General features: G+C 58.9%; 43 protein-coding genes, 1 tRNA gene and 1 pseudogene (1 of these 45 running past the window's edge). 12 read left to right on the forward strand and 33 right to left on the reverse strand.

The annotated features are described in order from the left end of the window. The 8 genes from C0617_RS16150 to C0617_RS16185 form a co-directional block, all read right to left on the reverse strand. Positions 1-231: hypothetical protein (locus C0617_RS16150; RefSeq protein ID WP_291318066.1), on the reverse strand; the 231-nt coding region annotated here is incomplete at its 3' end. A 30-nt stretch (positions 232-261) separates the two neighbouring features. Continuing rightward, on the reverse strand, positions 262-1,386 hold the full coding sequence (locus C0617_RS16155) for a glycosyltransferase family 4 protein (RefSeq protein WP_291318108.1): 1,125 nt from the start codon (positions 1,384-1,386) through the stop codon (positions 262-264). Between the two features lie 17 nt (positions 1,387-1,403). Then, positions 1,404-2,315 carry a hypothetical protein gene (locus tag C0617_RS16160; RefSeq protein WP_291318067.1) on the reverse strand — a complete coding sequence of 304 codons (912 nt, stop codon included), beginning with the start codon at positions 2,313-2,315 and terminating at the stop codon, positions 1,404-1,406. Positions 2,316-2,500: 185 nt separating this feature from the next. Next, entirely contained in the window at positions 2,501-3,511 is a 1,011-nt protein-coding gene (locus tag C0617_RS16165) for a sulfotransferase (protein ID WP_291318068.1), read from the reverse strand. Between the two features lie 341 nt (positions 3,512-3,852). Next, entirely contained in the window at positions 3,853-5,325 is a 1,473-nt protein-coding gene (locus C0617_RS16170; RefSeq protein WP_291318069.1) for a hypothetical protein, read from the reverse strand. Positions 5,326-5,469: 144 nt separating this feature from the next. Next, positions 5,470-6,795, reverse strand: a complete 1,326-nt coding sequence (locus tag C0617_RS16175) for an oligosaccharide flippase family protein (protein WP_291318070.1) — start codon at positions 6,793-6,795, stop codon at positions 5,470-5,472. A gap of 115 nt (positions 6,796-6,910) precedes the next feature. Then, entirely contained in the window at positions 6,911-7,819 is a 909-nt protein-coding gene (locus tag C0617_RS16180; protein ID WP_291318071.1) for a sulfotransferase, read from the reverse strand. 729 nt (positions 7,820-8,548) lie between these two features. After that, positions 8,549-9,406, reverse strand: a complete 858-nt coding sequence (locus tag C0617_RS16185) for a PHP domain-containing protein (protein WP_291318072.1) — start codon at positions 9,404-9,406, stop codon at positions 8,549-8,551. Positions 9,407-9,820: 414 nt separating this feature from the next. On the opposite strand from C0617_RS16185, the gene C0617_RS16190 reads away from it, so the two are divergent. The 4 genes from C0617_RS16190 to C0617_RS16205 all read left to right on the forward strand — a co-directional run bounded on the left by C0617_RS16190 (position 9,821) and on the right by C0617_RS16205 (position 14,905). Beyond that, positions 9,821-10,780: an ABC transporter ATP-binding protein gene (locus C0617_RS16190; RefSeq protein WP_291318073.1), complete on the forward strand. Its 960-nt coding sequence runs from the start codon at positions 9,821-9,823 to the stop codon at positions 10,778-10,780. Then, positions 10,781-11,773 carry an oligopeptide/dipeptide ABC transporter ATP-binding protein gene (locus C0617_RS16195; RefSeq protein ID WP_291318074.1) on the forward strand — a complete coding sequence of 331 codons (993 nt, stop codon included), beginning with the start codon at positions 10,781-10,783 and terminating at the stop codon, positions 11,771-11,773. It abuts the gene before it with no gap. A gap of 184 nt (positions 11,774-11,957) precedes the next feature. Then, complete coding sequence (gene ptsP, locus C0617_RS16200) at positions 11,958-14,309, forward strand: phosphoenolpyruvate--protein phosphotransferase (protein WP_291318075.1); 2,352 nt, start codon at positions 11,958-11,960, stop codon at positions 14,307-14,309. A gap of 206 nt (positions 14,310-14,515) precedes the next feature. Continuing rightward, on the forward strand, positions 14,516-14,905 hold the full coding sequence (locus tag C0617_RS16205) for a DUF2721 domain-containing protein (RefSeq protein WP_291318076.1): 390 nt from the start codon (positions 14,516-14,518) through the stop codon (positions 14,903-14,905). A gap of 162 nt (positions 14,906-15,067) precedes the next feature. On the opposite strand, the gene C0617_RS16210 is transcribed toward C0617_RS16205, so the two are convergent. From C0617_RS16210 to C0617_RS16245, 9 genes and pseudogenes are all read right to left on the reverse strand, one after another. Further along, entirely contained in the window at positions 15,068-15,220 is a 153-nt protein-coding gene (locus tag C0617_RS16210) for a hypothetical protein (RefSeq protein ID WP_365889465.1), read from the reverse strand. 112 nt (positions 15,221-15,332) lie between these two features. Further along, positions 15,333-15,587, reverse strand: a 255-nt coding sequence (locus C0617_RS16215; protein ID WP_291318077.1) for a hypothetical protein, incomplete at its 5' end; no start/stop codon positions are given. Position 15,588: 1 nt separating this feature from the next. Then, positions 15,589-16,172 (reverse strand): annotated as a pseudogene (locus C0617_RS17245) (UbiA family prenyltransferase); the annotation flags it as partial. An 823-nt stretch (positions 16,173-16,995) separates the two neighbouring features. Beyond that, the gene (locus C0617_RS16220; protein WP_291318078.1) at positions 16,996-19,677 is read right to left on the reverse strand and encodes a WD40 repeat domain-containing protein; all 2,682 of its coding nucleotides are present in this window, start codon (positions 19,675-19,677) and stop codon (positions 16,996-16,998) included. Between the two features lie 72 nt (positions 19,678-19,749). Continuing rightward, entirely contained in the window at positions 19,750-22,170 is a 2,421-nt protein-coding gene (locus C0617_RS16225) for a WD40 repeat domain-containing protein (protein WP_291318079.1), read from the reverse strand. A gap of 66 nt (positions 22,171-22,236) precedes the next feature. Beyond that, positions 22,237-23,538 carry a hypothetical protein gene (locus C0617_RS16230; RefSeq protein WP_291318080.1) on the reverse strand — a complete coding sequence of 434 codons (1,302 nt, stop codon included), beginning with the start codon at positions 23,536-23,538 and terminating at the stop codon, positions 22,237-22,239. A 220-nt stretch (positions 23,539-23,758) separates the two neighbouring features. Next, on the reverse strand, positions 23,759-26,416 hold the full coding sequence (locus C0617_RS16235; protein WP_291318081.1) for a valine--tRNA ligase: 2,658 nt from the start codon (positions 26,414-26,416) through the stop codon (positions 23,759-23,761). Positions 26,417-26,558: 142 nt separating this feature from the next. Further along, a complete protein-coding gene (locus C0617_RS16240; RefSeq protein WP_291318082.1) occupies positions 26,559-28,337 on the reverse strand; it encodes a response regulator in 1,779 nt (592 codons plus the stop codon). Between the two features lie 286 nt (positions 28,338-28,623). Then, a complete protein-coding gene (locus C0617_RS16245; RefSeq protein ID WP_291318083.1) occupies positions 28,624-29,661 on the reverse strand; it encodes a deoxyguanosinetriphosphate triphosphohydrolase in 1,038 nt (345 codons plus the stop codon). 378 nt (positions 29,662-30,039) lie between these two features. Here C0617_RS16245 and C0617_RS16250 point away from each other — a divergent pair, with 378 nt between their 5' ends. After that, complete coding sequence (locus C0617_RS16250; protein ID WP_291318084.1) at positions 30,040-30,477, forward strand: MucR family transcriptional regulator; 438 nt, start codon at positions 30,040-30,042, stop codon at positions 30,475-30,477. A gap of 320 nt (positions 30,478-30,797) precedes the next feature. Next, the gene (locus tag C0617_RS16255; RefSeq protein WP_291318085.1) at positions 30,798-31,571 is read left to right on the forward strand and encodes a PilZ domain-containing protein; all 774 of its coding nucleotides are present in this window, start codon (positions 30,798-30,800) and stop codon (positions 31,569-31,571) included. A 22-nt stretch (positions 31,572-31,593) separates the two neighbouring features. Here C0617_RS16255 and C0617_RS16260 read toward each other — a convergent pair whose 3' ends face one another. The 8 genes from C0617_RS16260 to C0617_RS16295 form a co-directional block, all read right to left on the reverse strand. Further along, entirely contained in the window at positions 31,594-32,793 is a 1,200-nt protein-coding gene (locus C0617_RS16260) for a phosphopentomutase (protein WP_291318086.1), read from the reverse strand. Next, the gene (deoC, locus tag C0617_RS16265; RefSeq protein WP_291318087.1) at positions 32,790-33,455 is read right to left on the reverse strand and encodes a deoxyribose-phosphate aldolase; all 666 of its coding nucleotides are present in this window, start codon (positions 33,453-33,455) and stop codon (positions 32,790-32,792) included. The genes C0617_RS16260 and deoC overlap by 4 nt, the downstream gene beginning before the upstream one ends. A 70-nt stretch (positions 33,456-33,525) precedes the next feature. Continuing rightward, positions 33,526-34,710, reverse strand: a complete 1,185-nt coding sequence (argJ, locus tag C0617_RS16270; RefSeq protein WP_291318088.1) for a bifunctional glutamate N-acetyltransferase/amino-acid acetyltransferase ArgJ — start codon at positions 34,708-34,710, stop codon at positions 33,526-33,528. 50 nt (positions 34,711-34,760) lie between these two features. Then, positions 34,761-37,451 carry a preprotein translocase subunit SecA gene (gene secA / locus C0617_RS16275; protein ID WP_291318089.1) on the reverse strand — a complete coding sequence of 897 codons (2,691 nt, stop codon included), beginning with the start codon at positions 37,449-37,451 and terminating at the stop codon, positions 34,761-34,763. A 199-nt stretch (positions 37,452-37,650) separates the two neighbouring features. Then, positions 37,651-38,520 carry a M23 family metallopeptidase gene (locus tag C0617_RS16280; RefSeq protein ID WP_291318090.1) on the reverse strand — a complete coding sequence of 290 codons (870 nt, stop codon included), beginning with the start codon at positions 38,518-38,520 and terminating at the stop codon, positions 37,651-37,653. A 139-nt stretch (positions 38,521-38,659) separates the two neighbouring features. Then, on the reverse strand, positions 38,660-39,109 hold the full coding sequence (locus C0617_RS16285) for an N-acetyltransferase (protein WP_291318091.1): 450 nt from the start codon (positions 39,107-39,109) through the stop codon (positions 38,660-38,662). A gap of 50 nt (positions 39,110-39,159) precedes the next feature. Further along, positions 39,160-40,827 carry a DNA repair protein RecN gene (recN, locus tag C0617_RS16290; RefSeq protein ID WP_291318092.1) on the reverse strand — a complete coding sequence of 556 codons (1,668 nt, stop codon included), beginning with the start codon at positions 40,825-40,827 and terminating at the stop codon, positions 39,160-39,162. A 76-nt stretch (positions 40,828-40,903) separates the two neighbouring features. After that, entirely contained in the window at positions 40,904-41,758 is an 855-nt protein-coding gene (locus tag C0617_RS16295; protein WP_291318093.1) for an NAD(+)/NADH kinase, read from the reverse strand. A 182-nt stretch (positions 41,759-41,940) separates the two neighbouring features. Between C0617_RS16295 and C0617_RS16300 the strand changes: the two genes are divergently transcribed. Continuing rightward, entirely contained in the window at positions 41,941-43,320 is a 1,380-nt protein-coding gene (locus C0617_RS16300) for a replication-associated recombination protein A (RefSeq protein WP_291318094.1), read from the forward strand. A gap of 30 nt (positions 43,321-43,350) precedes the next feature. Here C0617_RS16300 and C0617_RS16305 read toward each other — a convergent pair whose 3' ends face one another. From C0617_RS16305 to C0617_RS16335, 7 genes are all read right to left on the reverse strand, one after another. Next, positions 43,351-44,094 carry a DUF4197 domain-containing protein gene (locus C0617_RS16305; RefSeq protein ID WP_291318095.1) on the reverse strand — a complete coding sequence of 248 codons (744 nt, stop codon included), beginning with the start codon at positions 44,092-44,094 and terminating at the stop codon, positions 43,351-43,353. Positions 44,095-44,141: 47 nt separating this feature from the next. Continuing rightward, positions 44,142-45,143 (reverse strand): AmmeMemoRadiSam system radical SAM enzyme, encoded by a 1,002-nt coding sequence (gene amrS, locus C0617_RS16310; RefSeq protein ID WP_365889467.1) that lies wholly within the window; start codon positions 45,141-45,143, stop codon positions 44,142-44,144. A 470-nt stretch (positions 45,144-45,613) separates the two neighbouring features. Then, positions 45,614-46,708 carry a rod shape-determining protein RodA gene (gene rodA, locus C0617_RS16315; protein WP_291318097.1) on the reverse strand — a complete coding sequence of 365 codons (1,095 nt, stop codon included), beginning with the start codon at positions 46,706-46,708 and terminating at the stop codon, positions 45,614-45,616. Positions 46,709-46,711: 3 nt separating this feature from the next. Then, complete coding sequence (gene mrdA / locus C0617_RS16320) at positions 46,712-48,577, reverse strand: penicillin-binding protein 2 (protein WP_291318098.1); 1,866 nt, start codon at positions 48,575-48,577, stop codon at positions 46,712-46,714. Next, the gene (gene mreD, locus C0617_RS16325) at positions 48,567-49,103 is read right to left on the reverse strand and encodes a rod shape-determining protein MreD (RefSeq protein WP_291318099.1); all 537 of its coding nucleotides are present in this window, start codon (positions 49,101-49,103) and stop codon (positions 48,567-48,569) included. The genes mrdA and mreD overlap by 11 nt, the downstream gene beginning before the upstream one ends. Next, a complete protein-coding gene (mreC, locus tag C0617_RS16330; protein WP_291318100.1) occupies positions 49,100-49,918 on the reverse strand; it encodes a rod shape-determining protein MreC in 819 nt (272 codons plus the stop codon). The genes mreD and mreC overlap by 4 nt, the downstream gene beginning before the upstream one ends. A 97-nt stretch (positions 49,919-50,015) precedes the next feature. Further along, positions 50,016-51,059, reverse strand: coding sequence for a rod shape-determining protein (locus C0617_RS16335; protein ID WP_291318101.1), 1,044 nt, complete (start codon positions 51,057-51,059; stop codon positions 50,016-50,018). A gap of 188 nt (positions 51,060-51,247) precedes the next feature. Between C0617_RS16335 and C0617_RS17250 the strand changes: the two genes are divergently transcribed. The 4 genes from C0617_RS17250 to C0617_RS16365 all read left to right on the forward strand — a co-directional run bounded on the left by C0617_RS17250 (position 51,248) and on the right by C0617_RS16365 (position 55,761). Continuing rightward, positions 51,248-53,188, forward strand: coding sequence for a SurA N-terminal domain-containing protein (locus C0617_RS17250; RefSeq protein ID WP_363324365.1), 1,941 nt, complete (start codon positions 51,248-51,250; stop codon positions 53,186-53,188). A gap of 9 nt (positions 53,189-53,197) precedes the next feature. Further along, positions 53,198-54,088, forward strand: coding sequence for a phosphoribosylaminoimidazolesuccinocarboxamide synthase (locus C0617_RS16355; protein ID WP_291318102.1), 891 nt, complete (start codon positions 53,198-53,200; stop codon positions 54,086-54,088). A gap of 176 nt (positions 54,089-54,264) precedes the next feature. Continuing rightward, positions 54,265-55,557 carry an NCS2 family permease gene (locus C0617_RS16360; RefSeq protein WP_363324366.1) on the forward strand — a complete coding sequence of 431 codons (1,293 nt, stop codon included), beginning with the start codon at positions 54,265-54,267 and terminating at the stop codon, positions 55,555-55,557. Positions 55,558-55,685: 128 nt separating this feature from the next. Further along, a tRNA-Ala gene (locus C0617_RS16365) sits at positions 55,686-55,761 on the forward strand. 360 nt (positions 55,762-56,121) lie between these two features. On the opposite strand, the gene C0617_RS16370 is transcribed toward C0617_RS16365, so the two are convergent. Further along, the gene (locus C0617_RS16370) at positions 56,122-56,685 is read right to left on the reverse strand and encodes a hypothetical protein (protein ID WP_291318104.1); all 564 of its coding nucleotides are present in this window, start codon (positions 56,683-56,685) and stop codon (positions 56,122-56,124) included. 607 nt (positions 56,686-57,292) lie between these two features. Here C0617_RS16370 and C0617_RS16375 point away from each other — a divergent pair. After that, positions 57,293-57,671: the 5' portion of a MucR family transcriptional regulator gene (locus C0617_RS16375; protein ID WP_291318105.1), read on the forward strand. Its footprint extends 50 nt past the window's final position; only the first 379 of its 429 coding nucleotides appear in the window; the start codon lies at positions 57,293-57,295; the stop codon falls past the right edge of the window.

Here is a 57,671-nt window from a genome sequence, read left to right on the forward strand (position 1 = left end):
GACCTGCGACCTGATCAATTCCCGGCAGAAGAGAAAGGGGCTGGAAAACAGCCTGAAGACTTTGATTGCAGCGGTTTCGTCCCGCCCCTCGCTGCCGACTTGAAAGTGACCCAGGCGGAAATCCTCTCCCAGCCGGGACTGCAGGAGCAGGTTGAGGTGGGTAGAAACCCCGCTGACGGCCCCGAGAGACGGCCCGAGAAGAAGAATGTGATGTTTATTTATAGGGTCCATGCTGGTGTCAGCCAAATCCCGGGAAAAACGTCATGGGCCATAGGTGGAGAGGATTTCCCGATAAACGCTTTCCTGGTGGAAAGCATCGCGGATATACGCTCTCAGCTCAGGATTCTGTCTCTGCCTGCCCTGGAGCGCCTCGACGACAAATTCAGCAGCGCTTTGCACATCACCGACCTCGACGATTCTCATCCCTCTGCCGGCGAAATCATCGGCGCACTCTTCAACGACCCCGACCCGGGTCGCGACGAGGGGAAGTCCTGCGGCCGCCATCTCCAGAGGGACAAGGCCGAAGGTTTCCTCTGCGGAAAGGAAGAGGCCGCAGTCGGCCCCGCGAAAGGTTTCGAGCAGCCTGTCCATGTTGGTCTGACCCAGGAAGTCGACCCTCGAGGCAAGGCCGTGTTCCGAAAGATACCGCTCGATTTCAAGGAAGTAGGGGCTTTCCCTTTGGACAGGCCCGCAGACCGTCAACCGCAATTCCTTGCCGGGAAACGATTCGGCGGCCATCCGCACAGCCTTGATGCAGTCGAGCGTCCTTTTGCGGGGGATGACCGCACCTGCCGTAACGATATGATAATAGTCCCGCTCCTGACGGGCCCCCCGGTCCTGAAAGAAACGGGAGGCAATCGGGTTTTTGATCAACAAAACGTTTTTCCCGAAATCATTTCGACATTCGCGAACGATTTCTTTAGAGACCGTTGTTACGACGTCTGCATTGCGTATCCCTGTCGGCTCTAAGACTTTCTCGTAAAGGAAGTCATTAAGAAAGCCCTCGCTCTGACGGCAGATTTTTTTGTAACCGTGAAGGGTCAGGACGGTCCGCGTCTTGGGAAAGGGGAAAGCGAGCATTGCCGCGAGATGACAATGGATCACATCCGGTCTGAAACGAATGGCCTCCCTCAGGACGATCAGGTTCTGAGAGACGAAACTCGGTATTCCTCGCCAGGGCCGATGGTTGTACATTATGACCGAGACATGGTCGGCCAGCTGTTTTTCCTCTCCCTGGCAAACATAGTCATTGAAAGGGTTGAACGCGACAACCCGGTACCGGCAGTCCTGATCCTTCCGGATAATTTCGCCGAGCAGGACCTGGCAAACGGAATCGACACCCCCCCCGCTCCTCTCGTAAAGCCTCTTTACGGAGGAAGCCAGCATTACGACCAGAATCTTTTTCAAGGTAAAGGCCCCAGGGATTGGGAGAACTTGAGTCGATTGTTGTATATCCTGTATTGTTTAACTTTGGACTTGATCTTTTTTGAAGAAAACAACTTTGAAAGAAATCCGAAAAAGACAACCATGCATATGGACCATGATTTGATCAACGAAACGGACAGAAAAGTCATCATTCGATTGGAATATTTATGGTGATAAGTCCGGAGAGATTCTGCCTCGGAAACGGTTTTCACCTCGGACACGTCACAACTGGAAGATTTGGCTTCAAATGTTCGATACGAGATTTTTGGCGAGAAAAGAACCTCTATGTTTTGCAACCGCGCACGCATACAGAGATCGACTTCTTCGTAAAAAAGAAAGTATTCTTCCCCAAACCCGCCAATCGCGTCAAAAGTCTCTTTGGTGGTCACGATGAGAGCACCCGGGACCCAGTCAACGGGCTGAAAATCGATTGAAGGATCAAGTCGAAGGGTCCCGAACAACTTGTCTATCGGAGAAAACAGCTTGGAGAGATTGAAGAGCATGAAGCGGTAGGCATCGTAAAGGGGGTGAGGAAACTTCGGATATTCCAACCCGCCGTCCTTGACCCCGGAGACGATGAATTTCTTTGCGGGAGGGTTTTCAAAATCAAAATCCCATTTTTCGATAGAGATATCCGGATTGAGCGCAACGATATTCGGATATTTAGAATTTCTCACCCCGAAGTTGATGGCACGGCCATAACCGAGGTTCTCTTCCGGGCAGAGAACGGTGGTAATAGCGTCGCCATGCCCGGAAATATCTTCTCCACTGTTATTGACAATTATTATCTCGCCCAGGCGTGGCAAGAACTTTTTAAGATTCGAGACGATATCTTTTAAAAGGTGACCTGAAAAATAATTGACGATGATGGCAGTAACCTTCTGATCCAATTACGACCTGCCTTTCCTAGTACTGAAACCTAATTCTTTATCCTAGAGGCTGAAGAGACCAACCGAAACCATCAAAACTTTTCACGATTCATTTTGCCATCTATTTTCACTTCCAAAGACAACTCAAAATCCATTCGATAAACACAAGAGAAAAAACCCGAAATGGCACATGGTTCGTTTGGATTTTAACAACTGCTCCCGGAGTGCTTGGAATACCTCAAATAAAAGAGTATATTCTTGAAAAGACCCCTTTTTTCGTTGTCATGGAAAAGAAGGTTGACCCCATCTAAAACCTTAAGTGCTTCCATCATTAGGGGGTGAATCCTATCAACTGGCCCCTCATAAGTCGTTGAGTACTTGTACGCGTGAAGAGTCTCCATGCAGACTTTCTCTATTTTCCTGACCTTGGCCGCGGAAAGTTCAGCCTGCCATTTCCCCTTGTTTCCCTCAACCACCTCCGTGGCCCCTTGCGCCCCTCCAATTTTTTCGGTTGTGTTTTCAAAGAAAAGCATATCTTCGCCAAAAGATATTCCTATGAAATCGCAAACTGCTTGCAGTTCTTTTTTTGGATTGTCAAGCAGATCCTCAAAACGAACCTCAATCGCACGATTTGGGCAACACGCAAGAGACGCCTTGGCGTTGCCAACGTCATCGGCCCAGCGCTGTGCTGCACGGATCATGTTTTTCCCCCAGGCTTTATTAATGGAGAGGCAATAATCGCGCACATCTCGAACGATATAAATGAATTTGCCCCCGGGGAAAAGTTCCATCAGTAAGGGAATATGCCGGATATAAGAGGGAGACTTGTCCCCCCAGATCATTTGAGTCGTGCACCCCGTGTCGAGTCGAACAAGGCTTTCGAACACACCGGCTACAGTCCAATCTCCACAGGCTTCATGCCACTTTTTTGCTGAAATTATTTTTCCATGGCTTTTTTCAATATAATGAAAGTACGAGCTTTTTATTGCAGAGTTGTAGAATATCTGGAAATTTTCAAAATCGCGCAAATCACCATACTCGGGCCAATGTTTTGCCCAAAAAGGTAAAATCTCTGTCTCCGAACTGGAAAAGGCAACATCGGGGTGATTATTGAGTATCCCCCTCAACAACTTCGTCCCACTCCTTGGCATGCCTACAATAAATATGGGTCCGTTAAATTCGCCCATCGCCTGTCCCCTAACCTCGTGTTTAAGCATCTTGACGGCCCTTTCATTGCAGCCAATGAGGTGTAATTTTATGTCTCACCAAGACAGTGGACTTTATTTACTACGTCTAGGAACAGAAAGAAACCAAACTCATCCAAACCGGCCTTAAGGGTTGCTGTCAACCAAAAACAAATACCAACAGCAGAACTAGCGTCTACATCAAAACCCTTTAAGTCATCTCAAACATTCTCCCTAATTGAAAAGATAACATTTCTCAAGGGGTCCAGCTTCTGCCACCACCGATGTTTAAAAAGAAAATTTCAAACCGGGCAAAAAGAGCAAATTCCTTAAAGCTGCTGGTCAGCCTCTTCAACTCCCCGAAGAGAGACATTTCAAGTAGGGGCACCCAACTCATTTAACTCTTGTTTTGAAGTCCCTTCTTTGATCTCACTGCCCGCTCCAAGGTGAAGAAGGAACAAAAAGAGGCCAGTATAAACGACCATTCTTTCGACGATCATGTTGTTCAATGTTGGGGTAACTAAATTATATACAAAAACAAGCAAAATCACTTGATAATTGTATTTACCATCAAAATCGGGTGACCGGATGATAGAAACAACATCCCTCAGTGATTTATACAAAAAACAACAAAGGAGTACTATTCCACCAACCCCGAAGAAAAGAATGGTGGTGAATCCATTTATGTCAATATAATTATATCCCCTCAAGGCAGAGGCTATAGTCACGGGATTGTTCGGAAATTTTGTATCGCTGAATACACCAACCCCTGTTATCGGTGCGCGATCCAGCCAAAGACTGTAAAAATACTGGAACCCTTCCTTTCTAATGGAAACATTACCTTCATTTTTATCAATTTCGGTAACGGTCTCTTTATAAATCTCACTGAGGAAGGACTCTGACAACACTGAATCTAAAACACCTGTCAAGGCGACAGTTGCAAGGAGAGCTACAGAAAACAAAAAGACCATCACCTTGCCGTATGACTTGTTTATAAGAAACCAAACAATGCCTGTTATGAATATCCCCCCATAAACGGCCCTTGTCATGCCTATGAATATTGAATTATAAAGACACAGAAAGAAACAAATGGCATAGAAAATCCTGCTAAAACTCCCCTTGGAAGTCTCTTGGAATTTCACCAAGGAGTAAATAGCGGATACAATCGTTAAGAACTCACCCACATGGATTCGGAGTTGGCCGGCCCGTTCCTGCCCGACAGCATAATAGTGGGAGAAAACCACACCCCCGCCAAGGGCGACATCAACAATTGACAGCAAGGAGACAAGCGCCCCCAACCAAGCCAAATATTTAAGCAAACGGAAACCCTCCTCACGGGTCGCCCCAACAGCCACAAGAAAAAAGTAACTGCAAAACAACAAGTACTTCCTTGCCGCCACGAGTCCGAAAGCCATGGGTTGCCCAAAAATCAAATAAGAGCCACAAAACAAGGAAAACAGGATTACACTAAAAAAAAGAATTATATAAACACCATAATTCCAACGAACACGAAAAAGGTGACTCCAAACCCTGTTAAAATTTAAAACAATAAGTGGCAACATCAAGGCATAGCCAATATCTGAAAGCAATCGTTGGCGGGCCCCGAAAGTAAACATATCAAAACATTCTTCCGCAAAAAAAATAACGACCAAAAAGGCCTCTGCGGGGTACTTGGTTGCAAACCGGACCCATCCCCAAAAAACAATAAGAACTACCGGAAACCAGAACTTCAGCCCCCCAGTGACAATAGCACTGGAGGACAGCATCCCCAATGCAATTGCAGTCACACCTATCAATAGGTGTTCTTTTTTTATGCTCGTTGGGATCAAGACTTCAAAACCCTTCAAAATCCTTTGTCGAATGCTTCGTCCACCGTAGGGCCCTTTTGCCCTAGTTCAAAAAGGAGGAAAAAGAACTCCCTAAAGGCACCCCGTCATAGAATTTTGTAAAGACATCTTTTTCGAAAATCTTTTCACCTGACAAGGTTGACGTCAGGCCTGTTCGCACAGAAAGTTGTATTTGGTTTTCATTTGAAAAACAAAAAGATAAACGGTCCCCAAAAAAGCACCTGGCACAAAACACCATGCAACAGAAACAACGTCTACCCCAGAACCAACAAAAAGCACAACCCCCAACGAAACCAAAGTGCCGCCTGCAACTGCTATATGATGAACCAACAACCTTCCGACCTTCCCAAGCCCCATACATATGTAATAGGGAATCACACCTACAAGACTGATGAAGGTCGCCAAAAGCATGACCCTGAAAGAATTGGGGATGGAAGGGATATAGTCCCCCCCCAGCCAGACCTTAAATAACCCTTCCGCCATCAGAAAAATCACCGCATACAGAGGTATTGCCCCGAAAAACAGCAACAAGTAGGCCTTGGAGACCACTTTTTTCATTTCCAAGAAACTATTCCGACTTCCTTCGGATGACAACTTGCTAACCTCAGGCATTAGGGCCCTAAACGCAACCTCAAACACTCCACGTATCTGCATTCCCGCTCGATAAGCCAGTTCAATAACAGGCACCCCTTCGACCCCAATGGACCGAGTAATAACAATTTTAGCTATTGGAAGAACCATCACATTCAACATGGATCCGGAAAAAATGTTGAACCCGAAGCTAAACATCGCCCGAAGTCGCTTCCAAGAAAAAGAAGATATTTTGAAAATATCAACTTTAATCATGCTCCTCAATTTCACATAATTAATCACGAACATAAACAGATAGGCAAAAACATTGGCCAAAAGCAGACTAATCACTCCTTTACCCATCAATAATAAAGGAACAGACAATATCAACGGTGCAACCTGAAGTGCCGTCTGAGAATAATTGGCAATATCCAAGCGCCCAACACCACCTATAACAGAGTTTAGGACTTGATACGCCAAAGCCCCCATGCTGAATACGACCATATAAATCATAAGACTGGCTACCAGTTCGGCATTTCCACCCTCAAGGCCCATCATGACGACTATTTGCCACTTAAATAAAACAACTAACCCCAAGATTGCTATGCAAATGGCTATCAAAACACATATAGATGTCACAAAATACTCTTGAATTGCCTCGTTGTCACCCCTTCCACGTTCTTCCGCCACAAGCTTTATTATTGCTGGTGTTATTCCCAACAAACCCATTTGAGCAAAAGTCAGAATCGTAGAAAGAAGCAGCCAACTGCCATAATGCTCATAACCCAAGAAATGGATATAAAGGGGATACTTGATTGCCGACACTATAAGTCCAAGACCCATCGAAATGGACCCTGAAAGCATATTTAAACTTAATTGAGTAGGAAAGAATTTTTTCAAACTGGTCATTCCCAAGGGTTAAGAGAAGCGTGATTGAATATCTAAGCTTTAATAGGTTCCTTACCCCCTCGCCACAACCACAAACAACAAAAGGAAAATGGCGTATCGACATGCCTTAGAAATGCCAGCAATCGATTTTTCTCCCGAGCAATTCCTCCAAAGAGGCGCGATCCGACTCAAATCTGCTAGCCAAAAGATTTACTGCATCTATTTCTATATCTTCAGCCGGTATGAGATTTAAATTCTCAAGGTAGCATTTTAGTGATGTTCTAAGTTCTTTGGGTACAACTTTCTTGAACAACTTCTTCAGTGGACTATCTTCATAAATCACATTCTTTACAAACCGGAATCTAAGCGTCCCGGACCGGTTCAAAACCTTTCCACTCTGAACGCTTACCGAATCATCGACCCCGAGAAATTTGAAAAGATCCCGCAGGGAACCCTCAGTATCCCGCACCATCTCCTCGAAGATTACGACTTTCACGTTTTCAGGCCCAAAAACATCCATAAAAAACCTGAGATTCTGCGAATACAACGAATGCTCTGAGTAACGCCAGAAATCGCTCCACCCCTTCGCCTTCCTCTGCTCCTCCTCGCAAAGGGCGTTGTAGAAAGAGAGGGTTTCCCTGTCGTCACGAACCAGATGCATGTAATTTGAGTAGGCTCTCTTCAATGGATCCCGCAAGGAAATGACGACTTTGATATTACCCAGTCGTTTCCGCATTTCATGTGCGACTTCTCTGAAGTAGAAATATGATGGGGAGATCTCCCCGATGGCGCTGACTTCCCCTGCATTGCAGAAACAGTTTTCGTACTCTCTGAATGTGGAGCAGACACTCTGCAGGGACCCAAGATCTCCTGGCCCCGCCAAAGACTCCTTCAGAAACCGGTATGAAAAGTAATGAAGTTCCTTTTTCTGGGGGAGGAATATCTGAGGATGCTGCCGCAGATAATGGTCCAGAGAGGTCGTCCCGGCCTTGGGGACGCCAATTATGAGAAAATTAGGAAGCGGGGCCTTTTTCATGCAACAACTCCTCAACGTTCGTTCATCGGGCCGACATCACAGGGTCTCCCCCTGTCCCATCAGGAACCGATTGCGGCATCAAGCTGCCCCTCACCCACAATGCCATTTCCGTGCCGTCCCGACAACATCTTCCCGCCTTCATTTTCCGGCGCTCGCCCGCACACTTCCCCATCCAGGCGGCTATCGATCGACCGGGCAGCGGATTGTCGCAGGTGCAGCGATCGGTACAGTCAAAGGGAATCCCGGCAGCATCGACTTCAGGCGCAGCACCCAGGGGATCACAAACGGTGCAGAACTCGCTGCGGCACGGGTTGAATTCGGTGCGGCCGCGATTCCGGTTCCATGGGAGCGAGGGCCTCCAGGGGGGGCCGGCACAGATCATGGCCTTGGAGGTATGCCCACAAGCAGGTGCAGCAGTCGCACAGCATCCGCTCAATGAATAGGCCAACCACATTGGGTAGTGCGAGGCCGAAGCGACCAAGGACTCCCCGCCCGGAGAGCAATCCGGGACGTGCAGAAGGCCAGCGAAGAACTTTCCGGCGAAAAGACGTGACGGGCCTGCGGTATCGAGAAGGTCCCCCACGGGAAAATCACGGCACCTGACCGACTCGCGATGCCCCCGGAGAGGTCTGCGAAGGCGACCCCACAGTCAACATTTTGACCACGCAAGGCCCTACATGCCCTCATATCAAGCAGGGATCTCCACTGTTTTCGCCGAAACCTTATTTGTTATCGCAACTCAAGCCCGGCTCGCACCTCATCCACGCACCGATAGGGAATTTTCAGATTGCCCCGCCCTCCGCCGATGACGATCTCCCCCCCCTCGAGGCCGTGGAAGTCGGAGCCGCCGGTGATGATGAGGTCACGCCGGCGGGCCAGGGTGATGTACCAATCGATATCGGCGTTGGTGGCGCCACTGTTGTAGGCCTCGACCCCGTCGAGGCCGAGGCCGACAAAGATATCGAGCAGTCCTTCGAAAACCTTGCGGTCGTCGGTAATGAAGGGGGGATGGGCCAGCACCGCCACCCCGCCAGCCCGGTGGACCAGTTCGATGGCTTCGGCGATGGGGAAGAGGCGTTTTGAGACGTTGCAGGGAACGAGGTAGCGCCGGAAGGCCTCCTCGTTGCTGGAGACGACCCCCTTTTCGATCAGGGCCATGGCGATGTGGGGCCGCCCAACCGTTCCGCCGGCCCTGGAGCGTACCTGCTCGAAGTCGATCGTTGCCCTGCCCTCTCCGCGCAACATTTCGTTGATCCGTTCAACGATGCGGGCGCTGCGCCCCTCGCGAAATTCGCGAAACTCCCGAAGAGCCAGGCACAGTTCGGGATGATGGTGGTCGAAGCCGTACCCGAGAATATGGATATCCCGATACTCTTCCCAGACCACGGAGAGCTCCACCGCGGACAACACCTCGACGCCATACTGCCTACCGGCAGCCAGGGCCTCGTCGATACCGTCGATATTGTCGTGGTCTGCGATGGCGACGGCGGCCAGGCCGGCCGCAGCGGCCATGCGCAAAACCTCGCCGGGAGGGTGGATTCCGTCGGAATAGTTGCTGTGGAGGTGCAGATCTACCAGTTTGCCCAAAGCCTTCTCCTTCTTCCCGGGTCGCCCCCCTTGGGGGCAAGACCCCGGGGGAACACAAAAACCGAACCGTGGGCACTATATCCGATTTTGAAATTTTACGCCAAAGTTAATGAAACTGCAGAGCCTCACAAGGATCGATCCCGGTTGACGCAAAGAAAGTCTCCTGCCCCGGGGAGAAGAGCCAATCGAGAGGTCAGTGCTAATCGGGAAGGTTTTCACCCCGACTTCCGTCGGTCCGAGTTCAAGACCTTGAGCCGAGTGTCGGTCGGCGCATAAATGCCCGCCGCGAAACACCCGCGACAGCTTGACCGGAGCTGAAAATCCGTATAAGTTTGATTACTTGTTGCTCTCCGCGTGGTCCACCGGAGAGAACGCCTATCGCGAGAGAACCTCCCGACCGGAGCCCGACATTTCATGCAGCCCTTGCTAGAAGTTCGCAATCTGATGACCTACTTCTTCACCTCCGGAGGGCTGGTCAAGGCCATCCAGGGGGTCGATTTTTCCATCGGCCAGGGCGAGACCCTCGCCCTGGTGGGAGAGTCGGGCTGCGGCAAATCGATGACCGCCCTCTCCCTGCTGCGCCTGGTTCCCCGGCCGGGGCGCATCGTGGAGGGGGAGATCCTGTTCGGGGGCGAAGACCTGCGCCGCATCCCCGAGGACGAGATGCGCCGCATCCGGGGCAACCAAATCGCGATGATTTTCCAGGAGCCGATGACCTCCCTCAACCCGGTCCTCCGGGTGGGCGAGCAGATCGGAGAGGTCCTGCGCCTGCACAAGGGGCTGTCACCCCAGGGGGCCCTGGAGGCGGCGGTGAAGCTCCTCTCCCAGGTCGGCATCCCTTCGCCGGAGCAGCGGGTCGGCGAGTACCCCCACCAACTCTCCGGGGGGCTGCGGCAGCGGGTGATGATCGCCATGGCCCTGGCCTGCGACCCGCGCCTGCTCATCGCCGACGAGCCGACCACCGCCCTCGACGTGACCATCCAGGCCCAGATCATGGAACTGCTCCACGATCTCAAGAAGACGCGGGAGATGGCCACCCTGCTCATCACCCACGACCTCGGGGTGGTCGCCGAGGCAGCGGACCGGGTGGCCATCATGTACGCCGGCCTGATCGTGGAATACGCGCCGGTACGGGTCCTCTTCGACCACCCGCTCCACCCCTACACCAGGGGGCTGTTGGCCTGCGTCCCCCGCCTCGGTGAAAAGCGCGACCGCCTGGAACCCATATCGGGCCAGGTCCCCAGCCCCGGAGAGCTGCCCCCGGGCTGTTCCTTCCTCGATCGCTGCCCGGAGGCCTTCGCCCCCTGCCGGGGCAAAGTTCCCGAACTGCGCGAGGTCAGCCCCGGACACCTGGTGCGCTGCTGGAGAGACTAGATGGACACCCTCCTGGACGTGCGCGACCTGCGCAAGAGCTTCTCCGTCTCCCCCGGCCCCCTCGGAGGGAAAAACCTCGAACTGCGTGCGGTGGACGGCGTCTCCTTCACCCTGCGCAAAGGCGAGACCCTCGGCCTGGTCGGTGAATCGGGCTGCGGCAAGTCAACCACCGGGAAGCTCATCCTGCGCCTGCTCGAGGCCGACGACGGACAGGTGACCTTCGGCGGACAGGAGATCCTGGGGATTTCGCCCCGCCGGCTGCGTCCGTTGCGACGCCAGATGCAGATGATCTTCCAGGACCCCTATTCCTCCCTCAATCCCCGGATGCGGGTGGGAGAGATCGTGGGCGAACCGCTGAAAATTCATGGCCTTGCCAGCGGAACGGGCCTTAAGGAGGAGGTCCTTCGCCTGCTGAAGACCGTCGGCCTGGCCGAGCAGCACTACGAACGCTATCCCCACGAATTCTCCGGCGGACAGCGCCAGCGCATCGGCATCGCCCGCGCCCTTGCGGTGCGCCCCAGCCTGATCGTCGCCGACGAACCGGTCTCGGCCCTCGACCTCTCCATTCAGGCCCAGGTCGTCAACCTGCTCCAGGACATCCAGGAGGAGTTCGGCCTGACCTACCTCTTTATCGCCCACGACCTTGCGGTGGTCGAGCACATCAGCGACCGGGTAGCGGTCATGTACCTCGGGCGGATCGTCGAACTGGCCGACGCTGGCGACCTTTACCGCAAGCCCCTCCATCCCTACACCGAGGCCCTGCTCAACTCCGTTCCGGTACCCGACCCTGCCCGCCGAGACAGCGGCCCCTTGCTCAAGGGCGAAGTCCCCTCCCCCCTCTTCCCACCCAGCGGCTGCCACTTTCACCCCCGCTGCCCCTACGCCCGCGATCTCTGCGCCACCCAAAGCCCGCCCCTGGAGGAGAAGGGCGGTGGCCGCCAGGCGGCCTGCCACTTCAGCGACGAGGTTGGAAAGCACAGGAAACACAAATAAATAAACGTACGCCGAAAAGCATTCCATAGGGACATAGGGGTCATTTCCCGCCAGGAACCCTGTCCCTTCACCCGCCGCGCCGGTAACTCTCTCACCCGCGCGGCGTTTTTTTTATCGCCAACCCGCTCAGATTTGGTTAAGATAAGGCCTGATTTTTTAACCCTCTCCGAACCGCCCCCAAACCATGACAAAACGGCCCACAGAAAGACTCGGCGTCACCACCCTCGAGGACATCAGCACGCTTATCCTCCAGTCGCACGACCTGGGCGAGACATTGAACAACATTGTCTCGCTCGTCGCAAAGAGAATGAGGACGGAGGTCTGCTCCATCTATCTTCTCGAGGACGACCACCAGACACTGTGCCTGCGGGCCAGCAAGGGCCTCTCCCGGAAAGCCATCGGCAAGGTCAGCATGCGCATCGGCGAGGGCCTGACCGGAATGGCCGCCGAAGGGCGCCGCCCGGTGGCCATTCAGGAACCGCAAAGCCACCCCCGCTACCGCTATTTCAAGGAGACGGGCGAGGAGCGCTTCCATTCCTTCCTCGGCATCCCCCTTTTCGACCGCAAGAACCCCCTGGGGGTTATCGCCATCCAGACCACGGAAACCCGGCAGTTCAGCTCCGAAGAGATCAGCGCCCTCTCGACCATCGCCTTTCAGGTTTCGTCGATCGTCATCAACGCCCGCCTGCTCGACAGCATCCGCACCCAGGAGGAAGAGAAGAACCGCTTTGCCCGCGAACTCGAAGAGACCCGGCGCTCCATGGCCGAACCGGTCCCTGCCGCCGAGGTGGGAACGGAGACCGCACTGCGCGGCACCGTCGCCTACCCCGGCGTGGTCTCGGGGCCGGCCCACGTCATGGGCGAACGGCTCGGCTTTGCGGACATCCTCGGACAGGAAGGCGTCGAGGTGGAGGAGGAGAGGCAGCGCCTTGAGGGCGCCCTTGAGAAGACACGCATCCAGACCCTCTACCTGGAAAAGCGCGTTGCCGAACGCCTCTCCGAGGACGATGCGGCCATCTTCCATTCCCACCTGATGATTCTCGAGGACCGCAGCTTCATCGACAAGCTGCACCGGGAGGTGGACGAGGGCCACAGCGCACCTTACGCCCTGGAAAAGGTTCTCAGCGAGTATATCGAGGCCTTCTCGCGGATGGAGGACGCCTACCTGCGCGAGCGCGCGGTGGACATGGAGGACATCGGCCGGCGCATCCTCGGCAATCTGGTGGGCCAGGAGAACCACGTCCTGCAGCTCAAGCAGCCGGGCATCCTTCTGGCCAGGGAGATTCTCCCCTCGGACATGGCCGCCCTGGACCACGAGCAGATTCTGGGCATCGTCACCGAGGCCGGAGAACAGAACTCCCACGCCGTCATCATGGCCAAGTCCCTGGGCATTCCGGCCATCGTCGGGGTGAAGGGCGCGATGAAGGCGGTCAAACCGGACGCCCGGGTCATCCTCGACGCCAACTCGGGCTGCCTCTACGTCAACCCGGCGCCCCACGTGATCGAAGAGTACAGCCGCCTGGAGCAGGACTGCAGCCGGGAGCTGAACCGCCTCGGAGAGTACAGGGACCTGCCGGCCCAGACCCAGGACGGGACGCGCATCGTCCTACGCGCCAACGTCGGTTTGGTGAGCGACATCGACATCGCCCTGCGCAACGGAGCGGAAGGGGTGGGCCTGTACCGCACCGAGTTCCCCTACATGGCCCGGGGCAACTTCCCCGACCGCCACGACCAGTACCTGCTCTACCGCAAAGTCGTCGAGGGCTTCGAGGGCCACCCGGTGACGATCCGCACCCTGGACATCGGCGGCGACAAGGCCCTGCCCTACTTCGGGCACCCCCGAGAGGACAACCCCTTCATGGGCTGGCGCTCGGTGCGCATCTCCCTCGACAACAGGGACATTTTCGCGACCCAGATCGAAGCGATCCTCATGGCCGGGGTGCATGGACCGGTCAAGCTTCTCTTTCCCATGATCTCGGGCCTGGAGGAGGTGCGGGCCTGCCGCGCCCTGGTGGCCGAGGCCGAAGAGACGCTGCGCAAGGAAGGGATACCCTTCGCCAAGGAGATTCCCCTCGGCGTCATGATCGAGGTGCCGGCGGCGGTCCAGATGGCCCCCCAGCTCGCCCGCGAGGTCGACTTCTTCGCCCTCGGAACCAACGACCTCATCCAGTACATGCTCGCGGCCGACCGCAACAACCCTCTCGTCAGCAAGTACTACAACCCCCTTCACCCGGCGATCCTGCAGGTCCTGAGGGACGTCTCGGCGGTGGCCTTCAGCCAGGGCAAGGGACTCTGCCTGTGCGGCGAGATGGCATCGGATCCCCTCACCCTGGTGGTCCTGGTGGGCATGGGAATCCGCGAATTCTCCATGCCGGCCCCCTTCATCCCGCGGACCAAGGCCTTTCTGAGCGACCTCTCCCTGGACCTGGCCCGGGAGGCTGCCCGGGAGGTCATGACCATGACCGACAGCATCCAGGTGCGCGACTACCTGCTCAAAGTCCTCAAGGAGTTGGAGCAGGGATCCCGACCCCAGTAGGCCGGGCGCCCGACGAGAGCGTACCGCCCCGCGCGCCCTTCCCTCCCCCCTCCCCCCTCCCCCCTCCAGCCTGCTGGCGAGGTGCACTGCCGCCCCCGAAGTCCCAGACCACCCGTCACAAGGGGCAACTTCCCGCCAAAGGCCCAGAAGAAGAGAGAGCCGCGGCGCGAGGGGGAGAATCTCCTCGGAAACGAAAGGATCCCGCCATGCAGATCGAACTGACCACCCCGGCCCTCCTCTTCCCCGCCATCTCCCTGCTCCTGCTCGCCTACACCAACCGCTTTCTGGTGCTGGCGCAGCTGATCCGGGAGCTCAGCGGCAAAAGCCGCCAGGGGGGCGAGGAGAAGCTACGGCGGCAGATCGCCGGGCTGAGGAAGCGCATCGAGCTGATCAGGTGGATGCAGGGGTGCGGCGTCGTCTCCTTCCTCCTCTGCACCGTGGCGATGTTCGCCCTCTTCGTCGGCTGGCCCCTGGTCGGCAAGATCGTCTTCGGTGCCAGCCTGGCCCTGATGTGCCTGTCGCTCGTCCTCTCCCTGGTCGAGGTGGCGATCTCCTCCAACGCCCTGAACATCGAGTTGGAGGACATCCGCCCCTAAAGCCCCCCTGCCAAGGCGCCACCACCCCGCCAGCCACAACAGAAAAAGGCCGGGGCGTCGCCGCCCCGGCCTTGATCCTTACTTCAGCGCCCTGATCTTCTCCAGACTCTGCTGAAGGATGCCGAGTTTCTCCTCGGCGTCCCGCAGTTTGCCGCGATCCTTCTAAAGGATGCGGGGCGGTGCGTTGGCGACGAACTTCTCGTTGGAGATCTTCCCGGAAAACATCGCAACGTCCTTCCCGACCTTGGCGATCTCCTTGCTCAAGCGTTTCCCCTGCGCCTCGACGTTGATGAGGCCGGCGAGAAGCAGGAGGATCTACCTCCCCGGCTGGAACATTCGATGGCCCCTCAGCCTCCAAAACTCCGACCGCAAACTCCCGCCCCCCCCCTACCCGTGGCGCGATTCAACGCGAAAAACCATGTCGAGACTAGAGAAGCAGATGAGCGTAACCAATAAAAATCGCCGCAACGCAGCACTGCAATGCCAGCAACAGCTTTTCCGAATTTTTGAACCATACCGCAGCGATGACAAAAACCGCCAGGTTGCCTGCCACCAGGACGGCATTCAGCTCGAGCAGGAGGCCGGCGGCTACAATGGCGACGGAAACGAGCCCCGAGACGATGCGATACGCCCATCTGCCGCCGACGAGAGTGGTCAGGGTGACGACGCCACAGGCCCGGTCNCAGGCCCGGTCACCTTCTCCGTCCTTGATGTCCTTGAGGTGAGAGGCGATGAAAAAGAAACCGAAGATAAGGCCGAGCAGCTTGCCGTCGGCGCTGGAGAAGGCGAGTCTTCCGTCCACCAGGCAGGTGCCGAGGAGAAAGACCGAAACGCCGATCATCGCCAGCAGCAGGTGGCTGAGGAGAAAGACCCGCTTCAGCCTGAAGGGGTCACAGGAATAGAGATAACTCAGCGAGATTATGAAGATCAGGATGAAAACGAAGTACTCGTTGAGGGGGACGGCTAAAAAGAGCGACAGGACCAGCATCACCGTCTTGATGCCGGCGAAGGCCTGCGGCTCGATGTCCCCCCGCACCAGAGGCCGGCCCCGGTTGGAGATGCGGTCGATCTCGTAGTCGCCGATATCGTTGAGCATGGTCGAAAAGACGAAGGCGCACCCCAGGGAGAGGGCAGCGGCGCCGAGTTTGAGCAGGTCGTAGAGGTTGAAGAGGTCCTCGAAAATCAGACCGTTGACGGCGCTGACGGCCACCCCGAAGAACATGAGGGACAGATAGATCGCCAGCCGCTCAATGCGGAGCGACACCATGATTCCCCTGCGCACTTCGGGCCTCAGCAGACCGAAGAGAGACGCGCACAGAAAGAGGGCAACAGGGACGTAAAGGAGAAAATTGAGCTGAATGGGGGAGCGGGAGAAAAGGATCGACCGGTTGATTGCCTCCTCTGCCGAGGTGGAAAAGAGCCCGTTGTAGATCGCCGGCAGATAGCCGTAGAAGTAGATCGCGCTGTAGATGGAGAGAGCGCCCAGAGCCGAGCGCACCAGAGCGGCGGTGGCATTGTAGAGGTAGAGAAAAGAGAAAAGGACGGCGAGAAAAATCTCGACCCTGACCCCGTCGGTCACGTAGGAAATGGGAACCCGGGGGTCGAACAGGTGCAGGTACGAAAACCAGAAGCTGTCGAAATCGCTCTGGTAGGTGATGGCGCCGCTGCCGAACAGGAAAAAATCGAGCAGCGGCACCACGACAATGAGGGGAAAGAGCGCCAGAACGGCCTTGGCCACCGATAAAACCTGGGTGCCGGAAAAGAGCCGTAAGACCAGCACCAGGGTGAAGAAGACCGTCGCCCAGGAAAGGGCGATATGGCAGAAATCGCTGNGGTAAAACCGGGCGCCCAGGCCGACGGCATGGGACGCTTCGAGAATGTTCTCCAGAAAGTTGCGGACCGTGATGATCGCCAGCAAGGTCGCGAAAAAGGTGGCGACCCCGACCCGCTTCGCCTCGATCCGTTCAATCACCCTTGCGACAAAATTCATGCCCGACGCCTTTCCCCGGGCGGCAGCCCTTTCTCGTCATCCAGCGCAACGGAAATTTCCCGACAACACCTCCACCCTGCAATGGTTCCCGTGCGGGATTTCAATGGGTAACGACTTCAACATTATTGACCCAACGCATAGAGTCGAAGGTCCTGTCAGCAAATGACGAGTGATAATCTTTCATTACCTTGCCTTTCGGTGCAATGACAGTGTCTCCAACGACCACTGAAAATGCGGGTGCCCCTACCCATGTCTTATCGACAAGAACATAAGTGCATCCCCCCGCATTTATGCATTCCACAACTTTGCCTCTGAGGCTTCCGGCCTGCCAGGCCCTGGCTTTGTCAGCTTTGGCTTTGGCCTTGGGAATGGGATTTACATCCGTAACCGGCCAGACATAGGCGACCTTGGCATCCAGGCTACTCTTCGGCACCCCCTTGACGCTATGTTTCACCCGATACTCGTAAGCACTGAAAAATCCGGACGTCTTCTGGGTCACATCGACGGTTTCGGTGGCAAAAGGGGTCTCGTATTTGACCTTGAGCGGTTTTTTCGACGAGATAAACACGGTCACAGGGTTATCGAATGCGCTGTCATAGTCGCTCTTATCATATTCGAGGTTGATCGTAACTTTCTCAATATTTGCTTTGGAAAAGCGGTCGTCCCGGTCCTGGATGATCTGATTCCATCGGCGTATGAGCTGGGGCCACCACTCGCGGACCAGCTCGGTTTTCAGATAGCCGTCGATCAGGGCGAGGTCGGTATTCTCCTCTTCCATAGACCGGACCAGGCCCTCGTAAAACCGCTTCGGGATCACCGTCACCGTCACCGGAACGTTCACCAGGTCGGCCGGTTCCTCTTCGCCGAGTTCAAACTGGTACTTGTGCTTGTCGCCCGGCGCCAGCACAAAGGACTGGGGGTACGAAGAGGCGCTTTTATTTGTTTTCAACTCACTGTATTGACCATCCTTATCGCTCCAGGCACCGTAACTGCCGGTGACGTATCTTGAATAAACTCCCGTCCAGTCGGACTTCATCTGGACGAGGTAATGATTTTTCGACTCGTTTTTGACTTCGTAGATCGCCTTGTACCCGTAGACGTCCTCGTCGTGGCCGCCGCTGGAAGACGAATGTTTCTGGTTGGTGCTGTAGTTGATCGCCTCGCCGTTAATCATCATGTAGTCGTTATTAAAGCTTGTGTAAGACGAGGTGGTGTAGGGGACGTAACGCTCGCCGATCTTGCCGTGTTTGATAGAGTTGCGGACGCGCAGCTGGTATTTACTCAGGGCGTGTTCGGCATGCCTTTGCTTAAACGAAGGCACATCGACCAATAAAGATAGTGGCAACCTAAGGGCTTGCCTGTAGTCAACGCCCTCAAATTGGCTGTTCAGAAAGTAGCTTTTGGCTTCATCTTTAAACTTTTTTACATGCTCAAAATTTGGCATCTTTGTGACAGAAATAAAACCGCCACTATCTCCGGAAACGATTTTCCCTTCCCCCGTTGCTACAGACAACACACGAGGGCTAGGATTAGGATAGCTAGATAACAGCTTCCCGCTCTTCAAATCCCAAACCTTGACTGTAGCGTCATCACCACCGGAGACAATCCGGCCCTCGGTGACGACCACCGAATTGGTATCAGCTTTATGCCCGGAAAGGGTATGCAGCAGGTTGCCGCTCTTCAGATCCCAGATCTTGATGGTAGAGTACTTACCGACGGAGACAATCTGGCCACCGCTGATGGTCACCGATTTCACCCTATACCGGTCTCCCTCAATGGTGTATAGCAGTTTGCCGCTCTTCAGGTCCCAGGTTTTAATCATGCAGCTAACACCAGTGCCGCCAACATCACCTGAAACAATCCGGCCCTCACCTATGGCCACCGTCGACACCCAGCGATGATGTCCAGAAAGGGTGTCCAGGAGTTTGCCGCTCTTCAGATCCCAAACCTTGATGGTGTCGTCATCACTGCCGGAAATGATCCGCCCCTCACCGACAGCCACCGAGTTGATATCATATTTATGCCCAGAAAGGGTATTCAAGAGCTTGCCACTTGCTAAATCCCAAACCTTAATTGTGTTATCTTCACTGCCAGAAATAATTTTTCCGTTATTAACTGCAACAGAAGTAACGCGCCTTTCATGTCCAGAAAGGGTCTTCAATAGCTTGCCACTCGCCAGCCCCCAAACCTTAATTGTGTTATCATTACTACCTGATACAATTCGTCCTTCAGCGATAGCAACGTAGCGAATACGGTCGCTGTGTGCAGGAAAATAATGTGGGATACACCCACCATAAAGGCTGGCTCCTTCAATCGCCTCACTTAAATCCGCAAACAATTCATATTTGAAATAGTCTTGAACCGAGACATCAAAAGGGGAGATCATCTCAATTTCAAGGGCGAAGCGGATCTGTTTCTTCTTTTCCTGCTCTTCCGGAGTCAACCCACGCGCCTGCTTTTCAGGGGGCGCCGGCAGTTCCCACACGGCGACATCCTCTTTTGCTGGAGACGGTGCATTTTCCGTATTTTCATCGGGCCCGCCTTCCATTTCGGCGTAGGTCGAAATAGCGTCGCTTTCATATTCAATGCAAAACAGGATGGATCCGACAAGGAGCGATGGGAGCAGGAGACCATACACAATGGTCAGCTTCAGACGGCTGCGGTTTTTCTTTACAAAAAAGAGCATAACGTTTCTTGCCCCAGCCGAAAAAAGCCCGACCAGCCACAATATGCAAACAAGTCCCAGAAGTGCTGCTAACGACAAAAAAACTACCGAATCCATCTCATTCTCCCTGAATTAGTGAGAGGCCTGTTAATCCCCCCCGACTCCCGAGCAGCACTCTTTTCGTAAGGGCTATTTCTCAACATGCCAGACATAGGCGACCTTGGCCTCAAGTTTTCCCTTCGGCACTCCCTTAACCTCATGTTTCACCCGATACTCGTAGGCACTGAAAAATCCGCCAGCCTTCTCTGATACGTTGACCGTTTCGTTGGCAAAGGGGGTTTCATATTTGACCTTGAGCGGTTTTTTGGACGAGATAAACACGGTCACGGGGTTATCGAATGCGTCGTAGTAGTCATTGTCATCATATTCGAGGCTGACCGTAACGCCCTCGATATTTTCTTTGGAAAAGCGGTCGTCCCGGTCCTGGATGATCTGCGCCCTGCGGCGCTTGAGTTGCGGATGCCACTCTCGGACCAGCTCGGTTTTCAGATAGCCGTCGATCAGGGCGAGGTCGGTATTCTCCTCTTCCATGGACCGGACCAGGCCCTCGTAAAACCGCTTCGGGATCACCGTCACCGATACCGGAACGTTCACCAGGTCGGCCGGCTCCTCTTCACCGAGTTCGAACTGATACTTGTGCTTGTCGCCCGGTGCCAGCACAAAGGACTGGGGGTACGAAGAGGCGCTTTTATTTGTTTTCAATTCCCTGTAATCACCACTCTGCTTGCTCCAGGCACCGTAACTGCCGGTGACGTATCTTGAATAGGCTCCCGTCCAGTCGGACTTCATCTGCACGAGGTAATGATTTTTCGACTCGTTTTTGACTTCGCAGATCGCCTTGTAGCCGTAGACGTCCTCTTCGTGGCCGCCGCTGGAAGACGAATGTTTCTGGTTGGTGCTGTAGTTGATTGCCTCGCCGTTAATCATCATGTAGTCGTAATTGTGCGTTGTATAAGACGAAGTGGTATAGGGGACGTAACGCTCGCCGATCTTGCCGTGCTTGAAGGCTTGCCGGACGCGCAGCTGGTATTTTTCAAGGGCGTGTTCTGCATGCCTTTGTTTGAACGAAGGCACATCGACCAATAAATCAATGGGCAGCTCAAGGGCTTGCTTATAAGCCTCGCCCTCAAAAACGCTGCTCAAAAAGTAGTTTTCAACTTGACTTTTAAACTTTTTTACATCTTTGCCGCTTGGAATCTTTGTGACAGAAACATCACCATTACTATGTCCTGAAACTATCTTATCGTCCGTCGTTGCCACAGATAAAACAAAAGAGCAAGGATAGCTAAACAGCAGCTTACCGGTTTTCAAATCCCAGGTCTTAATTGTTTTATCATTACTGCCTGACACAATGCGACCATCAGAAATCGCTACTGAAGTTACCCTGTTGCTATGGCCGGCTAAAGTATGCAACAATTTTCCGTCTTGAAGATCCCAAATTTTAATTGTTTGATCTTTACTACCTGATACAATTCGCCCATCAGAGATCGCTACTGAATTCACACCGTCGCCATGACCAGCCAAAGTATGCAACAGTTTTCCGCTTTGAAGATCCCAAATTTTAATCGTTTTATCATCACTACCTGAAGCGATTCGCCCTTCACCAACAGCCACCGAGTTGATAAAAATCGCCCCTCCCCACCCATTTGTACCACGATGTCCGGCAAGATCATGTAAAAGCTTGCCACTGTTCAAATCCCAAACCATAACAGTATTTCGATCACTGTCAGAGACGATTCGACCTTCACCGGTCGCTACCGTTGTCTCATCAGTAAACAGAAGGTGCTTATGCCCAGAAAGGGACTGCAAGAGCTTGCCACTCTCTAAATCCCATATTTTGATTTTTTTATCCCAACTACCAGAAACAATTTTTCCGTCAATAATTGCAACAGCGGTAACATCCCTTTCATGCCCAGGCAGGGTATGCAAGAGCTTGCCACTCGCTAAATCCCAAATTTTAATTGTTTTGTCATCGCTACCTGATACAATCCGTCCTTCAGCGATTGCTACGGAGTTAACATGGTCGCTGTGTGCAGAAAAAACATATGGAAAAAACCCATCATAAAGGCTGACACTTTCTATCGCCTCACTTAACTCCTCAAATAATTCATATTTGAAATAGTCTTGAACTAGAACATCAAAAGGGGAGATTATTTCATTTCCAAGGGCATAGCTGATCTGCTTCTTCTTTTCCTGCTCTTCCGGAGTCAACCCACGCGCTTGGCTTTCAGAAGACGCCGGCAGTTCCCACACAGCGACATCCTCTTTTGCTGGAGACGGTGCATTTTCCGTATTTTCATCGGGCCCGCCTTCCATTTCAGCGTATGTCGGGATGTCGCCGCTTTCATATTCCAGGCAAAACAGGATTGATCCAACAAGGAGCGACGGGAGCAGAAGGCCATACACAATGGTCAACTTCAGACGGCTGCGGTTTTTCTTTACAAAAAAGAGCAACGCGTTTCTAAGCGCAACCGAAAAAAGCCCGACCAGCCACAATATGCAAACAAGTCCCAGAAGTGCTGCTAACGACAAAAAAACTACCGAATCCATCTCATTCTCCCTGAATCAGTGAGAGGCCTGTCTCAGTTGCCAAAAACACGCTCGTTGAACCGACGGCTACTCGCTGAACAGCAGCTCTTTGTATTTGGCGTTGGCCACTTTGATAAGTTCAGCCGCATCGGCGTCGTCCCTGTAGGCGCTGATGAAGGCTTCGAGGTTTACCATCGACCTTAAGGCAATCGCCGCGTCGAGCTGCGGTTTGATCTTCGCCAGTTTCTGCCGTTTGAGCTCCGCCTCTTTTTTCACCTGGGCGATGCGGCGCTTCTCGGCTTCGGCGGCACGCTGCCGCTGCTTCCGAAGCTGGATGTTCTTTGCGATCGCGGCTTCCTCCTTTTTGGCTTGCGCCAGCAGGGAGGATAGTTGATTACCGGCAGAACTTACAACACCTGACGCGGCAGGTTTCAGGTATTGCCTGCTGACCCAATACTTACCCGAATACTTTCTATTTTTCTCGGCACCTGAAAATTGCACCCATCCGCCTTTGGTTTGAAGCACATTACAGATAGTGTCTTTTTCTCCCAAGGTAAAAGCCACGCCGTGTTTTGTGCCGGGACCTTTGCGTACATTGAGTTTTGATATTGTCGGCGTAAGGCATGGGGAGGAAAAGACTTCGGAGTATTTTTCGATAAACGCTTTTAGCTCTGCAATGCTGTTTTTGTCCAAACGGTCAAAGTCGTCATCAGCAAACCCTGACAGGGATTTCAAGATGAACGGGCTGGAAGCAAGTCCTGCCGCAGGATATTTTTGAACGAACTTTTCGATGGAATCGATATCTTTCACCGCCAAGGTCAACTCTTCCAGAAGCAGGTTGTTGACATGCTGACCAACCCGGTCCACCTGATCGCTGTTTATTTTTTTATCTGTTACCCCCGCGCGAATCATATTGTAGGTTTCAACTGGTTCAAGAATTAGCAAAGCGGCAAGGAGTGGAGAAGTGACGGTATTGGCAAATATACCCCCAGCATTCGGCGTTGTTTCACTGAACAAACTTCCCTTGGGAGTGTTGTAGCCGTAGCACGTGCTGAATTTTCCAAGAGAAGAGATGGTAATGCATTCCTTCAGAGTTGTGCTGTCGGCCTTATCAACACCTACCCGTGCCAGGGTCGAAGCATTTTTTTCGTACAGTTCTTTTAATTCTTCAGTAGACACATCACCCTTCACATCCTGCACGGCGATCTTTCCATTTTCGATATCAATCAAAACAGAGAGTTCTCTCTGCCCCAAAACCTTCACAACGTTTTCACTGCGTGTGGATGATTTCAAATCGAGATCAATCTGCTCTGAAACAGGGGCGGCACACCCGGAAAATAAACATGCCGACACGATGCACAAAACGATGCAAAACACTTTTGTCCTCACCACAACCTCCTTGCGTTAAGCCAACAAACCGAATTCAATACCGAACCGTCGGGACCGATATCGATCCCGGGGATATTAGATTCAAACCATTTCAGAAAGATCTGCTTTACCCACAAGCAGTCGAAAAGACGGGAAGGCTTCACGAAGCCTTTTCCGCAAAGCCAACACTCCGCACAATAAAAAAGGCCAGGGCAGCGATGCCCTGGCCTTTCGTCCATCCTTATTTCAGCGCCTGTATTTTCTCCAGGCTCTGCTGCAATATCCCGAGCTTCTCCTCGGCATCCTTCAGTTTACCCCGGTCCTTTTCGAGGACATGGGCCGGCGCGTTGGCGACGAACTTTTCGTTTGAGAGCTTCTTGGTGAACATCGCCACGTCCTTCTCGACCTTGGCGATCTCCTTGAGCAGCCGCTTCTCCTCCTCATCGACATTGATCAGCCCCGCCAGCGGCAGCAGAATCTCGACGTCCCCTGCGACCTGGGTCGCCGCCTGGCCGGGGCGTTCGACGCCGACGCCGCTGTTCATCTCCTCGACCCTTGCCAGGGTGCGGATGTAACCCTCTCCCGCTGAGACGACAGCAAGGGATGAATCGCTGCGGCAGTCGAGGACGGCGGCGATCTTCTTGCTCGGAGGCACGTCCATCTCGCCGCGGATGTTGCGGATCCCCCGGATGATCTCCATGACCAGTTCCATCTGAGCGGCGCCCTCGGCGTCAACGGGGACGGCGCCGGCAGCCGGGTAGGCGGCCTGCATGATCGAGGCGCAGGGGCGCGCGCCGGGCAGCGCCTGCCAGATCTCCTCGGTGACAAAGGGCATGATGGGATGGAGCAGGCGCAGCAGGCTCTCGAGGACGGCGTAGAGGACCGCCTGGGCGCGGGCCTTGACCGCCGGGTCGTCGCCGTAAAGGTCGTCCTTGACGAGCTCGATGTACCAGTCGCAGAACTCGTGCCAGGTAAAGGCGTAGAGGGTGTTAGCGGCGTCGTTGTACTTGTATTCCTCCAGCGCCCTGCCGGTCGCCTCGGTCGCCTCGGCGAAGCGCGTAAGAATCCAGCGGTCGGCCAGGGACAGCTCGTACTTTCCGAGGTCGATCCCCTCGGGGTCGAAGTCCTCGAGGTTCATCAGGGCGAAGCGGCTGGCGTTCCAGAGCTTGTTGGTGAAGTTGCGGTAGCCGGCAATGCGGTCGGTGGAGAGCTTGATGTCGCGGCCCATTGCGGCGAAGGCCGCGAGGGTGAAGCGGAAGGCGTCGGTGCCGTACTCCTCGATGACGGTCAGGGGATCGATGACGTTCCCCTTGCTCTTGCTCATCTTCTGCCCCTGGGCGTCGCGCACCAGGGCGTGGATGTAGACCTCCTTGAAGGGGACCTCGCCCATGAACTTGAGCCCCATCATCATCATCCGGGCGACCCAGAAGAAGAGGATGTCGAAGCCGGTGACGAGGCAGCTCGTCGGGTAGAATTTCTTGAGGGTCTCGGTGGTGTCGGGCCAGCCCATGGTCGAGAAGGGCCAAAGCGCCGAGGAGAACCAGGTATCGAGGACGTCGGTCTCCTGGCGGAGGTTCTTCGAGCCGCAGCCGCCGCAGGCCGAGGCGTCCTCCTTGGAGACGGTGATGTGGTCGCAGTCGTCGCAGAACCAGGCGGGGATGCGATGCCCCCACCAGATCTGTCGGCTGATGCACCAGTCCTGGATGTTGTACATCCACTCGTAGTAGGTCTTCTCCCACTGGGCCGGGACGATCTTGGTCCGGCCCGTCTCGACCGCCGCGATCGCCTCTTTGGCGAGGGGTTTCACATCGACGTACCACTGCTTGCTCATGTACGGCTCGATGACCGTGCGGCAGCGGTAGCACTCGCCGACGGCGTTGCCGTAGTCCTCTATCTTCTCGAGCAGCCCCTGCTCCTCGAGGTCGGCGACGACGTTGGCCCGCGCCTCGTAGCGCTCCTGGCCGCAGTAGGGGCCGCCGTTCTCGTTGACGTTGCCCGACTCGTCGAGGAGGTTGATGACCTCGAGGTCGTGGCGTTTGCCGATCTCGAAATCATTGAAGTCGTGAGCCGGGGTGATCTTCACCGCGCCGCTGCCGAACTCCTTGTCGACGTACTCGTCGGCGATGATGGGGATCTTCCGGTTCACCAGCGGCAGCAGGACCGTCTTGCCGATCAGGTCGGCGTAGCGCTCGTCCAAGGGGTTGACGGCGACGGCGGTGTCGCCGAGCATCGTCTCGGGGCGGGTGGTGGCGACGACGAGGTAGCGGTCGGTCCCCTCCACGGGGTAGCGCAGGTGCCAGAGGTGCCCCTTCTTCTCCTCGTGCTCGACCTCGAGGTCGGAGAGGGCCGTGTGGCAGCGGGGGCACCAGTTGATGAGGCGGTTGGCGCGGTAGATCAGGCCGTCCTCGAAAAGGCGGACGAAGACCTCGCGGACCGCCTTCGACAGCCCCTCGTCCATGGTGAACCGCTCCCGCTCCCAGTCGCAGGAAGCGCCAAGGCGCTTGAGCTGGTTGATGATCTGCCCACCCGACTCCTCGCGCCATTGCCAGACCCGCTCGACGAACTTTTCCCGGCCGATAGCGTGGCGGTCAATGCCGTCGGCGGCCAGCTGCTTCTCCACTACGTTCTGGGTGGCAATACCGGCGTGGTCCGTCCCGGGCATCCACAGCACCTCGTGGCCGGACATCCGTTTCCAGCGACAGAGGATGTCCTGCAGGGTGTTGTTGAGGGCGTGGCCCATGTGGAGCACGCCGGTCACGTTGGGCGGCGGGATGACAATGGAATAGTGGTCCTTGGGCGAATCGGGATCGGCATGAAACTGCCCCTGCTGTTCCCAGGTTCCATACCATTTGGCTTCGACGTCGCGGGGTTCGTACCCCTTGGGAAGCTTCGGTTCCATGGACAAAGCATCATTCCGGCAAAAATATTGGTTCGACTGAGAGAGGAGCGTTTTCAGCCCCCGAAAAAGGAAACGGGGATTGTATCAATCCCCGTTTCATCCGTCAATAGTGCCAAGCCCCCCCACGGGGGGGGACCGGTGATTACTCGGCCCCTTCCTTGATCTTGCGAATCTCCTCGTTGATCAGGTTCTCGGCGAGATCGGGGACCACCTCCCAGGCGACCTTTTCCAAAATGACGCTGGCCAGCCGCTCGATGACCGAGTTAACGACCTTTTCCACGACCCGGGCAAGATCTTCCTCCGAAAGGGAGCGGGCACGCTCCTCAACTTCGGCGGCGTCGGCGATGATGGCCGCCCCCGTCAACCCTGCTGCCGCGGCGGCGGCCGCCGGCGCAAGGGAGGGTTCTGTTTCAGGTTCGGACTGGGCCCAATCCTCCTCGGCCAAAGCAGGCTCGGCCGACTCCTCGGCATCCAACCCTGCGGCCGCAAGAAGGTCATCCTCCGGCTCGGCGAAGAAGGCCTCGTCGTCCTGCGCGGATGTCTCGAAGCCGCCGAATCCGCCCTCTTCGAGCGGGGCCTCGACCGTCGCGGCCAGCGATTCAGGCTCCTGCCCGGCGCCAGGCTCCTCTTCCGCAACAGCTATCTCCAACTCATCGAAACCGGCCGTCGTCGGCCCGAAGGCCTCTTCAGCCTCAAAGGCCTCTTCAGCCTCAAAGGCCTCTTCAGGCTCAAAGGCCTCTTCGGCGGCGAAGGACTCCGGGGAAAACCCTACCGGCTGAGAAGCGGGCTCGGCAATCACTTCCTCCTCGGGAAGAGCTTCCTCGAAAGCGGACACCTCAGCGCCCCCGGCCAGGAGGTCCTCCTCGAAAGCGAGGTCCTCTTCCTCGAGGATGTCGCATTCGTCGAGTTCGAGAATCTCCTCGTCCTCTTCAAGGTCCAGGATCTCTTCATCCTCTTCGAAGGAGACCGCTTCGCCCTCGGGAAAGATCTCTTCCGCGCCCTCGGCAGGAAGGGATTCTCCAAAAACGTAATCATCGCCGGTGTTCTCGAAACCGGGGGGTTCGTGCGAGGCCTCTTCGGCCCCGAGGAAGGTTTCCTCGACGCCGGACCAGGGCTCCTCGGCAGGGGCGGCAGACGGCTCCTCAGCGAAATCAGCTTCGAAAAGGAAGTCCTCTTCGGCCCCGGGTCCGGCTTCGGCAGAAAGCTCTTCGCCCGGGGGAAATTCTTCTTCCACTGCCCCCCAGATGTCTTCGACAGGGGGCTCCTCAGCGACCGGTTCCTCGGCTTCTTCCTCCAGAGAGACGCCCCCCCAGACATCCTCCTCGATCCCGAGCGCCGGGGCCTCATCGGCGGGCGCCTCCTCTTCCCACTCGCCGAGGGGAATCTCCTCCTCGGCGGGCGCCTCGACCTGACCTGCGCCTGCTGCGGCGGCTGCGGCCACGGCCAGAGCCGGTGCCACCTCCGGGGCGGGTTCCACGGCCGGGGCCGAAGCGAGGGGCCTCTCCGCCGCGACCACCGGGGCAGGGGCGGGCTCGACCAGCGCAGGCTCCGGCGCTTTGGCGAGAAGCTCCTCTACCCGATCGATCAGGGCCTGGGACTCGAAAGGCTTGACTATCCAGCTGTCGGCGCCGACGTTTCGGGCGCGGTTCTCATCAAAAGGCTCGAAGGTCCCGGTGAGGAGCAGAACGGGCACCGCGGCAAGGGCGGGATCCTGCTTGACATCGGAGCAAAGCTCATAACCGTTCTTCCCCGGCATGTGCACGTCCGCCACGATCAGATCGGGATGTTCCAGGCGGGCCTTTTCCAGGGCGGTCGCACCGTTATCCACCACTGTCAGATCGTAGTCCTCCTGGGCAAAAGTAATCCCTACGACCTTTTGGATGGTGATACTGTCGTCGGCCAACAGCAGTTTCTTGCTCATCCGAGCCTCCTTGAGGTTCACCGTGTCCAGGCCGCCCGATGTCAAAGGGCGTCCCCCCTTCCTTCAGCGTCCTGGGACGCTGCGCCTCTTTCGCCCCGGGTCTTCTGAAACGCATGGGCATGGCGCATCTTTTTCCACCCCGGGGATGGGACCGGGGGCCTCCGGCCAGCGATAAAAACTACACCTTTGGTCGGGGTAAAAAGCCAACACAAATAGGCAGAAACCGTATCACACCCGCCTTCGGGTGTCAACACAACAACCGGGAAATTCAAGGAGTTAGCCCCCCTTACAGGCTCTTCCACGGTTGCGGCAAAAACAGCTGCTGATACAGCTTGAGAGCTAACCGGTCGGTCATCCCGGCAATGAAGTCGGCGACCGACACGCTCAGCGGATCGCCTGCCAGACGGCGGCCGCCATGGGCCCGAAGGGCCTTCTCGTCCGTAAAAAACTGAAAAAGCTCCCGAAGCATGCGGGAAGCCTTCATAAACTCGCAGTCTACCGACTCCTCCCGGTAGACGTGTTCGAACAGCCAGTCCCTCAGATCCTCGACCGCCCCGACGACCCCGTCCGAGAGAAGGATTTCACGCCCCTCCGCTGCCATCGACGTCTCGATCATGTCCCGAACCAGGGTGTCGATGCGACGGGCCGACCTCCCCCCGAGCGCGGCAAGAAGGTGTTCCGGAATATCCCGGCTCGACACGAGCCCGGCCCGCCGAGCGTCGTCAAGGTCGTGATTGACATAGGCGATGATATCGGCAAGACGCACCACGCGCCCCTCGAGGGTCGAGGCGAGCACCGAGGGGTCGTCGCTGAGGATGGGCCCCCGCCCCTTGGAATGTTTCAGGATCCCGTCGCGCACCTCGGCGGTGAGGTTCAAACCCTGCCCGTCCTTCTCCAACTTATCCACCACCCGGAGACTTTGCCGCACATGGTGGAACCCCCCCGGGACGAATTCGGCAAGGACGCGCTCTCCGGCATGGCCGAAGGGGGTGTGCCCCAGATCGTGACCAAGGGCGATGGCTTCGGTCAGGTCCTCGTTGAGCGACAAAGCACGGGCGACGGTGCGGGCAATCTGGGAGACCTCGAGGGTATGGGTCAACCGCGTCCGGTAATGGTCCCCCTCGGGGGAGAGAAACACCTGGGTCTTGTGCTTGAGGCGGCGGAAGGACTTGCTGTGCAGAATGCGGTCCCGGTCAAGTTGAAAAGCCGTCCGCACCGGACAAGGCTCTTCGGGAAGACGGCGACCGGCACTCTGTGCACTCATGCAGGCATAAGGGGACAGGATCTGAACTTCACGTTGTTCAAGTTGGTTTCGCACATTCATTTCCGATGGCTCCAAAATGCCGTTGCGCGCGCACCCCTTCTATACCTTACGAAGACGGCTCTTGCAAATAAATTCAGGATGCCTGAACCTTTCAAACCACAAGAAAGGAAACCCGTCCGCCCTCAAGCCTGGCAAGAAATTCAAAACAACGTTCGAACAATGCTTCCTGTCCGGATGATGACCCAGGAAACACTTAAAACCCTCTTAACTCTTTACGGGCGGACAACCACATCAAAGCATCAACAACTTAAACCTTTCCACCGTTGACGTAAGGACTTCTTTTCTGACTTTGTTTTTTTCTTGATTTTAAATATAAATATTGTATTAGTAGTCCTGTTCTTCAAAATCACTCTTACATCATCCTCGAGGAGGTAAAACATGTCGACTCTACTCGAAATGACGGCCGAAATCGTTGCCGCCCACGCTTCTATTACCCCGTTGACCAAAGAAGATCTGATCGCGGAGTTGTCCGACGTCCACGAGGCACTGGTTGCTCTGGACAAAGGAGAGCATGTGGCCACCGAAGCGGCCGAAGAGGCAACCGCCGCCCCGGCCGTCTCGCTCAAGAAGGCCTTTGGCAAGGACAAGGTCATCTGCATGATCTGCGGCAAGGAGATGAAGACCCTGGCCCGCCACCTGAAGACCTCCCACGACATGAAGCCCGGCGAATACCGCAAGCGGTTCGACATCCCCCGCACCCAGCCTCTGGCTGCCCGCACCTACTCGGAGAGCCGGCGGCAGATGGCCGTGGAACGCGGCCTCGGTGAGAACCTGGCCAAAGCCCGTGCCGCCCGGGCAAAGAACAAAAAGAAATAATCGTACCCTCACCTGTCGCCATCAAAAAAGCGTCCGATGCGGGCGCTTTTTTGATGCTCGGGGACCGGTCCGGCACTCATTCTCAAGGAACTGCCACGCGACGCCCCCGCCTTGCGCTCCGCCTTATCCACCGAATGGCCGAGCAGACCGACCGCCTCCCGTCCCCTTCAACCCGTTGGAGCCGAAACAGTTCATTCGACTGTCTTGCGCCGGTCGGCGCCCTCGGAACATGGGGGGGCTTTCATGGGGTTTTTTCTTGACCGGCAGCCTCCCCTTCCTCCATAAATAGGGAAAAAACAGAGAGGCGGGTTTACAGAGGCATGAAACGAATTCTGATCTGCGACAAGCGAGAGAAACTCCTCTCCACCCTGGAGGTCATCCTCAAGCATTGGGGATACAGGGCCCTTGCCACCTCCAGACCGGATGAACTCTCGGCCTTTCTTCGGGAGAGCTCCCTTGACCTGCTGCTGCTCGGCTCGACCTTTCTGGCCGACGGCAGCCAAGCCCTCCGCGATACGTTGGCCTGCAGGCTCACCGACACGGGCTGTCCCCTCATCGTCCTGCAGGAGGATTCCACCTGCCCCGAGCTCGAACTGCCCTACGAAACCCTGTCAGTCCCGCTGAATATCTTCGCCCTGTTCGAGTTCACCCAGAAACATCTGGAAAAAATCCCCCGCCGCAACTTGCGCCTTGAAACCAAGCTGCCCGGAATGCTCTGCCAGGGTGAAACCTCTCACTTGGCGGAAGTGCTGAGCCTCAGCGCCCACGGCCTGTTTATCAAGACCGCCTCACGCCTCGAGAAAGAGGACCGGTTAAAGGTGACCTTCCCCCTGATCGGAATGAAAAAGGAGCTGGAAATCGACGGACGGGAACTGTACCGGGTCCAGCCCGGACCCGAGAACAACTACCTTCAGGGCATCGGCATCGAGTTCAACGAGATGGGCGAGGAGGCCCTCCGGGACCTTGAGGCCTTCATCCAAAGCCGTTTCCTGGGGGAAGTCTCGGAAAGCCCCAGGGGTCACCAGGGGCTGGATCAGGGCCAGATCCACGGGGAAGTCAGCAAGGCTTCCCTGCGCCTGGTCTGGGAGAAGTAGACCTCACCCTCCGCCCCTCCCGTCACCCCCGCCCCTGCGCCGGGGGCAAAAGCTCCGGCAGAAAACTCTCCCCCGCAGAAGACGCCACTGAAAAGACAGCAGCCAAGGTAGCCGCCACGTCGGCGAAGCTGCCCCTGGTCCCGAGACTGACCCCGGCCCCGAGCCGGCGATGCCAGGCGAGCAGGGGAACGTATTCCCGGGTATGGTCCGTCCCAGGGGTGGTCGGGTCGCAGCCGTGATCGGCGGTGATCAGCAAAAGGTCGGTTTCTCCAAGCGCTTTGAGAAGCCTTGGCAGCCAGCGGTCGAACTCCCGCAGGGTAGCGCCGAAACCTGCGGGATCACGACGGTGACCGTACAGCATGTCGAAATCGACCAGGTTGGTAAAGACGAGCCCCTTGTCGAGCCCGGCAAGGGCTCCCAGGGTTCGGGCCATGCCATCGGCGTTGCTTTCCGTGTAGATCGACTCACTCACCCCTTTGCCGGCGAAAATATCCCCGATCTTGCCCACTCCGATCACGGGAAGTCCGTTTTGTTGCAGGTTATCAAGAAGGGTCGGCGAGGTGGGCGGCATGGAGAAATCATGGCGCCGGGGGGTGCGATGAAAATCGGTGGCCCCCCGCCCGGCGAAGGGCCGGGCGATCACCCGGGCGATCCCCCAGGGGTCGAGAATGCGGCGGGCCGTGCGGCAGATCCGGTAGAGGCGGTCGACGGGGATGACCTCCTCGTGGGCGGCGATTTGAAACACCGAGTCGGCGCTGGTGTACACAATCGGGCGGCCGGTTCGAAGGTGTTCTTCCCCGAGCCTGCGAATAATCTCGGTCCCGCTGGCCGCGATGTTGCCAAGGGGCTCCAGCCCCGTCTCCCGGCTGAAGGCGGCGATGACCTCCTTTGGGAAGCCGTGCGGATAGGTCGGGAAGGGAAGGTCCCGGACGACCCCTGCGAGCTCCCAGTGACCGGTGGTGGTGTCCTTGCCGGCCGAGCGCTCCCGCATCTTGCCGTACCCGGCCGCGGGTCGCGCCGCAGCCGGGACACCGGGCAGGGGCAGGATATTGCCGAGACCAAGCCTCTGCAGGGTGGGCAGGTCGAGGCCGCCGCAGACCTCCGCCACGTGCAGCAGGGTACTTGCCTCGGCGTCTCCGTATTGAGCCGCATCGGGAAGGGCCCCGGCCCCCACACCGTCCAGAGTGATCAGCACCGCCCGGCGAAAGCCCGGGAAGCTCACACCCCCTCCGCCCGCCGCCACTGCTCGAGAATGGCCGCCCCCGAACGGGTGCCGATGCGGGTGGCGCCCGCCTCCAGAAAGGCCCGGCACTCTTCCCAACTGCGGATTCCCCCGGCCGCCTTGACCCCGATGCGCCCGGCGGCGGTCCCGGCCAGCAGGCGCACATCGTCGAGGGTCGCCCCGCCGCTGCCGAAGCCGGTCGACGTCTTGACATAGGCGGCCCCGGCGCGAACCACCCGCTCGGTGAGGGAAACCTTGAGAGGATCCGTCAGGCGGCAGCACTCGAGGATCACCTTGACGCGCCCCTCCGGGGCGGCCTCGACCACCTTGCGGATTTCACCCTCCACCCGGTCGAGGTCCCCCGCAAGGGCTGCCCCCAGGTGGATCACCATGTCGATCTCCGCAGCGCCGGCGGCGGCGGCTCTGGAAGCGGCATAGGCCTTGGTCTCCGGGCAGTCGTAGCCGAGGGGAAACCCGACGACCGTCGCCACGGCAACCTCCGAACCGTACAGCCGGTTGGCGGCGAGGGAAACATAGGCCGGCGGGATGCAGACCGCGGCAAACCCGAACTCCACCGCCTCCTCGCACAACATGCGGATCTGGTCGGCGGTTGCCTCGGGTTTTAGCAGGGTATGGTCGATATTGCGGGCTGGAGAATTCATGGTCGAGACGCGGCAATTCAGATTTCAGAAGTCAGTCTGTTGAATAACACAACCAAGTGGCTCCTGCATATCAGGTCCGGTAGTCGGCGTTGATTTTGATGTAGTCGTAAGTGAGGTCTGAGGTGTAGTAGGCGGCCTCGCCGTCCCCGAGATTCAGATCGACGGTGACGGTGAATTCGGCCTGCTGAAGAACCCGGGTGGCCTGCTCCTCCAGTTCTTTTCCCGTGCCGAGCCCCTGGCGCGCCACAGGGACATCGCCGAACCGGATATCGACCCGGTCAGGATCGACATCGGCCCCGGAATATCCGACGGCCGCAATAATCCTTCCCCAGTTGGCGTCCTCCCCGAAGAAAGCGGTCTTCACCAGACTGGAGGTGGCCACGCTCCGTGCGGCCTGTCGGGCCTGAACGGCGCTCGCCGCCCCGCGGATCTGGATCGTCACAAGCTTGGTCGCCCCCTCCCCGTCCCGGACGATCATTTTCGCCAGATCGAGCAGAACCGCTCCGAGACGCTTCTCGAAATCCTCTGCCGCCGCCGTCCCGCCGCAGATCTCGGGGCCGCCGGCCATGCCGTTGGCCAGCAGCAGGACCATGTCGTTGGTGGAGGTATCACCGTCCACGGTGATGGAGTTGAAGGAGCGATCGACGCACCGGCGCAGGGCCTCGCCAAGGAACTTCTCCTCGACCCGGGCATCGGTCAGGGCGAAGCCGAGCATTGTGGCCATGTCGGGATGGATCATCCCCGCCCCCTTGGCCAAGCCGAGAATAGAATAGTCGCTCCCTCGGGAGTCGGAGAGCTTGGCGAAGGAGTCGGTGGTCATGATCGCCTCGGCCACCCCTTTGGCGCCGCCGGCTTCGAGCATCCCGGCCAGGAGGGGGACGTGCTTCTCCAGCCTTTCCATGGGCAGGGGAGCCCCAATCACCCCCGTGGACGAGACGGCCACGACGTCCTCGGAGACCCCGAGAACCCGGGCGGCCAGTTCACCGCAGCGCAGAGCGTCCTTGAGACCCTGCTCGCCGGTACAGGCGTTGGCGTTGCCGCTGTTGACCAGCACCGCCTGGCAGGTGCCCCCCTTGATGCGCGGAGCGGTGACCACCACGGGAGCCGCCACCACCTTGTTGGCGGTGAAGACTCCGGCGCAGCGGGCCGGCACCTCGGAATAGATCAGCGCCAGGTAGAGCTTGCCCGGTTTCTTGATGCCGGCGGCCCGGGCGGCGAACTTGAACCCTTTTATTCCCTTGATTTCTTTGCCCATCGTTATCCATCCCCGGACTTAATAAGTCCCCATCGGCAAGACCGCCATTGCTAGCGGCCACAGCATTTTTTATATTTTTTCCCGCTGCCGCAGGAGCAGGGGTCGTTGCGTCCGACCTTGTCTTCCTCACGGGTCGCAGGCGTCTTGGCCTGGTCCTCCCCCCCCGCGCGGTTGAGTACGATGCGCCGCTTGCGCTGCTCTTCCTCCATCCGGGAGACGTCATCCTCGCGCGCCAGCTGGATGCGGAACAGCTTCTGAAGGACCTCCTGGCGGATGCGTCCCATCATGTCCATGAAGAGGGCGTAGGCCTCCCGCTTGTACTCCTCCTTGGGGTTCTTCTGGCCGTAGCCGCGCAGGCCGATCCCCTCCTTGAGGTGGTCGACGGAGAGAAGGTGATCCTTCCACTGGGAATCGATGGCCTGCAGCAGCAGAACCTTCATCAGGTGCTCCATGACCGGCGAGGTGAACTCCTCCTCCTTTTCGGCCAGGCGGGCCCTGGCCTGATCCCGTATCTGCTCTTCGAGAACGGACGAGCTCAGCCCCTGGACTCCGGGGTCGTGCAGTTCGGGGTGGAAGTAGAACTGGGTGAAAAAATCTTCCTGAAGGCTGTCCCAGTTCCACTCCGCCGGCGGAGTCTTCTCCGGACAGAATGTTGCGACCATGTCTTCGGCGGTCTCCCCGAGGATGCCTTCGATGGTCTCGCGGATATTCTCCCCGCCGAGCACCTCCCTGCGCTGAACATAGATCACCTCGCGCTGCCGATTCATGACGTCGTCGTACTCGAGCAGGTGCTTGCGGATCTCGAAGTTGTGGCCCTCCACCTTCTTCTGGGCGTTCTCGATCGCCTTGGAAATGATGCCGTGCTCGATCGGCTCGTTCTCCGGGATCTTGAGCTTGTCCATCACGAAGGCCACCCGCTGCGAACCGAAGATCCGCAGCAGGTCGTCCTCCAGGGACAGGTAAAAACGGCTCTCCCCGGGGTCTCCCTGCCGCCCGCTGCGCCCGCGCAGCTGGTTGTCGATGCGCCGCGACTCGTGACGCTCGGTCCCGAGAATAAAGAGTCCGCCCGCATCGAGCACCTCCTGCCTCTCCCCGGCGCAGGCCTCCTGGTACTTGGCGGCCAGCTCGGCGAAGGCGGCTTCGGGATCCTCCGCTGTGGCCGCCTCGCGTCGGGCCATCATTTCGGGGTTGCCTCCGAGGACGATATCGGTGCCGCGGCCGGCCATGTTGGTGGCGATGGTCACCGAGCCCTTGCGCCCCGCCTGAGCGACGATTTCGGCCTCCCGCTCGTGATGCTTGGCATTGAGCACATTGTGCGGTACGCCGCGCTTCTTGAGCATGTCAGAGAGAAGCTCAGAGTCTTCGATGGAGATGGTTCCGACAAGGACAGGTTGGCCAGACTGGTGGCTCTCGACGATGTCTTCGATAACCGCCTTGAACTTCTCTTTTTCCGTCTTGTAAATGACATCGGCCTGGTCCTTGCGGATCATCGGCCGATTGGTGGGTATGACCACCACCTCCAGTTTGTAGATCTCGGCGAATTCGGAAGCCTCGGTGTCGGCGGTCCCTGTCATCCCCGACAGTTTTTCGTACATCCGGAAATAGTTCTGAAAGGTAATGGTCGCCAGGGTCTGGTTTTCGCTCTCGATCCGAACACCCTCTTTGGCCTCCACCGCCTGGTGCAGTCCGTCGCTCCAGCGCCGGCCCGGCATCAGACGCCCGGTGAACTCGTCGACGATCATGACCTCGCCGTCCTTGACCACGTAGTCAACGTCCCGCTTGAAGAGGGCGTGGGCCTTGAGGGCCTGGTTGACGTGATGAAGGGTCTCGATGTTGCGCGGCTCGTAAAGGTTCTCCACCCCGAGGAGCTTCTCGACCCTGGCCACCCCGTCCTCGGTGAGGGCGGCGCTCTTGCCCTTCTCGTCAACAGTGAAGTCGCCGGTAAACTCCCGCATCGTCTGGCCGATCTTGCCGTCCCGGTGCTCGATCATCTCCCCCTTCTTCAACATGGGAATGACCCGGTTCACCGAGGTGTACAGCTCGCCGGAGGTCTCGCTCGGACCGGAAATGATCAGGGGGGTTCGGGCCTCGTCGATAAGAATGGAATCGACCTCGTCGACGATGGCGTAGTGATGGGGCCGCTGGACGTAATCGGCCAGGGCGAACTTCATGTTGTCACGCAGGTAGTCGAAACCGAATTCGTTGTTGGTGCCGTAGGTGACGTCGCACCCGTAGGCCTCCTGACGCTGAGCGTCGGTGAGACCGTGCACGATGCATCCGACGGAGAGTCCCAGGAAACGGTGAACCTGCCCCATCCATTCCGAGTCGCGGCGTGCCAGATAGTCGTTGACCGTGATGACGTGAACGCCCTTGCCGGTCAGGGCGTTCAGGTAGCAGGGCAGAGTGGCGACCAGGGTCTTACCCTCGCCGGTCTTCATCTCGGCGATCTTGCCGCCGTGCAGGACCATGCCACCGATGAGCTGGGCATCGAAATGACGCATCCCCAGCACCCGCTTGCCCGCCTCACGCACCACGGCGAATGCCTCGGGAAGCAGATCGTCGAGGCTCTCCCCTTGCTGGTGGCGCCCGCGAAACTCGGCGGTTTTGGCGGCCAGGGCCTGATCGGACAGGGTAGCGATCTCCCCCTCCAAGGCGTTGATTCTCTCTACGACAGGCTGCATCCGCTTGAGCTCGCGCTCATTCTTGCTGCCAACGATCTTTCTCACCAGGGAACCGATCATTATAAGACTCCGTCAAGGTCTTGCCTGAATGAAATGTTTTGGGGCGCCGGGGGCAGAGATTTTCGCGGCCCGGCAAAGGTAGGAATTTTATCATAAGGGCCGCCTTGCCCACAAGGAAGAAAGGCCGTTTCAACACGTCCGGAGGAGAACAAAAAAAATCCCCGGCAGGGCCGGGGATTTTTTTCTGAACTATTTGATATCAAAGATACTTTTTGGGGTTGAGCGGAACGCCGTTGAGATGGACTTCGTAGTGCAGATGGGGACCGGTAGAACGACCGGTATTGCCGACGGCTGCAATCTTGTCCCCCCGCTTCAACCGCTGGCCGACCTGGACGAAAATCTTGGAGTTGTGGCCGTAGTAGGTCTTGTACCCGTAACCGTGCTCGACGACCACCAGCTTTCCATACCCCGACCTGGTCCCGGCCTGGCTGACTATGCCGTCGGCTGTGGCATAGATAGGGGTTCCGGTGCGGGCCGCGATATCGAGCCCCTCGTGCATTTTGCGCTTGCCGGTAAAGGGCGAACGCCGCATGCCAAAAGATGAGGTCATCCATCCCTTGACCGGCCATCCGACCGGCTTGGCCGCGAGCAGGGAACTCTGATCGTTGAGAACTCCGCGGATCTCCTCCTGGCTCTCGCGCCGCAGGTCGATGGCCCGCCGCACGTCGTCAATCTGCTGCTGAAGGTGGGAGAACTCGGCCACCGCGTCCGCTTCCGGGGGACCGCCAACGCCGGTCAGGCTATCCCCCTTGGGGCGGGTGAGCTGGGCCATAACCCGCACCTTGGCGTCATTTTGCGCAAGGACGACCATCTCCTGTCGGAGATCTTCGACCTTGGCGGCAAGTCGATGCAGATCCTGCTCCTGGGAACGGTTATGCACCCGCAGGTACTCCAACTCACCCCGGTCGACTCGCACGCGCAGGTAGTCGGCGACGAGCAGGCAGCCTCCGAGGACCAGAGCAACCCCCGCGACCGCGATGGCCTTCACCAAGGTGCGCTGAAGGCTGAAGCGGCGGACCCGATGGGATCCCTCCGGAATAATGAGAACGGTGAACTTCCGTGCTGGCAAGCGGCCCTCCTTGAGCAGGCGGAAAAACGAGGCAAAGGGAGATTTATTAAACAAGCTGGCCCCTTCTGTCAACCCCCTGGCCTTAGTCGCTAGAAAAATCGGGCGTTTAGGCCTTTGCAGCCCGGCCGGGGCGCCCCTCTCACAGCTCGATACTCATGGCGATCTCGTCACACTCGGGGAACTTGGCGCATTTCATACAGTCCCCCCAGATTTTGTGCGGCAACTCCGACTTTTCGATCAGCCCGAATCCAAGCTTTTCGAAAAAACCGGGCTTGTAGGTCAGGGCGAAGACCCGCTTCAGTCCCAACTGGCGGGCCTCGTCCAGGCAGATCTCAACAAGTTGGCGCCCGATCCCCCGCGACCCGCTATCGGGTGCCACGGCCAGGGAGCGCACCTCAGCGAGGTCCTCCCAGCAGATGTGAAGGCAGACCGTGCCAAGGACGACACCGTCTTCCTCGAAAACATAAAAATCACGAATGAATTCAAAGAGCTCCGGCAGGGAGCGGGGAAGCATCAGTCCATCCCTGGCGTAATCGACCAGAAGCTTGTGGATGGCCCTGGCGTCGGGAATACGAGCCTTGCGGATCATGGCGCGACCTCTGTCTTCATGCCTGTGTAGGGTTGCAAATGACGAGCCAATCAGCCGGCGACTGACTGGGCAATGATTTCCCGGGCATGCTCCACGGTCCGCTCGGTGACCCGGGCGCCACCGAGCATGCGGGCCATTTCCTGGACCCGCTCTTCTCCGCCGAGGGAGGTCAGGCTGACCACGGTCCGCCCATCCCTCTCCGCCTTCTCCACCCGAAAATGCCGGCCGGCATAGGCGGCCACTTGAGGCAAGTGCGTGATGCAAAGAACCTGGCGGGTTCCAGCGACGGAGCGGAGTTTTTCCCCCACCGCGCTCGCCGCCACCCCGCCGATCCCGGCATCCACCTCGTCAAAAACCAGGGTCGCCACTGCATCGGCCTCAGGAGCGGCCCGCTTCAGGGCCAGCATGATCCGCGACAGTTCGCCCCCGGAGGCGATTCGGGCCAGGGGCTTGGGTTCTTCTCCGGGGTTGGGCGCCAGGAAAAACTCCCCCCTCTCCGCCCCGCGGGGCCCCGGTTCTTCCAGGGGAGCGAATTGCACCTCGAAACGGGCCTTGGCCAAAGCCAGGTCCCTTAATTCCCTCTCGACGGCGGCCTGCAGGCGCGAAGCCGCCTCGCGGCGACGCGCGGAAAGGGTCTTACCGGCACCATTGAGGGCCTGCCGCGCGGCATCGAGCTGATGACGCAGGTCCCTGCGGGCGGCATCGACATCGCTCAACTCCGCGATCTCCGCCTCGATCGCCGCCTGATACTCCAGCACCCCGCCAAGGGTCGGGGCGTACTTGCGCTTCAGCTCCCCCAGCAAGGCCAGGCGCTCCTCCACCTCATTCTGCCGTCCGGGCTCGAAGGAGACCTGGTCGCCGTGATTGCGAAGCTGCACCGCCACGTCCTCGAGGCCATACAAGGAAGACCGCACCGTCTCGGCCAGGCGCCCGAGGGCGGGGTCCACCTCCGCCAGGGCCTCCAGAGTCGAAGCCGTGGCCTCCAGGCGTTCGCAGACCGCCCCTTCGGCACCGTAGAGGGTATCATAGCCTCCGGAAGTCGCCAGCGCCAGGCGCTCCGCGTTCTGCAGCAGCAACCGTTCCGAGGCGAGGGCCTCGTCCTCCCCGGGGCAAAGGGCCGCCGCGGCGATCTCCCTGGCCTGAAAGGAAATCAGATCGAGACGCTGCTGCCGGTCCCGCTCGGCGTCGGTCAGGCTTCGAAGACGCTCTGAAAGATCATCGGCCACTTGAAAATGGCCCCGGTACCGGGCCAGGTCCTCTTCCAGACCGGCATAACGGTCGAGCAGGTCGAGGTGGGTCTCGACCCGCTGCAGATGCTGGTGTTCATGCTGGCCGTAAATGGTCATCAGACCCGCGACAAGGGGCTGAAGCTGGTTCAGCGTGGCCAAGGACCCATTGATGAAAATCCGGTTTTTTCCGCTTCGGGAGATGACCCTCCTGACCAGCAGCTCTTCGGCCTCGCCAAAACCCTCCTCGGCCAGCCGGCGGCTCAAATCGGGCCGGGCGGAAAGATCGAACATCGCCTCCACCGTCGCCGACTCCTCGCCGGTGCGGATCAGGTCGGGCCGGGCCCGGCCGCCCAGGAGCAGGGCTACCGCACCGATAATAATCGACTTGCCCGCCCCGGTCTCACCGGTCAGGACGTTGAAACCGGAGCCGAAAGTGGCATGGAGCCGGTCGACAATGGCAAAATTGTGGATTATCAGATCAGTGAGCATAACTGAAGGCGTCCGAGGGCGGATGTCAGGAGCAAAACCTGCCCCTTTTCACGGCCAAATGGCGTACAGGGACCGCTTATCGCTCCCCCCATCGCAACTTGGTGCGCAGGACCTCGAAATAGTTTTTGAAGGGGCTTTTGATCAGCAGGGTCGAACTGCGGGACTTTCGGATCTCCACCACGTCGCCCCCCTGCAGGGGCATCCCGGTCTGGCCGTCGGCGGTAAAAACCACGTCCTCATCATGGAACTTGACCTCCACCTTGATGATCGCTTCGTCGGAAACGATGATCGGCCGGTTGGTCAACATGTGAGGGCAGATGGGGGACACCACCAGGCAGTGCAGGCCCGGGTAGACGATCGGCCCACCCGCTGCCAGGTTGTAGGCCGTGGACCCCGTCGGGGTGGAGATGATCAGACCGTCGGCCTTGAAGGTGGTGAGGTAGTCGTCATCCACATTCACTTCCATGTCGATGATCCGCGCCAGAGCCCCCTTGTTGATGACCACGTCGTTGAGAACCAGGTAGCGGCCGACCTCCTGCCCGGCCCGGCGCACCACGGCCTCCAGCATGAGCCGGCTAGAGACGGTGAACTGGCCGGCCAGCACCTGCTCCAGAACCGGGTAGAGCTTGTCCAGGGTGATCTCCGTCAGGAAGCCGAGGCTGCCGAGGTTCACCCCAAGGATGGGGGTGCGCAGGTCACCGACCAGGCGAGCGACCGAAATCAGGGTCCCGTCACCGCCGAGAACAATGATCAGGTGGACCATGGCGGGAATGGTCCCCTCGGTATAGCCCTGGCAGCCGCCGATCTGGGAGGCCAGTTCCTCTTCGAGGAACACCTCGAGACCGCGCTCCTCCAGCCAGGAGGCGAGCTCCCTCGCCACCCGGACCGCGTCCGGGTTGCTGCGTTTTGCGTAGATCCCTACCCGTTTCATGAGTCTCCTTTGCCTAGCCGGAAAAAGCTATCATACCACCCGGGCAAAGTCTATCACTTTCAAAGACTTACCCCCGCAGATGGCTTGCCGTCCGCAGCCGGCTGTTCTAGAGTCGTCGTCCAGAGGCGGTCCCTGCCGGACCGGCACCCTTTCCCCCGACCCCCCTACCTTTCGTATCGGCCATGGATCTGTTCAGCCACGACAACGCCCAGAGCAAAACGACTCCTCTGGCCGAGCGCCTGCGCCCCCGAAACCTCGACGAGATGGTGGGCCAGACCCACCTGCTCGGCGAAGGCCGCCTGCTGCGCCGCCTCATCGAGACCGACCAGCTGGCCTCGGTCATTTTCTGGGGCCCCCCGGGAACCGGCAAGACCACTCTGGCCCAGGTCATTGCCAACTCGACCAAGAGCCGATTCGTCTTCTTCTCGGCGGTCCTGCAAGGGGTGAAAGAGGTTCGAGAGATCGTGGCCAAGGCCCGGGAGGAAAAGGCCTACCACAGCCGCAAGACCCTCCTCTTCGTCGACGAAATCCACCGCTTCAACAAGGCCCAGCAGGACGCCTTTCTCCCTTACGTGGAACAAGGGGAGATCATCCTCATCGGCGCGACGACTGAAAACCCCTCCTTCGAGGTCAACCCTGCCCTCCTCTCCCGATCCAGGGTCTTCGTCCTGGAACAGCTCGGCCCGGGGGAGATAAAGGTCCTGCTGCGCCGCGCCCTGGAGGACCCCCGCGGCCTGGCCGACAAGAAACCGGACGTGGAGGAGGACGCCCTCGAACTCCTGGCCGAACTGGCGGGGGGGGACGCCCGGGTGGCGCTGAACACCCTGGAGCTGGCCGCGGCGACGGCCGGCGGGGAGAAGATCACCGCCTCCGTGGTGGAGGAGGCGTTGCAGAAGAAGGCCCTGCTCTACGACAAGGGGGGCGAGGAGCACTACAATGTCATCTCGGCCTTCATCAAGAGCATGCGCGGCTCCGATCCCGACGGGGCCCTGTACTGGCTGGCCCGGATGATCGATGCCGGGGAGGACCCCCTCTTTATCGTCCGGAGGATGGTCATATTCGCCTCCGAGGATATCGGCAACGCCGACCCCCGGGCCCTTCAGGTGGCGATGGCCGCCCAGCAGGCGGTCCATTTCATCGGCATGCCCGAGGGGCGCATCCCCTTGGCCCAGGCGGTAACCTACCTCGCCACCGCCCCCAAGAGCAACGCATCTTACCGCGGCATCAACGAGGCCCTTGCCGAAGTCCGGCGAAGCGGAGCTCTGCCCGTCCCGCTCCACATCCGCAACGCTCCGACGGGCCTCATGAAGGAGCTCGGCTACGGCAAAGGTTATCGTTACGCCCACGACTTCGACGGGGCCTACGCCCACCAGGAACACCTGCCCGAACGGCTCGAGGGAAAATCCTTCTACCGTCCCTCGGGGCGTGGCTACGAGAAAAGCATTGTCGAGCGGATGCGCTACTGGAAGGAGCACAGCCACAGGAAGGCGCCATCCCCAAAGAACCCCGGGCAGGAGGATTCAGCGGCCCCCGAGGATAGCGGAGAGAAAAACGACGGCTAAACAGGCCGTCCCCCAGCATTTGCCCCGCACCTAGCGGCCGAAGACCTTCTGCAGCAGATCGGTGGAGCGGGCCAGGGGATTCTGGCGGATGAGGCTCTCCTCCTCGGCGAGGACGGTGAAGAGACCGTCAAGGGCCCGATCGCTGACGTACCCTTCCAGGTCGAGCGACGGCTTGGAGACAAAAGGCAGGGCCGTGTAGCTCCCGACAAGCTGGTTGTAAAGCTGGTACAGGCCGACCCCCGACATCTTTTCGGCCACCACCGGCCGGAACCGGTCGCGAAGGGTCTTTTCGGTGCGGCCCCGGAAATAATCGGTCGCCGCCGTATCCCCCCCCCGGTAGATGGCATTGGCATCGGCCAGGGTCATCCCCGTGATGGCGTCCCAGAAGACGTCCTTGGCCTCGCCGGCAGCCTGCTCGGCCGCACGGTTCATGGCCATCTCCAGGGCATCGACCTGGCCACCGAGCCCGGTGGCGCGCAAGGCCCCGGCCATCGGCTGAAGCTGTTGCGGCAGACCGATGCGGATCAGCTCGTTGCCCCAGAAGCCGTCGGCCTGCGAAGTCGAGGCGACCGCCCGCTCGGCTCCCACCCGCAGGGCGTCCTTCAGCCCCGAAGCGACAGTCGACTCATCGAGAGTTTCTGCCCCGCCCCCCTGCCGAATTCGAAAAAGGCTCTCGTCCAGGCCGGCCGCACCGGCGGCGGGACCACATATCATCACCAGGGCCAGCACCAGGAGAAATGCCCGCCGCGACTCTCTACCGATCTGTCTTGTCATAATCCCTCCGTCTTTCGGTTGTCGGTGTAATAAGCAACACTGCGGCCCTAAAGACCCACTCCGTCCAAAGTTTCTCCGCAAGAAGCGCACTGCCCCTCCTCGATCCGCACCGCTCCCAGACGGTACCCGGAGCGCTCGATAACCAGCTCCTTGCAAGCGGGACAGAAGGTGTTTTCCCCTCCCTCTCCCGGCACGTTCCCCTCGTAAACGTACTTGAGACCGGCATCCAGGCCGATCTGCCGGGCCCGGCGCAGGGTCGCCACGGGAGTCCGGGGAGAGTCGAGCATCTTGTAGGTCGGGTAGAAGGCGGTCACGTGCCAGGGCACTTCGGGGCCGAGTTCGCCTGCGATAAAGTCGGCGATCCCCGCGAGCTGCTCCTCGTCATCGTTGTGCCCCGGGATCACCAGGGTGGTCACCTCCAGCCAGATCCCGAGTCGCCGGTAAACCCTGAGGGTGTCCAGGACCCCCTCCAGGGTCGCGCCGGCCACCTCCCGGTAGAACCTGTCCGAAAACCCCTTCAGATCGACATTGGCGGCGCCGAGATGGGGGGCGATGCGTTCCAAGGCCTCGGGGGACGTGTAGCCGTTGGTGACGAAAACATTGTCGATCCCCTCCTGCCTGGCCAGCACGGCCGTGTCGTAGGCGTACTCGTAGAAAACCGTCGGCTCGGTATAGGTATAGGCGATGGTGCGGCACCCGGCCGCCTTGGCCTCCCGCACGATCTGCTCCGGAGGCAATTCCCGGCCGGGAATGTCCTTGCGCTCGCGGGGCCACTGGGAGATCTCGTAGTTCTGGCAGTGCAGGCAGCGGAAATTACAGCCGACGGTGGCGACGGAGAAACTCCGGGAGCCGGGGTAATAGTGGAACAGGGGCTTCTTCTCGATGGGATCGGCATTCTCGGCGATGCTCCTGCCGTACACGAGGGTGTACAAGACTCCCTTCCGGTTCTCGCGCACCCCGCAGACCCCCCGATGACCGTCGGCAATGAGGCAGCGGAAGCGGCACAGAGAGCAGCGCACGACGTCCCCTTCGACCGGTTCCCAGAACATGGCTTTGTGTGCGTTCACGGCCTTCCCCCCGGCTAAAATGGGTTAGCTGACACTGGACCGTCAGCGAGTCTCAACTATAACACTGTCAAATTTTCAACACGGAGAAGTCAAAATTATAACACACGCGTCGCTGCGCCCCCCTCTCCCGACCGGGAGGGACAGAAGGTGATCAAGGTCCTTCGCCACACGGGATCCACGGTGAGATTGGACGATTTCGGCCCCGGCGTCTCGTCCCGGGGCTGCCTGACCAGGAACCCCATCGATACCTCAAAATCGACGGGTCCTTCGCCGGCGACGTGGGGCCGGACGAAAAGAAGGGTTCGGTGGTCAGGGCGTTCATCGAGATGGGCCGGGGACTCGGCCTGGAGATCGTCGCCGAAGGGGGCGCAGTCTCGAAGCGGACCCCGCCCTCCATGGGCGGAGCCTTCGCGACAGCGAGGCGGCGGGAGGGGCCTGAAGGGGGGGGGAGGTCAGAACATGAAACGGCGCATGCTCACGTTGAGCAGCAGCCCGGTGCCGATCATCGTGGTGATCAGGCTGGTTCCCCCGTAGGAGAAGAGCGGCAGGGGCACGCCCACGACCGGAAGGAGACCGATGACCATCCCGAGGTTGACCACGATGTGCCAGAAGAACATAGCCACCACCCCGATGGCCAGGGCCATGCCGAAGTGGTCCGAAGCGCGCCGGGCGATGTAAATCCCCCAGATGACAAGAAAGAGATAGAGCAGCAGAAGGGCCAGGCACCCGGCGAATCCCCACTCCTCGGCGAAGACCGAGAAAGCGAAATCGGTATGCCGCTCGGGGAGGAAAGAGAGCTGGGACTGGGTCCCCTTCATGAACCCCTTGCCGAAGAAACCGCCGCTGCCGACGGCGATCTTGGACTGGATGATGTGGTAGCCGGAACCGAAGGGGTCCCGCTCCGGGTCGAGAAAGGTCCGGATGCGCTCCTTCTTGTAGTCCCTCAGCAGAAACCATCCGCCGGCCACGGCGCTCAGCCCCATGAGGGCCAGCGAGACGAGGGTGGCGCGGCGCACCCCGACAAACAGGACCACCGTCCCGGCGATGAAAATCAGCATCAGGGAGGTCCCCAGGTCGGGCTGCTTCATTATCAGCAGGGCCGGCAGGCCGAGCAGGAGGAGGGGCCCCCCCAGGTCCCGCAGGGAAAGGCCGCGCACGGCCCCCTTGCGGCTGAAGTAGCGGCCCAGAGTGATGATCATGACGATCTTCATCACCTCGCTCGGCTGGAGGTTGAAAAAACCGAGGTTGATCCAGCGGGTCGCTCCCATGGAGGTCTTGCCAAACAGGATGACATACAGCAGCAGGGCGACGGCCACCCCGTAGAAGAAAAAGGCGAGATGCTCGAGGTGGCGGTAGTCCACGGTGCAGACCGCCAGGGCGACGAGAAGCCCCGCCCCCATCCAGGAGAGCTGCTTGAGGTAGTAGGGCGTTGCCATGTCCCAGCTGGCGGTGGCGCTGTAGAGGTTGAGCACCCCGATGCCGGCGATGATGAGAACGGCGAAAAGAAGCGTCCAGTCGAAATGGGTGATCAGTCTGCGGTCAAACATCGGTCATTCATCCCCCAGGGCAACCACCGCGGCCGTCTCGGCGGCCTCGATTCCGAAATAACTCTCAAAGACCCTTCGGGCCACGGGCGCCGCCGCGCTGCCGCCATGGCCGCCGTGCTCCACAACGACCGCGACAGCGATTTTCGGATCTTCGGCGGGAGCATAAGCCACGAACAGGGCGTGATCGCGGAACCGGTAAGGCGTCACGTCCTCGGCCTCCAACGCCTCTTCTTCGTCGGACTTGCGGCGCACGACCTGGGCGGTGCCGGTCTTGCCGGCCACCCGGATCGAATCGAGGCGGCTGGCCGCCCCCGTGCCGCGGGACTCGTTCACCACCGCCTCCAGCCCCAGGCGCACCGCCCGGAGGTGAGCCGGCTCAAGGGCCTGGGACCGAATCGCCTCGGGAGCGCTCTCCAGAAGGACGTTGCCCGCGAAATCCTCGACCCTTTTCACCACCTGCGGACGCAGTACGGTGCCTCCGTTGGCCACTGCCGCGGTCATCACCGCCAATTGCAGGGGAGTCGCCAGCACGTAGCCCTGCCCGATCGAGGCGATGACCGTCTCGCCGGGATACCAGCTCGTGTTGAAGCGCCGCTTTTTCCACTCCCGGTCCGGGATCAGCCCCCCCTTCTCCCCCTCCAGGGGAAAGTCGAGAGGAGCTCCCAGGCCCAGCTCCCGGGCCATCTGCGCGAGGCGGTCGATTCCGAGTTCCAGGCCGACCTGATAGAACCAGACATCGCAGCTCTCCCGCAGGGCCTTTTTCAAGTCGGTCGCCCCATGCCCCCGCTTTTTCCAGCAACGGTACACGGCATCCCCCAGTTCGAAACTCCCCGTGCAGTTGAAGGTGGTGGCGGGGCTGGCCACTCCGGCGCGCAGGGCGGCAAGGGCGGTGACGATTTTAAAGGTCGATCCGGGAGGGTATTGGCCGCGAAGGGCCTTGTTCTGCAGGGGGTGGCGGGAGTTCTGGACCAGTTCGATCCACTCTTTGCCGGCGATTCCACGGGCGAACAGGGCCGGGTCGAAGGCGGGCCGGCTGACCAGGGCCAGAACCTCGCCGCTGTGCACGTCGAGGGCCACGACCGCGCCGGCGCCGTCGCCCAGACCTTCCTCGGCCGCCATCTGCACGTCCTGCCGCAGGGTCAGGTAGACCTTGTTTCCGGGGCTCGGCTCCTGGGTCTTGAGAATGCGCAGCTCCTTCCCCTTGACGTCCACCTCCAGACGGCGCTCGCCCTCCCCCCCCCTCAGGTAGGCCTCGAGGTGCTTCTCCAGGCCGCTCTTGCCCACGTAATTGCCCGCACGGTAGCCGGAGAAGGCCTCGGCCTGCAATTCCCGCTCGGTAATCTCCCCGAGATAGCCGAACAGGTGGGCGCCCAGCTCACCGTAGGGATAAGCCCGCAGGGGACGAACCTCGGTCAGCACCCCGGGCAGGTCGACCGAGTTCTCCTGAATCTGCTCCAGGGCATCCCGGCCGATATCGTCGGCCAGGGGCAGGGGACGGTACGGCGGGAAACGGCTGCCCTCCTGCCAACGTTTCAACAGGTCCTCCCGGCTGACGGGAAGGATGGCGGAGAGGCGATCCAGCAGCAGGTCCCGGTCTTCCACGTCCTGGCGCAGGACCGAGGCTCTGAAGGAGGGTCGGATATCAACGAGAAGTTCCCCGTTGCGATCGAAAACCGGCCCGCGTGGCGCGGCGATGGGGACATAGCGGATGCGGTTCTTCTCGGACAGGGAGAGGTAACGCTCGCCGTTGATCACCTGCAGAGTCCACAAGCGCAGAGCCAACAGAAGAAAGACGGCCACGGCAGCCAGGGACAGAAAGAGAAAACGAGTTTTGAGGGCGGGGGCCTCGGACCAGGGATTAAGACTCATAACGGCGATCCAGATGGCGCAGTCCCGGGATTCCGGCCCGGGGCGCGAGGCGTCTCTGAAGCGGAACGAGCCCCTTGAGGAGCACCAGGGCGGCGAACAGGTTGATCAGGGCTTGAGCTCCAAGTCCACCGAGGATAAAGGACCACAGAGTGCCGGCATCGGCCATGAATCCCACGGAGAAGGCGAGCAGTCCCCCCTCAACGAAGGTGCCGAAGAAAGTGAGCATCAGCAGCAGAAGAGAGCTTTCGGTGTTGAGGCGCCCGCTCGCCCCGCGCACCGCGAAGAAGGTGACCAGCAGGGCGAAGCCATGAAGTCCGAAAAGGCCGCCGGCCATGGCATCGGTCAGGAAGCCGAGTCCGTAGGCGATGATCCCGCCACGCAGGGAATCCTCGTTAAGACCGAGGTAGATGACCAGGATCAGCAGCAGGTCGGGCTTGAGTGCCCAGGGAAGAAGCGCAGGAAGCAACGCCGTCTGCACCAGGAGAAAGGCGAACCCCGCGGCGAAATAGGCGAGAGCCCGTTTCACGGCTCCTCCCCGAGCAGGACCAGCACCTCTTCCAGGCGCGCGAAATCGGTGGCGGGTGCCATCTCGACGCTCTGGAACAGCCCGTAGTCCCCGCGGTAGACCTTGACAACCTCCCCGATGACAAGCCCCTTGGGAAAGACCCCTCCCATTCCGGAGGTGACGATCCGGTCGCCGGCCTTGATGTCCTCCAGGCGCAGTGCGAACTCCAGGGTCAGAGTCTGGCCCCGCCCCCGGCAGACCCCTCGGGTCCGGTTGCGCTGCACCAGGGAGGCGACGGCGGACGAGGCATCTGTGATCAGGAGAACCCTCGCCTGGTGGGCACCGCAGCGGATGATGCGTCCCACGACTCCCTCGGCCACCACCACCGGCATCCCCTCCCGGACGCCGTCCTCGAGCCCCTTGTCGATGACCACGGTACGAAACCAGTTGGAAGCGTCCTCGGCCACGACCTGGGCCGGCAGAGCCGGCAGCGCCACCCGGTCCCTGAAATCAAGGAGGAGGCGCAGCCTCTCGTTGGCAAGACGCACCTCCTGAAGGCCTGCCAACTCGGCCTTGAGGGTGCGATTCTCCTCGTGCATCCGGGCGTTGTCATCCTCGGTGCGAACAAGGTACAGGTAACGCTCCCATTTGTCGGCCAGAAGTTCCCAGGGTGCGGAGAGAGCCCCCTGCAGTGGGGCGGCCAGGCGCAGGACGGCCCGTTCGAAAAGGGTGGTATGCTCGCGTTTTTTCAAATGCCCCGAATAGAGCAGGAGGGCGGCCAGCAGGAGAGCGGTCGCAACGAGGGATCTTCGGTATTTTCTGAGCAGTTCAAACATTCGGACACAATGACGAATAATTAAAAAGGAGGGCCGGGGGCCCTCCTTGCCGGCACTGTCCAGCGCCCTCGGCTCCGCCGACCCTGTCGGGAAACGCTCAGGAACTCACCGTGACCCTCTTGAGCAGGTCGAGTTCATCGAGCACCTTGCCCGAACCGAGAACAACGCAGGAGAGGGGATCTTCGGCAATGACGACGGGCAGGCCCGTCTCCTCGCGCAGAAGCACGTCGAGGTTCCTCAGGTTGGCCCCGCCGCCGGCCAGGACAATTCCCTTGTCGACGATATCGGCGGCCAATTCCGGCGGGGTGCGCTCCAGGGCGATGCGAACCGCCTCCACCACGGCGTTGACCGTCTCGGTCAGGGCGTCGCGAACCTCGTTGGAGTCGATCTCCATGGTCTTGGGGATACCGCTGACAAGGTCGCGCCCCTTGACCTCCATGGTGCGGGTCTCGTCATCGGGAAAGGCGCTGCCGATCTCGATCTTGATCTGTTCGGCGGTGCGCTCCCCGATGAGAAGGTTGTACTTGCGCTTCATATACTGCACCAGGGCCTCGTCCAGCTTGTCCCCGCCGACCCGGACGCTCTTGGAGTAGACGATTCCTGCCAGGGAGATGACCGCCACCTCGGTGGTCCCGCCGCCGATATCGACGATCATGTTCCCCGATGCCTCGGTGATGGGCAGTCCGGCGCCGATGGCCGCTGCCATCGGCTCCTCGATGAGGTAGACCTCGCGGGCCCCGGCCGACTCGGCCGACTCCTTCACCGCGCGCTTCTCCACCTTGGTGATCCCGGAGGGGACGCAGATCACGATGCGGGGCCGGACCAGGGTCTTGCGGTTGTGAACCTTCTGGATGAAGTAGCGCAGCATCTCCTCGGTGATGTCGAAATCAGCGATCACCCCGTCCTTCATGGGGCGGATGGCGACGATGCTTCCCGGGGTGCGGCCGAGCATTTTCTTGGCTTCCATGCCGACGGCCAGGACCTTCTTCTGGCCCAGGCTGTCCTTCTGGACGGCAACGACCGAAGGCTCGCTGACGACGATCCCCTTGCTCTTGAGATAAACGAGTGTGTTGGCAGTACCAAGATCGATGGCCAGATCGTTGGAAAATAACCCCCACACGGCATTGAAGAGGTTGAACATTTCGGGTCTCTCCTTTCCAATCACAGCGGGAAGCGGCTCTCCCCATAAAAGGCCGTTTACACTACCAAAACCCCCCGGGCATTTGCAAGGGATAAAAGGAAAAAGTTATTGCATTTCGACTCCTGATCAACTAACATGCGCCCTCTGTTTCTGAATCCCGTAAAAACCACCAAAGGAGACGGTCCCCAATGCTGGATCTGATTCGCAAAAAACAAAAATCTGTTATTGTCAAAATCGTATTCTGGGCCATTATCGCCACCTTCGTCGGCACCATCTTCCTGGTCTGGGGCAAAGGCTCCGACGGCGGACCGGAAGCCAGCAGCGCGGCGATTACCATCAACGGCAGTGAAATCAGCTTCGAAGACTATCAGGTGTCCTACAGCAACCTGTACCGCCTCTACCAGAATATCTACCGGGAGCAGTTCACCCCCGCCCTCGAGAAGAAACTGAACCTGAGGCAGCAGGCCATCGACACCCTCATCGACCAGACGCTCCTGATGGAGGAGGCGAAACGCCAGAAGATCAAGGTCTCCAAGCAGGAGCTGGTCGATTCCATCGCCCAGGTCCCCGCCTTTCAGGAAAACGGCGTGTTCAACAAGGAGCGCTACCTCCAGGTTCTCAGCTACCAGCGCATGACCCCCGACGGCTTCGAACAGATGCAGAAACGCCAGCTTCTCATCGGGAAGGTCCAGGAGCAGCTCAAGGCGGAGGTGACCGCCACCGCCGATGAAATCACCCAGGAATACCGCGAACAGAACGAGATGATCAATCTGGAGTTCGTGCGCCTCGCCCCCGCACTCTTTGAAAAGAAGGTAAAGGTGGACGAAGAGCAACTCCAGGCCTTCTTCTCAGAGAACCGCGAGGACTTCCGGTTGCCCGAGACGGTCGCCCTGCGCTACCTGCAGTTCGACCCCGCCCGCTACGAAAAAGACGTTACCCTGTCCGAAAAGGAACTGAACAAGCATTACCGGCGCCACCTCGACCGCTACGAGATCCCCGAACAGGTAAAGGCCTCCCACGTCCTTATCAAGGTGGCCAAGGACGCCGACCAGGACTCCCGCGCCAAGAAGCGCGCCCTGGCCGAAAAGGTTCTGGAAGAGGCCCGCTCCGGCAAGGATTTCGCCGAACTGGCCGACACCTACTCCGACGATGCCGGCAGCGCCGCCAAGGGCGGCGAGTTGGGCTTCTTCACCCGCGGCACCATGGTCGCCCCCTTTGAGCAGGCAGCCTTCGCCCTCAAGCCCGGCGATATCAGCGGGATCGTTGAATCGTCCTTCGGCTTCCACATCATCAAAAGCCAGGGTTACATCGAGGCCGGCATCAAGCCCCTGGCCGACGTGCTGGAGGAAGTCCAGAGCAGCCTGCGGGTCGAGAAGGCCGGGCGCCTGGCCCAGGAAAAGGCCATGGACGCCTACAACGTGAACCGCAAAACGGGCGATCTCGAAGCCGCCGCCAAGGCCAACGACCTCGGCATCAAAGAGACCGGCTTCTTTGGCCGCGGCGAGCCGATCGACGGCATCAGCGACCCCGCCAAGGTCGCCGCCTCTGCCTTCGCCCTCCAGGCCGGCGAACTGGCCCGCCCGGTCATCCTCCCCGAGGGCATCGTCCTGCTCTCCGTCAAGGAGCGACGCGACAGCAGGCTGCCCGAGCTCGACGAGGTCCGCGACGCCGTGGAACAGACGTTCCAGCGCGGCAAGCGCGAGGAGCAGGCCCGCCAGGCGGCCGACGAGATCCTCGCCGCCCTGAAGGAGGGCAAAAAGCTCAAGGCGCAGGCCAAAGAGCACGGAGTCGAAATCGAGGAGACCGGCCTCTTCGCCCGCACCTACGGCGACTTCATCCCCCGGCTCGGCAATGTCGAGACTCTCGCCCAAACCGCCTTCGACCTGACCATGGAGTCGCCGGCCGCCGACGAGGTCTACGAAATCGAAGGCAAGTACGTGGTCGCCGCCCTCAAGGAGCGACAGGAAGCCGACATGGAGAAGCTCGACCTGGCCAAGCACGAGCAGGTCCGGGCCACCCTGGTTACCCGCAAGCAGGAAGAAGCCCTCAAGGAGCGCCTCCAGCAGCTGCGCGACGACGCCGAAATCATCATCGCCCCGACCATCGTCGCGGCGATCGAAAAGGACTAGCACAAGACCATGACACCACTCGTATTGCAGACGGACTGCCCCGACCTTCAGCTCGCCAACCGGGGCAAAGTGCGCGACATCTACGACCTCGGAGAGCACCTGCTGATCGTGACCAGCGACCGCATCAGCGCCTTCGACGTCATCATGGACGAGGCGATCCCCAACAAGGGATACGTCCTGACCCAGATCTCCAAGTTCTGGTTCGACCAGATGGGGGACATCGTCCCCAACCACATCGTGGCCACTGAGGTCGACGACTTCCCCGCCGCCACCCACAAATACCGGGACCAGCTGCAGGGTCGCAGCATGCTGGTGAAAAAGGCCAAGCCCCTGCCCATCGAGTGCATCGTCCGGGGGTATATCTCCGGATCGGGCTGGAAAGAGTATCAGAAACTCGGCAGCATCTGCGGCATCGACCTGCCGGCGGGGCTGACCGAGAGCCAGATTCTGCCCGAGCCGATCTTCACCCCCTCCACCAAGGCCGAGATCGGCGAGCACGACGAGAACATCTCCTTCGACCAGGCGGTCGATCTGTGCGAGCCCGGACTGGCCGAGAAGGCCCGGGACGTCACCGTCGCCATCTACCAGAGGGCCCGCAAGCTGGCCGACGCCAAGGGAATCATCATCGCCGACACCAAGTTCGAGTTCGGCCTCTACGAAGGCGAGCTGATCTGGATCGACGAGGCCCTGACCCCCGACTCCTCCCGCTTCTGGCCCAAGGACCTGTACCGGGCCGGCGGACCCCAGCCGAGCTTCGACAAGCAGTTCCTGCGCGACTACCTCGAAACCCTCGACTGGGGCAAGGTGGCGCCGCCTCCGCCCCTGCCCGAAGAGATCGTCCGCAAGACGGGCGAGAAATACGTCGAGGCCATGACCCAGCTGACGGGTCTGACCCTCTAGAAAGCCTTTGGCCGGAGCCCCCCGCTCCGGCCTTTTCTTTTCCCGGTGCCGGCGTGTCAGCCGCCCCCCCCGACTAGCGCCCCATCCAGTCCCCCCCCTTTCCAGCCCCCCTCGGCAGGAACGATTGATTCCACCTGCGCCGCCGTGCTATAAGAGCATTCTCATCCCACGGGGAGATCGCCATGCTCGAGCGCACCTTTCAGCTCCGCCGCCACGGCGCCACCGTCCGCACCGAGGCCGTCGCCGGGGCCACCACCTTCCTCACCGCCGCCTACATCATCTTCGTCCACCCCTCCATCCTCGCCGGGGCCGGCATGGACAAAGGGGCCCTGACCACGGTGACCTGCCTGGTGGCCGCCCTGGCCACGCTGCTGGTCGCCCTGTGGGCCAACGCCCCCCTGATGATGGCCCCGGGCATGGGGCTCAACGCCTTCTTCACCTACACTCTGGTCCTCGGCCAGGGCATCGCCTGGCAGACCGCCCTCGGGGTCGTCTTCCTCTCTGGGATCGTTTTCCTCGTCCTCTCCTGGCTGGGAGTCCGTGAGCGCCTCGTGCGGGCCATCCCTTCCTCCCTGCGCCTGGCCGCCTCGGTCGGCATCGGCCTGTTCATCGCCTTTATCGGCCTGCAGAACCTGGGGATTGTCGTCCGAAGCGAAGCGGTCCTGGTCCAGCTCGGTGCCTTTACCACAGAAGCCATGCTCGGCCTGCTCGGCCTGCTCCTGGCGATCCTTCTCGAGGCCCGCCGGGTGCGCGGCGCGATCCTCCTGGCCATTCTCGCCACCGCTGCCGCCGGAATGGCCGCAGGCGTCTCCCCCCTCCCCGCCGGCCTGGTCGCACTGCCCCCCTCGCCCGCCCCGATCGCCCTGCAGCTCGACATCGCCGGGGCGATGCAGATCGCCCTGTGGTCGAGCATCTTCTCCTTCATGTTCGTCGATCTCTTCGACAGCCTCGGCACCCTGCTCGCCGTCTGCCGCGAGGCGGGAATGGCCGACGACCGGGGAGAGATTCCTGCGCTGCCCCGCATGCTCGCCGCCGACGCCTTCGCCACGGTCGGCGGGGCCCTGCTCGGCACCAGCACAACGACCGCCTTTATCGAGTCGGCCAGCGGCGTCTCCGCCGGCGGACGCACCGGACTCACCGGGGTGTTCACCGCCCTGTTCTTCCTGCTGGCGGCCTTCTTCACCCCGCTGATCGCCGCGGTTCCTCCCTACGCCACCGCCCCGGCCCTGATCGTGGTCGGCATCTTCATGATGCGCGGAATCGGCCAGATCGACTTCTACAATTTCGAGGAAGGGGCCCCCGCCTTTCTCACCCTCCTCCTCATGCCCCTGACCTACTCCATCGCCACGGGACTCGCCTTCGGATTTCTCTCCACCGTCCTGCTCAAACTCTTCCTCGGGAAAATCCGCCAATGCGACCCCTTCCTGGTCGGTGCCGCAGCCCTTTCCCTCGTGAGCCTTCTCGTTTGATTCCCGAATCGGATGCGCCAGCGCTGATCGATTCGCCAAAGCATGTCTTCTCCGGGAAATTTTTCTCGGCGGCAAAAAAGAAGTTGACACCCCAGAGCCCCTTTTGCTATAAAGTGTCTCCGTTGCACGGGGCTATAGCTCAGCTGGGAGAGCGCTTGAATGGCATTCAAGAGGTCGACGGTTCGATCCCGTCTAGCTCCACCAAAAACGACAAGGGGTTAACCGAAAGGTTAACCCCTTTTTTCGTACCACTCTTCTTAGCGGTCACCCAGCTTCTCTCCGCTCACCGCACAAACATCGGTCACTCATTTAGCGTTTTCAGAGTCTGTGATGTCTCTGGGTGACTAGACTCTGCATCCCACCATTGATTATCCAACTGTAAAAGTGGCTGACCCTCTGTTTCCCCCCGTAAGCTCCCCCAAAGGATAGACATTTCAAAAGTAGAGATTCCAGCTTTTTTGGGATGCATTCAGCGGTCGTCATATCTCCCGGCGAACCATGGGGACGCTGCTCGTTGTAGCCGACCATCCACCAGTACGTCGCCTCTCGGGCCTCGCATTGAAGCTATTGGCCTGCCTCAGTAGAGGGTGGGGCTTTCTCTGCTTTGGCCTCCGGAACTTCGGCTTCTTTGGCTTTCTCGGTGCTCTCTTGCTTATTGGTGTCTGGCCTCCTGAGTGTCTCACCCGTTTGCTGAAAAACCTTGGCCAGAGTCGAAGTTTCTTTAAACCAGAGATCGAGAGCCTCTAGATTTCGAAGAATGCCATCCGTGTTTGCGGCATCGGTTTCGAGATACCCGATCATCTCGACAACAATGGCAAGGAACTCGCGGTTCGCCGGGTCCGTTAACGGTGCGAACGAAGGATTCAATGTTCCGAATTCCCTGTTGATGGCCTCCAGAATTTCGAGTTTGTTCTCCGTGGAGAGAACTTCAGGATTTTCCCTGAGATGGTCTCTTATTCTTCCGAGTTCGACAATCTTCTCGGCGGGGAAGAACGATTCGGCAAAGGCCGCCCCTGGAGCAAACTGTCCCAGACAGAGCGTAACAACAAACGCAAGGACAATGCTGCAGACCCCATAATGCTTCTGACAACGACATGACATAATCTGTGTTCCCCTATTGATTTCCAAGAGGTGCGTGTATCTCACTATGGAAAGCAGATCTGTAACAATCGAACGGGTAAAAGCCCGTTCATGCAATGGGGAAATTAATCACAAGCCAGGATATTCGTCAACACCGAATCCAATGGGAAACAAAATTCGGCCTTCGGAACAGTCATTTTTACTTCACCAGAAACGAGTCGAGAGACCGGCCCTTTTACGTGTCGCAAGCCAAAATCTCCCACCCTGTCGATATCAAACCGGCAGACAAGCCAGCCAGAATTTTTCGAGCAGGTCGTTTACCTTTGATCGAAAAAGCCTGCCTTCCATCAGCAGAGGCAAGGCACATGCTTTGCTTTGTTCCAAAGACTTGAAAGTTATCGGTACCGCCGCCTTGCCTACCTTGAAATCTTCTTTTCGCCTTATCCTTTCGGGCGCACATTGATTCAGAAAAGCATGCCAGCAAGTCCATCCCTATTTGCCGTGGCAGACAAAATGATCTGAAATGAAATTTTTTCAACGAAATAATCAATCCCTCGATACTTTTTATGTTACACTGTCTCAAAATTTATCTTTGATATCTGTAATGGCCCATGTTATAAGAACGCCCCAAACAACAATTCAAAGGAGAACTGAAATGGCAAACCTGCTGGAAATGGCCACTGAAATCGTCGCTTCTCACGCCTCTACTTCCCCCATGAGCAAAGAGGACCTTATCGCTGAAATCAGCGAGATCTACAACGCTCTTTGCGCCATTGAGAAGGGGGAAACTCCTGTTGTGCAAGGTGTTGAAGAGGAAGCCGCTCCCGCTATCTCCAAGCGCAAGGCATTCGGCAAGAAACAGATCATCTGCATGATCTGCGGCAAGGGGATGAAGACCCTCGCCCGTCACCTCAAGACCGCACACGGCATGACCGCCAAGGAGTACCGGGCCCAGTTCGACATCCCCCGCACACAGGCCCTCGCCGCCAAGGATTACTCCGAATCCCGCAAGCAGATGGCCATCGACCGCGGCC

It is taken from the genome of Desulfuromonas sp., from assembly GCF_002868845.1.
Taxonomy (GTDB): Bacteria; Desulfobacterota; Desulfuromonadia; order Desulfuromonadales; family BM501; genus BM501.

Excerpts from the sequence above, each read along its gene's own strand:
- C0617_RS16155 (WP_291318108.1), bottom strand. The coding sequence starts at position 1,386 with ATGCTGGCTTCCTCCGTAAAGAGGCTTTACGAGAGGAGCGGGGGGGGT.
- C0617_RS16165 (WP_291318068.1), bottom strand. The coding sequence starts at position 3,511 with ATGCTTAAACACGAGGTTAGGGGACAGGCGATGGGCGAATTTAACGGA.
- C0617_RS16180 (WP_291318071.1), bottom strand. The coding sequence starts at position 7,819 with ATGAAAAAGGCCCCGCTTCCTAATTTTCTCATAATTGGCGTCCCCAAG.
- C0617_RS16190 (WP_291318073.1), top strand. The coding sequence starts at position 9,821 with ATGCAGCCCTTGCTAGAAGTTCGCAATCTGATGACCTACTTCTTCACC.
- C0617_RS16195 (WP_291318074.1), top strand. The coding sequence starts at position 10,781 with ATGGACACCCTCCTGGACGTGCGCGACCTGCGCAAGAGCTTCTCCGTC.
- ptsP (WP_291318075.1), top strand. The coding sequence starts at position 11,958 with ATGACAAAACGGCCCACAGAAAGACTCGGCGTCACCACCCTCGAGGAC.
- C0617_RS16205 (WP_291318076.1), top strand. The coding sequence starts at position 14,516 with ATGCAGATCGAACTGACCACCCCGGCCCTCCTCTTCCCCGCCATCTCC.
- C0617_RS16220 (WP_291318078.1), bottom strand. The coding sequence starts at position 19,677 with ATGGATTCGGTAGTTTTTTTGTCGTTAGCAGCACTTCTGGGACTTGTT.
- C0617_RS16225 (WP_291318079.1), bottom strand. The coding sequence starts at position 22,170 with ATGGATTCGGTAGTTTTTTTGTCGTTAGCAGCACTTCTGGGACTTGTT.
- C0617_RS16235 (WP_291318081.1), bottom strand. The coding sequence starts at position 26,416 with ATGGAACCGAAGCTTCCCAAGGGGTACGAACCCCGCGACGTCGAAGCC.
- C0617_RS16240 (WP_291318082.1), bottom strand. The coding sequence starts at position 28,337 with ATGAGCAAGAAACTGCTGTTGGCCGACGACAGTATCACCATCCAAAAG.
- C0617_RS16245 (WP_291318083.1), bottom strand. The coding sequence starts at position 29,661 with ATGAATGTGCGAAACCAACTTGAACAACGTGAAGTTCAGATCCTGTCC.
- C0617_RS16250 (WP_291318084.1), top strand. The coding sequence starts at position 30,040 with ATGTCGACTCTACTCGAAATGACGGCCGAAATCGTTGCCGCCCACGCT.
- C0617_RS16255 (WP_291318085.1), top strand. The coding sequence starts at position 30,798 with ATGAAACGAATTCTGATCTGCGACAAGCGAGAGAAACTCCTCTCCACC.
- deoC (WP_291318087.1), bottom strand. The coding sequence starts at position 33,455 with ATGAATTCTCCAGCCCGCAATATCGACCATACCCTGCTAAAACCCGAG.
- argJ (WP_291318088.1), bottom strand. The coding sequence starts at position 34,710 with ATGGGCAAAGAAATCAAGGGAATAAAAGGGTTCAAGTTCGCCGCCCGG.
- secA (WP_291318089.1), bottom strand. The coding sequence starts at position 37,451 with ATGATCGGTTCCCTGGTGAGAAAGATCGTTGGCAGCAAGAATGAGCGC.
- C0617_RS16285 (WP_291318091.1), bottom strand. The coding sequence starts at position 39,109 with ATGATCCGCAAGGCTCGTATTCCCGACGCCAGGGCCATCCACAAGCTT.
- recN (WP_291318092.1), bottom strand. The coding sequence starts at position 40,827 with ATGCTCACTGATCTGATAATCCACAATTTTGCCATTGTCGACCGGCTC.
- C0617_RS16295 (WP_291318093.1), bottom strand. The coding sequence starts at position 41,758 with ATGAAACGGGTAGGGATCTACGCAAAACGCAGCAACCCGGACGCGGTC.
- C0617_RS16300 (WP_291318094.1), top strand. The coding sequence starts at position 41,941 with ATGGATCTGTTCAGCCACGACAACGCCCAGAGCAAAACGACTCCTCTG.
- C0617_RS16305 (WP_291318095.1), bottom strand. The coding sequence starts at position 44,094 with ATGACAAGACAGATCGGTAGAGAGTCGCGGCGGGCATTTCTCCTGGTG.
- amrS (WP_365889467.1), bottom strand. The coding sequence starts at position 45,143 with ATGTTCTGGGAACCGGTCGAAGGGGACGTCGTGCGCTGCTCTCTGTGC.
- rodA (WP_291318097.1), bottom strand. The coding sequence starts at position 46,708 with ATGTTTGACCGCAGACTGATCACCCATTTCGACTGGACGCTTCTTTTC.
- mrdA (WP_291318098.1), bottom strand. The coding sequence starts at position 48,577 with ATGAGTCTTAATCCCTGGTCCGAGGCCCCCGCCCTCAAAACTCGTTTT.
- mreC (WP_291318100.1), bottom strand. The coding sequence starts at position 49,918 with ATGTTTGAACTGCTCAGAAAATACCGAAGATCCCTCGTTGCGACCGCT.
- C0617_RS16335 (WP_291318101.1), bottom strand. The coding sequence starts at position 51,059 with ATGTTCAACCTCTTCAATGCCGTGTGGGGGTTATTTTCCAACGATCTG.
- C0617_RS17250 (WP_363324365.1), top strand. The coding sequence starts at position 51,248 with ATGCTGGATCTGATTCGCAAAAAACAAAAATCTGTTATTGTCAAAATC.
- C0617_RS16355 (WP_291318102.1), top strand. The coding sequence starts at position 53,198 with ATGACACCACTCGTATTGCAGACGGACTGCCCCGACCTTCAGCTCGCC.